Raw genomic sequence first — 57,495 nt, forward strand, 5'->3', positions numbered from 1 at the left:
GGGCTGGCGATACTTCTACTCCATAAAGGTCTTGTAGTTGGGCTTGGATATCACGAGTGGTCATTCCTCTCGCATACAGGGCGAGAATCTTGTCATCGAAGCCTGTAAAACGAGTTTGTCCTTTTTTGACCATCTGAGGCTCGAATTGGCGATCGCGATCGCGAGGCACGGCAAGTTCCGCTTCGCCAAACTCCCCCTTAATGGTTTTACGGCTGTGTCCGTTGCGTCGATTTTGTCGCTCTTTTTTGCCCCGCTCTGCCTTCTGAGTCTCTAGATGTACGTCTATTTCAGCTTCTAAACAACGCTCTACGAGTTTTTTGGTCAGTTGTTTGAGGATTCCTCCTTCTCCAATAAGGTCTTCTGGTTTTTCATAGTCTTTGAGCAGTTCATCAATTAACTCTGGTCGAAAGGTCATAGTCTCATTCCTCACATTAATTCTATTTATTAGAGTGTGTTTTGACCTTTGACACAATTTATTTTACATACCCCCAACTGGGCTACCTGTTGAGTATCTACTCGTACCCCCTTAGTCTTCCATTGTTGATTTCCACAGTTGGAGCAGATGGTCGGTTTCAATACTTCGTAGCGGTCTACACGCCCAAATCCTTTTCTCGTCTTCCCTTGATGTCCTGGTTGTCCTCCTGGTTTTCTTTTTGTCTCTTTTTTGGCTTCTTCCAACCCTACTTCTGGTTTTCTCTCGCTTTTTTTCAGCAAGTCAGTTGAAGGGGGTTTCGATGAGGTTTGGCTGTCGAGGTTGAGGCTCTGTTCCAGTTGTTCTATTCTTTTTTCTAGCTTCTCAATCAGCTTTTGTTGGGTAGTCACGATTTCTGCCAGTTTCTCATTGGACAACTGGCGCAGTTCTTCGGCTTTGAAGGGGTGATTAGCTTCGCTCATTATTGGCTACTTTAATCTCTTTTTCCTTTTTGTCAACCCTGATACCTGAATCCTTACGTAAATAAAGTAAAAATTCTTATTATTATTCCGCCATTGTTCTTTGGGAAAACCGTAGACGTAGTCAATCTGTTTTCTTTTAAGATAGACGTATGGGCAGTATGAAGTATTAGAGAGGTTAGCTAACTGTGGCAGGTTTTGAAAATATCGTTAAAAAAGCTTTTTACATGGGTGTCGGATTTGCTTCTTATGCTCAAGAAAAAGCAGGTAGTACTCTTAACGACTTAAAAATTCAGGCTCAAAAGTTAGCCGATGAAATGGCAGAGCGTGGCGAAATGACTACTGAAGAGGCGCGTAAATTCGTTAATGAGATTGTCGAACAAGCTCAAAAAAATGAGGTTGCAGGGACTGCACCGACCGAACAACAGCACAGAGAACCTCGTCGCATCGAAATCGTAGACGAAACAGACACGGAGCAAGCTGCAAGTAGTAATACAGATGAGTTACGACAACAAGTAGAAACTTTACAAGAAGAATTGCGTCGTCTCAAACAAAAACCTTAAGAGCAGCAAGAGAGCAGCAAGATAAATTTTGAGATAAATTAAACAATTACGATTTAGTTATGAAAAATTGGCAACAGGAATGGTGGCAAAAGCTAGAAAAAACAGCGATTGAAATGGAAGATTTTTTTAACAATGCCAGCGAGGCGGCAGAGTCTTTTGCCGAAGAGTTTAGTGAAACTTTAGATGATTTTGTCGAACATTTTCAAGACGTAGTTACCTACGAAATAGATTCATTTATCCAAGATTTCATCGCTATTATTGACGAAAGCCAAGATGAATTTGAGGTAAATATTTGGGAAGAGTTTGACGACTTTGTAGAAGATGGAGATTTTATGGGAGTAGGTTTTCAACGTCCTACTGCTGAAAATAATCCTGCTTGTATTAACTGCCTTCACTATCACGGTCGTATTTATCACGATAAACTGCTGGTTTGTGCTATGCATCCCTATGGCTGGGTAGATGAAAATTGTCCTGACTGGGAAAAAGATTGACGATCGGTATTGCCGCAAGCACTTAGTTTTAAATTTTATTGCATAGAAACTATTGTTTATTTTCAGTTGTTTGTGGTTTCTGCCATACACCGTTACAACCTTATTTCTGACAGGCGATCGCTAGAGGAGCTCGATACTTTACTATCTTTACTATGAGTAAACCAGTATGTGTAATCGTGGGAGTAGGTTCAGGTAACGGCGAGTCTTTTTCCCGTAAGTTTGCAGCAGAAGGCTATCGAGTAGCGATGCTGGCGAGAAATATCGATTATTTAAAACAACTAGAAGCAAAAATTACCGACTCTAAAGCCTATCAATACGATGTAACTGAGAGCGAGCGAGCAGCAGAAGTGTTTGGGCGTATCGAGTCGGAAATGGGAACGATATCAGTTCTAGTTTACAATGCGGGTGCGGGTGCTTTTACTAATATCGACGATACTACTGTCGAATCTTTTCAACGTGCCTGGGAAGTGAACGCTCGCGGTTTACTAGCAGTAGCCAAACAGATTCTCCCTCAAATGCGTAAGCTAGAAGGTGGCAATATCGTCATTATTGGCGCGACGGCATCGATTAAAGGCGGTGCTAACTTTGCTCCCTTTGCTTCTGCTAAAGCCGCACAGCGCAGTCTGGCACAGTCGATGGCAAGATATCTAGATCCAGAAAAGATCCATGTTTCTTATGTCATTGTCGATGGTGTCATCGATTTAGAACGTACCCGCAGAGCGATGCCCGATAAACCAGATGACTACTTTTTAAATTCCGATGAGATCGCCGAGTCAGTCTTTTTTCTCACTCAACAAAAATCTTCGGCTTGGACTTTTGAGTTGGATCTGCGACCCTTTGGCGAAAACTGGTAGATCGACTATGTTAAAGATACAAATTATTATCTTCGACGGGTTCGACGAACTAGATGCGATCGCACCTTTTGAAGTTTTGCAAAGCGCAGCAGCAGTTGGCTCTCAAGTAAAGACCGAACTAGTTACTTTAAATGAGGTAAAGGAAATTACTGCCGCTCATGGATTGAAAGTTAAACCTCAAGTCGTTCTAAATTCCGACGCACCACCAGATATTTTAATCGTTCCTGGCGGTGGTTGGTCGAGTCGCGCCGAGCGGGGAGCTTGGGCGGAAGCTCAACGGGGTAAAATACCTGCAGCAATTTCTCGCTTATTTAATAATGATAATACTACCATAGCCTCGGTTTGTACGGGAGCGATGTTAATTGCCACTGCCGAACTATTGAACGAACGCTCGGCTATTACCCATCACTCAGCCATACCAGAGTTGCAGGCTAAAGGTGCAAAAATCACTAAAACTCGTGTAGTAGATGACGATAAGATTATTACTGCTGCTGGTGTTACCTCTGGTTTAGAACTGGCTTTGTGGTTGTTAGAGCGATTTTTAAGTCCTCAAGTCGCCTATGAAGTAGAAAGAGAGCTAGAGTACGAGCGCTGCGGTACGGTGTGGCGAAAATCTGCTTCTAATTCGCGTAAATAAGCAGGATTTGAGAGGCTAGAAAACAAGCAATGACGTTCTTCAGCATCAATCAGGACTTACGCACTTCAGCACTCTAAACCTTGATTTACCGTTACTGACTCGCTGCTCAAACAACGAAATTTCATTCAACTGCGTAAGTCCCGATCGATATCAGAAAGTAATAGTGACACGAATCGATCGCGCCGATTGAATTATGTTTTGAGAAAGGGTAGCGATAGTATAGAGCTAATTAGGTTAGGATGCCCATGCTTTTTATAACGAGCGATCGCCTGCTGCGACTATATTAATAACTTGTCATAGAGAATTAATAACTTGATAGAGATCGATCGACTTGGCAGAGTAGAGGAAGCAGAAGGGAAAATAAAACAATCAACCATTGACTACCAAAATATGCGTCACGCTCGACCAAAACTTGAATTTATTCCTCCAACCTTTAATCCTCTGATACTTCGGCTAGTTCATTGGGTTTTGCCAATTTTACAAAGATTTCGCTTGCAACCTTGGTTACCCGCTGGAATTAGCCAAATCGAAACCGTCAATGGAGCAACTCTGGTCGAACTTTATCATCAATTTCAACTCGGGAAGATTCGCTTAATTTTGGCTTTTCGTCATTGTGAAGTAGACGATCCGCTCAGTGGTTTGTATTTATTTTCCCGTGCGATGCCCACGATTGCTCGTCAACAAGGCATTACTCTAAAACCTCCAATTCATAGCTATTTTATGTATGACAGAGGTATGACAATCTGGGCGGGTGATTGGCTAGGTTGGTTGTTTGCTCAGATAGGAGGTATTCCGGTACATCGAGGTAAAACTATAGACTGGCAAGCGATTAAGAAGACACGAGAATTATTAGTTAATGGTAAGTTTCCTTTAGTAATCGCTCCTGAAGGTGCTACTAACGGTCATAGTGAAATTGTTAGTCCTCTTAAATCTGGTGTGGCTCAATTCGCATTTTGGTGTGTAGAGGATTTGTCCAAAGCTAACCGTAGGGAACGAGTTATTGTCGTTCCGATTAATATTCAGTATCATTATCTCGATCCTCAGTGGTCAAAGCTCGATTCGTTGTTGAGTAAGCTAGAAACCGATTGTGGTTTGTCACCATTAGAAATAGACCACTCCGAGAAACCAGAAAAGTTATTTTACCCTCGTTTATTGAGACTGGGAGAATATTGTCTCACAGAAATGGAACAGTTTTATCGTTGTTTCTATCGTTGCCGCCTTCCAGATTTATCTCAATCGAATAGTTCAGAAGCCAATCTTACCAATAGACTCAAAACATTATTGGATGTATCTTTAAAAGTAGCAGAAGCATATTTTGGTCTCGAAAAAACAGGAGATATCATCGATCGCTGTCGTCGTTTAGAAGAGGCTGGTTGGAATTATATTTATCGCCTAAATCGCGATGAGTTAGAAAATTTGTCTCCTTTCAAACGTGGTTTGGCAGACTGGATCGCGGCAGAAGCTGACTTGCGGATGCGGCATATGCGTTTGGTAGAAAGTTTTGTTGCCGTCACGGGTACTTATGTTCGAGAGAAACCTAGTTTTGAAAGATTTGCCGAAACAACTCTAATTATCTTTGATGCGATCGCCAGAATCAAGGGCAATAAAAATCCTCGTCGTCCTCGTTTGGGATGGCGCAAATCCACAGTAACTGTTGGAGAAACAATTGATGTCAGTCAAAGGGCGATCGCTTATCGACAAAATTCCCAAAGTGCAAAACAGGCTATCGAGCGATTGACTCAAGATATACAAAAGGCTTTAACGGCAATGATTGTCTGATACCAATTCTCGAGAAGAATACAGTAACATACTAAATCCGATTACCAAAGTATACATCTTTAAAAGTTCCATCACCCTCATTTTGGTATAGGCTCGGAAAATTATAATGATTGCTTATGTAAATATATGGCTATTATTAAACTTCGATATCACTAAAATCTTTATCTATAGCGTTTCTCGAACTCATGAGGTACAGCTAACACCTACCTCAAAACTAAAAAACTTTGTATCTCACCAATACAATATGAGAACTGCTATAGTCTCTATTTGTCAGCCCGATGTTTACGGTTAGATCTGGGAAATTTACCTAGTTACTGACCAATAGTTTTCAAAGGAGTGAGAGCAAATCTCCCGTACTTCGAGCTTTGCTCGTGCAGCTGTTCGTCAGGCTCCGTCGTCGAGGGCACGGAGTAATCTCTGACTATTTTGGGATTTAGTTGGCAAGTATTCGATAAATTAGAAGTAATCAAATTCTCTAGCTTAGTCAATAAAAACCTTTCGCTAAACAATGCCTCTATTGCGCCTTCTAGCTCTATTATTCGGACTTAGCCTAATTCTCGGACTATCCATCTGGCTGGTAACGTCTCTTTACAGACTCTACATTCAAATTTCTTTTACAGCCCCTTTGTTGGCTAATTTGCTGCTCTTGTTGCTAATTTTGCTGATTGGTTCGATAATTGTCGGGTTCGTCTACTACCTAAACCAATACACTTCCAAAAAATCTCGTCGACAAAAACCCAAGCGTCGCCCCAGAGTAAGAGTACCAGAACAAAAAAATCAAGCCGCCGCCGAAAACCTTAAAGCTTTGAGAAAGCAAGTCGGGCAAATTCAAGATACCATCGCTCAACAAGCATTGTTAAATAGATCGCGGCAAATAGAAGCAGACTTGCAGCGAGGGGAAGTCAAAGTAGTCGTCTTTGGTACAGGTTCTGCAGGAAAAACATCACTAGTTAACTCTCTTATTGGCGAAATAGTTGGGGAAGTCAACTCGACTATGGGAACTACTAGAGACGGCAAGACATATAGCTTGAAGTTAGACGGCGTAGCTAGAGAAATTCTCATTACCGATACCCCCGGTATTTTAGAAGCGGGAATCGCAGGAACAGAACGAGGAGAACTAGCCAGACAGCTAGCTACAGATGCCGATCTACTAGTGTTTACCGTCGATAACGATCTGCGGGCTTCAGAATACGAGCCTTTAAAAACTCTAGCGGAAATCGGCAAGCGATCGCTTCTAGTATTCAATAAAATCGATCTCTACACTGACGAAGACAAAGAGACGATTTTAGCGCGGTTGAGAGCAAGAGTTAAATCGTTCATTCCTCCCAGCGACGTAATTGCGATCGCCGCTAATCCCCAACCAGTTCAATTACCAACAGGTGAAATAATCGAACCCGAACCTGAAATTACACCTCTAATTAAAAGATTGGTAGCAGTTTTGAGGGCAGAAGGAGAAGATTTAATCGCGGACAATATTCTTCTACAGTCTCATCGTTTGGGAGAAGAAGCCAGAAAAATTATCGACCGACAAAGACGCCGAGAATCCGATAAAGTAATCGTTCGCTATCAGTGGATCGGGGCAGGAGTAATTGCGGTTACGCCACTGCCTGTTGTAGATATGCTAGCAACTGCAGCGGTTAATGCTCAAATGGTGGTCGAACTTGGCAAAATTTATGGGGTAGAATTAGACCTCGAACGAGGTAAAGAATTAGCCTTGTCTTTGGGTAAAACTTTAGTTAGTTTGGGAGTAGTTAAAGGTGCAGTAGATCTATTAGCAAAAGCCTTACAGTTTCACGTAGCAACTTATGTAGTAGGCAAAGTCATTCAAGCAGTTTCGGCGGCTTACTTAACCCGTATTGCTGGTAAAAGTTTTGTCGAGTATTTTAAACGAGACCTCGATTGGGGGGATGGTGGTATTAGCGAAGTGGTACAGCGACAGTTTCAACTAAGTCGCCGCGATGAATTTATTAAATCTTTTGTTAAAGATGCTATTTCTAAAGTAGTTCAGCCAATGTCTGAAGCTTGGGAAGATGAGGCGGAGTTAATCGAAGAACAAGCAGAAGTAGAAGAAATGCAGGCTCATTTGGCTGATGAGTGGGAATAATAAAGTAGAAAGTTACAAGTTGAGATTTGGTTGCAGAAAAGTCATGGTTACAGTGACAGATCGCTGTAATTTACTTTCTCATCAAAAATCGCACAACTAACTTTTCTAGTTCTACCCACACAAACATCAGCAAACTAAAACCAAAGCAAATTAATAATTGTTCTCCGATTAGTACTTCGGTACCAAAAAAGCTGCGTAAAGGCGGTACGTAAATTAGCATTAGCTGTAAACTGGTAGTGACTATAACCGAAGCTAGTAAATAAGGATTGGAAACAGGATTGATTTCAATAGTCAGACGTTCGTGCGATCGCACGGCGAGGGCGTGTCCCATTTGAGCGATACACAGGGTGGTAAACACCATGGTACGCCAGGTATCGGGAAAGGCTCGGTAAGCTGAAATCATCAAAGCGATGGTGATAATAGAAAAGATAATGCCAATCCTGACAATATAAAGACCCAAACCCCTAGCAAAGATGCTTTCTTTCGGATTTAGGGGCGGACGCTTCATAATATCGGGTTCGGGTGGTTCGACTGCAAGGGCTAGGGCTGGTAACCCATCGGTAACTAGATTCATCCAGAGAATTTGTAAAGGCGTTAGGGGTACGTCTGGAAGTCCGATTAAAGGCGCAGTGGCAATGACGATTACTTCCCCGATATTACTACCCAGAATATATTTAATAAAGCGGCGAATATTGCTGTAAACTACTCTACCCTCTTCGGTAGCAGCAACGATGGTGGCAAAATTATCATCCAGCAACACCATATCGCTGGCTTCTTTACTCACATCCGTACCCGTAATTCCCATGGCAATGCCGATATCGGCTTGTTTGAGTGCTGGGGCATCATTGACTCCATCCCCAGTCATCGCGACGAATCTTCCCTGTTGTTGCAGTGCCCGCACGATGCGTAATTTATGTTCGGGAGAGACGCGGGCGTAGATATTTACCCGTTCTACTTCCCGTTCTAAATCGGTTTGTGACAGTTGTTGTAGGTCTCTACCGTTGAGAACGAAATCGCTTTCGCTGGCAATTCCCAAATTTCGAGCGATCGCCTTGGCGGTTAGTTGATGATCTCCCGTGATCATAATCGGGCGAATTCCTGCTTGCAGACATTCGGCTACTGCCGTTCTAACCTCGGTGCGCGGGGCATCCATCATGCCCACTAAACCAAGCCAAATTAAATCGCTTTCGCTAGTTTCAGCAGCAGTTTCAGCGGGAATTTCCGTTAGAGGTTTATAGGCTAATCCCAAAATTCTTAATGCTTTTTCCGCCATTTGGTTATTGGTTGCTAAAATGCGCTCGCGTTCTACCATAGTTAACCGAATGGGGCGATTGCCCTGTTGCCCATGAGTACATCGGTCTAAAATTAATTCTGGCGAACCTTTAGCAAATAAAACCAACTCGTAATTTTCAATTCCTCTGACGCAGCGATCGCTATAAGTTCCCAGGTTGGCAACCACGCTCATCCGTTTGCGTTCTGAGGAGAAGGGAAACTCAGCGACTCGGCAAATTTTACTGTTGAGTGTGGGTTGGTCGAAACCTCCTTTACCTGCTAGGCATAACAATGCTCCTTCTGTAGGATCGCCAATAATCTGCCATTGTTGCTGCTCGTCTCCAGCCAGAGTCGCGTCGTTACAGAGTACGCAGGCGAGTAATAAAATTTCTAATTCGGGGTAATTTGCCGGTTCGATTTCTAAATCGCTCGAAGTTCTAAATTTGCCCCAGGGCTGATATCCCTCACCCGTAACCAACCACGAACCTGAGAGGCATTCTACCTCCTGTACTACCATCTTATTTTGAGTCAGGGTTCCCGTCTTATCGGAACAAATGGTATCGACAGAACCTAGAGTTTCTACCGCAGGAAGCTTGCGAATTAAGGCGTGACGCTTGACCATCCGTTGAGTACCCAATGCCAGGGTAACGGTAATTACCGCTGGCAAACCTTCAGGGACTACTGCTACTGCCATCGAGAGCGAAACTTCGACCAAATCTTGCAAGGCACTCCAACCGCTAACAATTACGCCAATGACAATGACAATTGCCACCAAAATCATCGAACCAGTTACCAACACCTGTCCTAGCTGATTCATTCTCTGCTGCAGAGGCGTATCTTCTTCTTCTACTGACTGCAACATCTGGGCAATTTTTCCCAACTCCGTAGCCATACCCGTTTTAGTGACGATCGCTTTAGCCCTGCCTTGTAGTACTTGTGTACCAGCAAAGACTAGATTGATGCGATCGCCTAGAGGAGTATCTTCACTCAAATTTGCATGACAATGCTTAGTTACTGCCTGAGCTTCTCCCGTCAGAGCTGATTCTTGGATTTGTAAGTTGACCGCCTCTAAAATTTGTCCGTCAGCGCAGAGTTTGTCGCCACCTTCTAAGAAAATAATATCTCCAGGTACGAGATTGGCAGCATCCACCTGGATTTTTCTACCGTCACGCAATACCCGAACCGAAGGTGAGGTCATATTTTTTAGAGCAGCGAGGGCTTTTTCGGCGCGGCTTTCTTGTAAATAACCCAAGACTCCATTGAGAATCACAATCGACACGATCGCGATCGTATCCTTAAAAGGAATTTCTCCCGCCGCAGTTCCTGTCTGCTGTAAATTAATTAGATCGAGGATTCCCGAAATAATTGCCACCGCGATCAGCATCAATAACATGATGTCTCGAAACTGCTCGAGTAGTATCTCCCAGTTGCTACGTCCCGATTCTGCTTTAATTTCGTTCTTACCGTATCGCTCTAGTCTTCTGTTTACTTCTGCCGTGGTCAATCCGTATTCGATACTACTATCGAGTATTTCGAGGGTATTAACTACCGATAGAGTATGCCAGGGACGCTCGAGATCGGCGAGTATCGGAGTGGATGTATTGGGTAGGTTCACGAGAGCATCTAAGATAAGGACGGTTGATAGAAAAGTAATACTTGACGACTAGTCGTATATGGCTATAAATTGTAAGACTTAAAAACCAACAATTTGGGCAATTGGTATTCGTAGATCGAATTTGCCTGTTGGGATGTTGCTACTATTATGTACATCTCACAGTTCTACTAACAGTGGGGAACAATAAAGCTTAATCTTCGACGATCGCGCTTTTAGTTTAAATATTAAAAAACGTAAGATTGCTTAGCAATTTTATTTGAAGATCGGTAAAAGTTAAACCGATCTACCTGTTTCCCCCTCTCATCCCCAACCTTTTGTTCACCGTTAAATTAAGTTGACCTACCTATCTAATGACCAGCTCCAAAATAGCCACTTCCATTAACTCTACCACCAGAACTATTAGACCTATCGCGGCTAGTTCGATTTACGGCATTGTCTTTCACCAAGGATATTTATGGGCGATCGATTCGCGCAACGGCTATTTATTAAAGATCGATCCTGCTACGGATAATACTGTTATTGTCAACTCTCACAATTGGTCGGATTTTTTGGGAGCGACGGGCTTGGCGATCGCCGGAGAGCGACTTTGGTTTACCAATCGCGAAAGCGTCTATTATTGTTCCCTCAACGATCCCAACTTAAAACCCGAGGTCTTCGTCCGTCTAGATGACGATGTGGATGGGATTGCTGTCTGGAAATCTACCGTTTATATTACCAGCGAAAAATTAGGACAAATTCTGATCTACAGTCTCGAGCGCGCTAGCAAAATTACCCATTTTTATCTTCCCGGCATTGGTTTGGAAAATATTACCGTTAATGAAGATCGTATTTGGCTGAGCGACACTGTAGAACAGACCATCTATTGCCTCGAGCGCGCCACGGGAGAAACTATTTTTAGCGTGCTGACACCTTTTGAATCTCCTACCGGATTGGCTTTTGCTAGGAATGCCGAAACTGGCAAGGAAACTTTATATGTAGCTTATGCCGATCGCGAAGTTTATATCCGAGATAATCCCAATGCCGAACCCAACCACGAATTACAGTATCGCGATCGCACTTTCATTCATCCCCTTTACTTTTGTTACTATCCAGATAAAAAATATGCTCTTTCTAATGGCTATGCGATCGAGATCTCCTATGTCGAAGAAATTTCACCTCTCGATCCGATCGAACTAAAAGATTTAGAATGGCGTATTGCCCTCCCTGCCGAAACCGACCGCCAGAAAATCATCGAAGTAGAACCCATCGGACTGCCTTTTACTGAAGAAGTTAAAGATGGACAGAGAATTGCCGTGTTTAAATTCGACAGCTTAAATTCAGAAGAACGCTATGTTTTTGGTTGGAGAGCTGTTATTGAAGTTTGGAGTATTAAATACCAAATTAAACCCCGTGATTGCGAGAACGTACCAGAACTTTCTGCTGAATTGGCTACTAAATATTTAGTCGATAACGACAACCTGGCTATGGATAGCGAGATTATCCAGCGCGCTGCCGCCGATGCTATCGGTACGGAAACCAACTTGTTGCGGCAAGTTTACAGCATTCGTAACTATGTTTACGACAAATTGACCTATGGAATTAAGCCTCACATCGATACCCCCGATATCGTTCTCAGACGGGGAGTTGGTTCTTGTGGCGAATATTTAGGTCTACTTTTGGCGTTGTGTCGCCTTAATGGTATTGCCTGTCGCACTGTCGGGCGCTATAAATGTCCTCCCCATCCTTTGCATCAAAATAATCCCCTTCAACCCGATTACAATCATGTTTGGATGGAATTTTATCTACCTGGTTATGGTTGGCTACCAATGGAATCTAACCCCGACGATTTGTATGAAGGGGGACCCTATCCCACTCGGTTTTTTATGGGACTTTCCTGGTATCATGCAGAGATGGCAAAAGATACTCCCTTCGAACAATTGATTAGCCAAGGAATACCAGTAGATAAAGAAAAAGTTTCTATCGGCGAATTAGCTCTGAATCACGTGCGGTTTACGATTTTAGAGGAATTGCAGCCAACTTCAGACAGATAAGAGATGGAGAGGGAGACAGTGAGACGAGCTTATATGAAATCTCAAAAAGAATGCTACACATACAACTTATCAGGCAGACGGTAGAAGGCAGGAGGCAGGAGAAACTATTGACTGCAACCACTTTAGTCATTTGTAGCAAACATTTGAGTATTTCATATTACTTTTTCTATGGAAGAGAGAGCACCCAAGCCGCCTCTTTAGTCGAGACATCGGCTTAAATACTATTAGAAATATTTTCTTCAGGAAAAGTTTGGCGAAATTCTTCGAGCAATTCATCTAATTCTTCTAATGCCTGATCCACATCTACTCTCAAAGTACCGAGCTGAGGATCTTCTAATAACTCAACCAATAGCTCTCGCTTACTTTCGATTTCGGCGATCTTGGTTTTAATGGTAGCTTTATCCATATTTGATGTTTACTTTAATTTAAAATAGAGCGTCTCATAGCTCTAGAATAGACAATATTGACAAATTTAAACAAGATTTATTTTTTATGTTGCGTAAAATACCCTTGGCTGCAGTCGGATTAACCGTAGGTAGCATTTTAACTGCAGTTGGCTTTTATGCTTATGCTATTGGCAATTCTACTCTAAATTTAGCAGGATTTTTTTATGGTATTCCCCTCTTACTGGGTGGATTTGCCCTTAAAGCTGCCGAACTCAAACCCATTCCTTATACCAAAGAAACTCCGCCAGAAATTATCACATTGCGAGAACAGGCAACTGCGACGCAAAACCAGTTGAGAAAGGATGTGACTCGTTACCGTTACGGACAAGAAGCACATTTAGATGACTCCTTAGCAAGAGTCGGCTTGAGTCCAACTGACGAAGATCGACCAGAACTCATAGGCATCCAAGAAACTGCAACCGACGGAGCATATACTTTATTAATGCAGTTTTATTCCCCATTTATATCCTTAGAACAATGGCAAGAAAAACAGCCGAGAATTGAAAAGTTTTTTGGTCCAAACATCAAAGCCATAATTACTCAACCAGAGAAGGCAAGAATCGATCTAGCTTTGGTTAGATGCTCGGAAACAGAGAAAAGCGAAGAGTAAACCAGGCAAGAGAACAAAAGAGCGATCGCAGTTTATCTTCAGTCAAAATTTGAAGGTTATTAGTTATGTTCTAGACAACTAAAAATAGCTTTAAGTTATTGAATTATCTTCCAGCAATGTTGAGACGAATACGATAGACACTAGTGTTAGCTGTAATATAAAGCGTTTGGCGATCGCTATCTCCCCATGCCAAATTAGTTGCTGCTTCGGGAACTGGAATTTTGCCCAGTAGCTCACCTGAAGGTGCAAAGATCCAGACTCCCCCGGGTCCCGTGCTATAAAGATTGCCCTCTACGTCTACTTCCATGCCGTCTGGTGCTCCTCGTTCGCCAGAAGACTCTAATTTAGCAAAAACTCTGCCATTGCCTAGGGTACCGTCTGGCTCAACCTCAAAAACGCGAATGTGACGCCGTTGAGAATCGTTGATATATAGTTTAGTTTCGTCGGGAGAAAAGACAATCCCATTGGGACGAACGAAATCATCCACTAACAGGGTTAATTTACCATCTCGTGCAATACGATATACTCCATAAAACCCCAATTCTTCTTGCTCGGATTTGACTCCATAGGGAGGATCGCTAAAGTAAATACTACCATCAGATCTAACTGCTAAGTCGTTAGGACTGTTGAGTTGCTTTTCTTGATAGTGACTGGCTAAGGTAATAACCGTTCCATCTTTTTCCGTGCGGGACACACGGCGATTTTCATGTTCGGCAGTAACCAAACGCCCCTGGCGATCTAGTATATTACCGTTGGCTTTGCCAGAAGGATGACGAAATACTTGGGCTGTTTGCTTCGGCTGCCATTGATAAATAGTATTGGCTCGAACATCACTGAATAACAGAAAGCCGTCTGGATGCCATACAGGACCTTCGGTAAATTCAAAATTTTCTGCAACTAACTCTAATCGCTCATTAGAGTCGAGAAGCTTTTCTAAATTTTTTTTGGTGGCTAATTCTAGCTGTAGCTCACCTGCGTTCTTGGTAAAAGTCAAAGCATCAAGCGATCTGTTTTCAGATCCACTATTAAAGACAGTTAGAAACATGATGCTAAAACTAATTTTTACGATCGCTTTGCCCAATCCGTAGCTCATCGTGCTTTTCAATTAACACTCAACTAATAGAGCCTAGTTTATACTACTCCTGGTTATTTTTGGATTTAGTATTAAACGTGAGGTATTCATCCTAAAGTCACATCTAAATACATCATTACTACAAAGCCTACCATCAGACTAGCAGTCACTTCTTTACCACGACCCAAATTTTGCGCTCTGGGAATGATGCGATCGCAGATAACAAACAGCATTGCACCTGCGGCAAATGACATCCCCCAGGGCAAAAGTATTTCTCCTAGGGAAATAACGCCCGCACCCAATAATCCTCCTACAGGTTCTAACAACCCTGTCAACAGTGCTATCCAAAACGCTCTCCATTTTGAGTAGTTTTCGGTAATTAGTGCCAGGGCTACTGCTAGACCTTCCGGAAGATTTTGCAAGCCAATGCCGATAGCTAGAGCTAGACCATTGCCGAGATTTCCTCCGCCAAACCCGACTCCTACAGCCAAACCTTCGGGAAAATTATGAATGGCGATCGCCATAACGAATAACCAAATTCCTTTTAAATTTTCAAAATCGCTTCCTTGAGGCTGTTTGATATACCGTTGGTAGGGAAAATAACGATGGGTAACCCACAAAAATACTCCACCCAGTAAAGTACCTGCTACGACAATATTAGCTGCATCTATCGAACTTCCCCCACCGGATGCTGCTGCCTCAATACTGGGAATAAGTAAAGAAAATGATGTTGCTGCCAACATTACTCCCGCTCCAAAACCTAACAAAATGCCTTGAATTCTTTTAGAAACCTCCGAGACAAACAAAACCGGGAACCCACCTATCCCCGTGGTTAAACCAGCTAGTAAGCTGCCAATCGTTCCTAAATAAAATAAGGGGATACCTTCTAAAAATTTAAGTTTATTGGAATCGCTATTTTTTGCTTGGCTTAATAAGAGGTTCGGGCTATTCTTGGCAAAGAATTTGGTTGACTTATCTGCTGGTAAAGAAAGCACAGGTACTTGGAAGTTTTTTTCTCCAGCATTGAAAGTAACCACCTCGATTGGTACAGAAGTATTAAATTTGCGATCGGAGAGATTCTGCCCCAACCTATAACCTTCTGCAGAAGGATGAGATAAACAAAAATTGTTTGAGCAAACAACAACGAAACTTAAGAAACCAAGACTAATAAAGCGAATATGCCGCACTGTTCTGTAATCTATACTAGATTGGAAAAAAAATGGGTATACCAAGCTAGAGTTTGCTGATAATACTTAGCATCTACCCTTACACCAGTTATTGCTTGCCAGATCGAATCGACTCGGTGATGCCTGAGATTATAATGCTCTTTTTTTATTAGTTTTATTTACCAGTCAAACAAGAAAATCTCAAAATCAGCGAATAATTCACGATCGACACATTCAAACTCAAAGCTGAGTCGAAGAATTTCGAGGAGCGATCTCAATTCCTGACTCTGGTTGATTTTCTAGTCGACCTTCTTTTAAATCTTCAAAGCGCTCTATTTCCACGCCAATTGAATTACAAGGTTTCTTTAGTTCGCGCTCGAAAGCAGCAATGTCTCCGCCATAGCCACATCTTTCTGAAACAACACCAACTTCTTTCTCGGAATTGGCTTTTGCACAATCAATTAATTCGGAACCGTGAAGAGGTACTGAGGAAGTCATAATTTTCTAATCTGAATTTTCTCAATGTAACTGCAATTACAATTATTCATGCTTAATCTTAAGAAAAAGCTGACAGAGATCTAATCTATCTGAAAGTAGAAACTTACAACTATCGCTGCGATCATTCGATCGCCAGACTTAATTTTCTAATTGAGGAACTGGAGTAAAAATATTAAATCGAGCGAATAAAGAACTATTTCGCTCTTATTTTGAGTTTTTTAATCTAGATTGCTTACGATTATGCAAGCTAACTTTAGTCGCTCTAAATATATAGTTAGTTTATCTATATATTTAAAATTATAAATAAAAAGAATTGACAATCTCCGTGTATAAAAAACAACCAAAAAATAAATTGCTATTGGATCTTGGTAGTAAAATTAACAAATATAGACTTTTTAGTGGTTTATTTGGCAAAAACTATTAAAAGTTTTAGAGTTAGCTATTTCTTTCGATAGAGTTATTATCAATATTTGTTAAATAACATAAATTGCAAAGAATTAAAACGGGAGAGTTTACCTTAAAAAAGCAAATGTGCTGGCTATTTCCTAGCGAAAACTCAACTAGAATGATTTTGCATTTAAGAGAAAATTTACATCATTCATGGCGACCATATACGTCATATCCTTAATATTCAGTGCCAGATTATCGAGTTCCTCGCGGTTCGGAAGGTTGGGCTACTTATCAAAAATTGGGCAATTGTGGTTGGACTCTAATTTCTAGCGATCGCGCTTATAGATCTACCAAACGAGTAATGGAAAATTTTAGCAGTTAATCGAGCTATTGTTTAATTTGCGATTTCGCTCTGGGTATGGACTAGATCGATCGTTCGACCGATCTATAGTTCTAGCATCATGAGAGCGAGCGGCATAATTGCAATCGTGCAATACGTTTCTCAGAAATCTAAGACAAAATCATAATTGAGCCGATGAATCAACGCAAAAACATTGAAAATTTTCCTCGAACTTTAAAACAAGGTATTTGGATTTTAGGAACTAGTTCCTGGTTATTTGGTATTAGCGATCGCAGTATTGCATCTTTAGCTGACGGCTATTTATCTGCTATCGATTTAATTCAACTAAGTACCGTTTCGTTTTTCTTTGTTAGTTGGCTGTTTCTCAAGCCAGAATAATTGTATGAATATTAATTGTTTCACTCAGCCCAAGTTTTATCCCCATCAAACAGTTAGCTTTATTGGAGGTACCGGCAAAATTATCAATCGCCAACTAGAAGCAAATAAATGGATTTATACAGTTGAAATGATTATGGGTTCGGAGCCGGAATTTGGAAGGGTAGGTACGGAAACCACGATCGTTTTACAAGAGTCTGAGATTCAAAGTTTAGTAAAATAAGGAACAACCAACTAAGTTTTGTTAGAGAACTTCTAAAAAGTAATATTGACTCGACGATTTATACTGGTTTTTGCATCCCCTACCCCACCAAACCTAGAGAAAAAGTTACATTTCTTCACGGATAGCTTATAGTCAATACTTATTAAAATTTAATCTATAAAATTAAATGAAAAATGTATTTTATAAAACCAAAAATTGTAATTTAGTGCAATCGGAGTTGTTACTAAAAAAATAATAATCTGGGTAACTCTTAAATAATCTGGGTAACTCTTAGGCTTAAATCAGTTTAATAAAAACGATTAAATCTTGATTTATCATATATCTGAAGATGTATTTAATTATTAAATAACTATTAAATGTATGTAAGCGTACAGAAATAAATAACGAATTTAAACAAGATTTAAACAAGATAAAACCATTCATAATTTATTAGCAAAGTATTTAGCTAAATAAAATTTTAAATTTTGTTTTTTTAGTTGATACCGTTAATCAATTTATTAATGGCAATCGTAATACAAGCGCTTTTACTATGATGCCAGTCTACGTACATTCTACTAACCATCTATTGAAATCTTTGCCCCCAATTGAATACAAAAGGTTAGAACCTTGTTTGAATATCGTCCAACTTCCTCTGGACAAGGTTCTTTACGAAGCTTCAGAAACAATTGAATATATTTATTTTCCCAATACTGCATTAATTTCTTCGATTTACACCCTAGAAAATGGGGCGACTAGTGAAATTAGTTTGATTGGTCGCATGGGATTAATTGGACTTCCAGTTTTATTAGGTAGCGAGCGTAGTAATTATCGTGCTGTGGTTCAAACAGCAGGGAGTGCCGTCAAGATTTCTGCTCGGATTATTAAGCGTGAGTTCGAGCGAGGAGGAGAGTTACAAAAAATGTTGCTTCGCTATACTAAAACTAGACTCGATCGGGTAGCACAATTAGCTATTTGTAACAGACATCATACGATTGAAAAGCGTCTTGCTTGTTGGCTTCTGATGGTTAGTGACTTAACTCAATCCAATCAAATATATCTAACTCAGGAGTTTATTAGTAATATGCTAGGAGTTCGGCGACCCGGGATAACGATAACTGCACGAACTTTTCAACAAGCAGGAATCATTAGTTATCGTCGTAGCAGAATTACTATTGTGAATCGAGAAAAGTTAAAAAGAACTGCCTGCGAATGCTATCAGCCTTTTCATGAAAAATTCTATAAACAAAAACTCAATCGCCATTCTTCACTTCTAACAGAGGAACTTTCAGTTTCATAAATAGAAATTATCTGGAAATATTGCCCTTGCATTTTCAGTAGAAGTCGATTGTTAAAAAGAAGTAGTAGAAAGTCTGCAGGTAAATTACTTGTAGTCTTTAATCGACAACATCAGCCCCGTTTTTAAATAAACAAAACTCTTCTGTAAAAAGCGGCTCAGTATGCTAAAAATACCAATAACCAACAACTGCTCCATATAGGTAGCTATGACTCGAGCGACAGTATTAGTGACGCGCAAATTACCCCAAGCTGTAGAAGAACGTCTAACTAGGGATTATCTGCCTTTACTCAATCGAGACGACCATCCTCTGACTACGGAAGAATTGCTGTTAAGTAGTCAAGAGGCAGACGCTTTAATCATTACAGGACAATATCGGCTTAATGGTGAAATAATCGCTCAGTTACCAGAAAGAATAAGAGTAATCGCTACTTTTTCCGTAGGTTACGACCATATCGACTTAGAAACAGCAAAAAAACGTAATATTTCGGTTATTAATACTCCAGGTGTTTTAACCGATGCCACAGCGAATTTGACTTGGTTATTACTTCTCGGTGCCGCTCGTCGTGCTCATGAAGGAGAACAGCTAATAGGTCAAGGAAAATGGACAGATCCTCGTCCTACCGAACTTCTAGGCATCGAGGTTACCGGTAAACGTCTGGGTATTTTGGGTATGGGTCGAATTGGCAGAGCAGTTGCGCAAAGAGCGAAAGCTTTTAAGATGGAAGTTCACTACTGTAACCGCCATCAGCTTAGTACAGAACCAGAAGCGGGAGCAATTTTTCACGACGACCCAGAAGAGCTGCTTGGGGTGAGTGAATTTTTTTCTTTTCACTGTCCCGCTACCCCCGAAACCAAACACTTCCTCAATGCTCGACGCATCAAATTATTGCCCGATGGCGCGATCGTCATTAATGCAGCTCGTGGTAGTTTAATCGTAGATGAAGATCTAATTGCAGCTCTGCGATCGGGTAAAATCAATGCAGCAGGACTGGATGTATTTGAAGGAGAACCCCATCTCAATCCTACTTATCGAAGTTTACCCAATGTATTTTTGCTGCCCCATCTTGGTAGTGCTACGGTAGAAACTCGCACTCAGATGGGTTTTTTACTATTGGATAATTTAGATGCCGTCTTTGCAGGTAAGAATCCTCCTAATAATTTAGTTACTTAACCTCATTTTCGATCGACGGAATATAGACTGATTATTCTTTAAATTTGGTGGTAATTTCAGTGCTGTAACTTTGATATGATTAGATAGACATATCCTGACCTGAAGAGGTACTGCTGAGATAATCTTTTACCACGCTCTTAGTTATTAAGACCGAAAACCATGCTCCTAATCAGCTCGAACTACACTATTGTACGTTCGTCCAATCAACGGCAGTCGCCGTCTGTGGTTTGCTTGAAGGAAAAAGCAGCATCAAGAGCTTATGGTAAAAAAAGTGGTAGATTTCGGCAATTTGATTAATTTGGGAGTTGTGAGATTCAAGCTGGAGAAAATATTGTCTTATGTTTAAAAATATTGTATTTGCCATCGATGTTACCAGAGAAGCCAGAAAAGCTGTTGAGGTTGTGGCAGATTTAGTTAAAATCCACAACAGTAAATTAGTCATCCTATCGGTAGTAGAAACCACAGCAGAAGGTGTCATGAGTTCTTCCGAACAAGTTGCTAAATTACTTGCCTACGCTAAAGACTTTTTGGGCAAACAGGGAATTGATTCCGAAACTCTCGAAAAAGAAGGTAAGCCGCCATTTGTTATTTGTGATGTGGCTGATGAAATCAATGCCGATTTAATTGTAATGGGATGTCGGGGTTTGGGTTTAGTAGAAGAATCCGCCTCCGATAGTGTGACTAGTCGGGTAATTAATCTTGCACCTTGTCCTGTTTTAGTTATTCCTTAATTAACTGTAGTTTAGACTAAAAAAAAACATCAAAAAATAATTCAGCCAGTTGCAAATAGCTGAAATCGGAAACAAATACTCAAAAACTAAGATTAAACTGCTTTCTTTTGAGATTTTTTACTGCCAGAATAGCTCTTCTTCGCTATGGGATAGGTCTTTCTTTCCCTTCTTTTTTTGCCTTGTTTCCAACCAGGGGACTTTCCACGGAGTTTGGTCAAAGTAGTAGATGTACCAATCTCAACTAAAAGTGAAAATAGTGACTGTGCAACTCTTCCAGGGGTCAAATTTTTTAGAGGAGATTGCCACCGAAGATGATGCTCTTTAACCAAATCCTTAGCTAACCATAATTGCCAAGTCATCAAAGGCATTAAATTACTCCACCGTTCAGATGGTTCTGTTGCAAAAAATCCGAACAGAGAGAATATACCTGTGATTAACTAATTTTTTAGACAGCGATCCCAAACAGAGAATAGACAAAATTTCTTTGTCCCAAGATGTCACCTTTAGCGATATTTTTTATTTGCCCTTTGCGAATCACATTCATGATTTCATACCCTTTTAATGTCCGCCATGCTGAGTGGAAATGTTGAAAGTATAATTTATACTTAGCCTGCTTTTTCGGAAATCTATGGTCTTGCTCGATGATATTATTAAGATATTTGTTCTGTCTCAATTCACACTCACTAGAGATAATTTCTTCCGTTTGAAGTTCTTCAACTGCTGCGGGATAAGCAGGATTTTGGTCTACGTTAATAACTCTTGGCTGCTTATTATGTCTCGATTTCAGGGCTTTCTTCAAGAATCTTTTAGCAGCTTGTTTATCTCTCCTGGCACTAAACATAAACTCTATGGTAATACCATTGCTGTCAACTGCTCTATATAGATATTTCCATTTTCCTTTGACCTTGAGATAAGTTTGATCTACTCGCCAAGAGTCATTAGTTGAGATGAGATGCTTTCTGGCTCTTCTTTCTATTTGTGGTGCATAAATCATCACCCATCGGTAAATCGTGGTGTGGTCTACAGATAGTCCTCGCTCTTGCATGATTTCTGCTAAATCACGATAACTCAAACCATAGCGGAGATACCACCTCACACAAAGTAAAATTATTTCTCCTTGAAAATGTTTCCACTTAAATGGTTGCTTTGAGTTCATCTGGTCTAGTAGTTATTTACGTTTGTTAAATACTACAAGTTTGTCTTAAGTTTTTGCAACAGTACCTCCAGAGTTCGTTCAAAATTTTTGACTAAACTTTTGCACCTTTCCATCCAAGAATTGGTTCTTTCTATGACCCATCTGGCTTTGACTGGTACAAATCCTCTTTTTCCTTCCTTTTTCTTCTGTGCTTTCGACGGTTTGGGTGAGAGTTTGAATTTGGCGTTTGCGTAGCAAGCGAACCAAGAATAACGCTAAGCTGTCCAATTTAGTGGACAAAACAAGGCAAAACTTTACTGCATCTGTTTTACAGAGATTCTTTGGGAATTTAATTTTGTGTACCAGTTAAACCCTCTGAGAATTAGCTCCATCAAACCATTGAAATCTCGTTAAAATTCCCCCTACCATTTAGGCTAGAGTTTTCTTGATACAGCGATCGCTACAATTCTTTGTTACTCGACTACTTTAGATTGGTGGTAAACCCATCTTTTCCCTCAGAATAGCTCGTTGTTCGCGCTGACTAAGAGATGATAATTCTGGCTCTGGTTCCCCAAGACGATTCCGACGTTTAACACCCCTCATGATTGGATTCGGTTCTACTTCACTCTCCTCAGTGGGGTAAGAAGTCCCTGATAATCGATCGAGATTGCCAGCAACCCTCTTCAGCACTCGCAGTACCCACGAGCGCTCGACACCTACATATGCTGTTCTGGGGTCTGATTCGGCACCTAGATTAACTACCACTTTTTCCCCACGAGCTAATTGCTCCAGCCAATCGATACACCAACGTATGACTTCTCCTTCATCAGCCAACTGTTGCTGTAGCTGTTTGAGCGACAGCTTACCCTCACCATCTGATTGTGCATTCATCTCGATCTTTGAATTTGGCAGATTATTCAGCCAGTCAGGAATTTGATGGGCTTGATCAGTGTGTAACAGTTGATGGATACGGCTTGAACTTAAGCCAGTGGCTTTAGCTATTGTTCTGATTGATAAACCTTCAGCATGAGCCGTCGCGAGCGCCCAGAGCCGCTCTCGCTCCACATCTTTGACTCGTGTTGTCGCCAAGCGTAAACGGTTAAGCAACTGTTTGTCTTTCAATTCCTTCTCTTTACGGTGGTCTAATGATTCGAATTAGTGACTGATTTTCAGTTTAATTCGGAGTTTGTTATCGTAGCTCATACGCTAATAACTTCCTCCCCTCCCACACCTTTTTTCGCTCACCCTATTTTCGGAGAGTGACAGAAGCGTTTCATTGGCGATCGCCAATAATGAATCAAAGAAACTCGCCAGATTATTGGTTCATATGAACTTAAAAAGTTGAGTTTCTTATGAGAGGGATAAATGCGATTACCCTGCAAAAAATATGCTTGACAAACAAATCTAAACAAGCCTAAAAAAATCAACATTGTTGATTTTTTCCACAGACAAATGTTGATTTTTTATCTTTAATAAATTAATTACTATCTACTGAATTATATTTAAACAGATTAGTTTTGAGCGATAAAAGCCCTAGTATACATCTAGTAAGTAAAATAAACTTATTTTTTAGAACTAATTTAAACCTTGGTTTAAATAAATTTGTTATGGAAAAAATTAACTCACTCACATCAAATTTGCCAGCAACGGAAAAATCTTTACTTGAACAAGGTAAGGACTCACTTTTTGTAGAAAGTCCTGCTCATCCAAATTCGGAACTGATTAGTGCCCTCGATGCGCTTCCGCTTCCAGACTTTCTACTTTACCTTTACATAACTTGCGCTTGGTGTGAATTAGTTTTTGAGAGCTAGGAGTTTCGTTGAAATAATCAAAATAGTTTTTTTCACACAAATTGTCCAACTCTTGATTTAGCAAGGCTCACTTTAATTCACACTAGACGTTCAATATAAAATATCTGCCCGATGAACAATTTTACATTTGGTCCCTTTGGTAATTCCTTGGGAATTGGTCCTTTTTTGTTTCCTGGTTCCCCAGGCAGCGATTATATCTTTCCCGTACAAGAAAATGCCGTCTATTGGGGTCGCGATGGCAACGATACGATTTTCAGTTTTGACCCTGGTGCTAATAATCCACTACAAATCGATCTTCTGCTTGGCGATCTGGTTGATGCCACCTTATTTCCAGAAATGACAGATATCCCACCACGGGATTGGCAAAATCGTTTGATTCTCGGCGATTGGCAACAGCCTTACTATGTGAGCAACTCACCATCGCTTTTTGGTTTAAACCAATTTGCTGTTATTGCTGACTTTAATTCCATTCAGGATACTATTCAGCTCCACGGCACTGCCGAAGACTATCAATTAGTAACAACACCAGTAGGAACGGCACTCTTATGGCGGCAATTTCCTACGCCCGATCTCATTGCTTTTTTGCCTTTAGTTTCAGATTTAAATCTCGAAGATAACTACTTCCAATTCCAAGGTGATTCTCCACCAGAGGGTCCAACAATACAGAAAATCGAGCAATTGGGAACTAAGGGGATTGACGGCTTTAGTAGTTTGACAACAGATTCTACAGGAAACGTCTATTTAACCGGAGCGACTCAGGGAAATATTTGGCTAGCTAAATACGACAGCGATGGTAACCAATTATGGATTCAAGAGTTTGGCACTTCCAGTTATGACAGTGCCACCGATCTCGTCAGCGACTCGGAAGGAAATTTATATTTGGTAGGCTTGACTAATGGCGATTTAGCAGAAGCTAATGCTGGATCTTTTGATGTCTGGCTGGCCAAATATAATAGCAACGGCGAGCGACAATGGATTCAACAGTTTGGTGATGAATTGGTCGATCTCTCCTACAGCATTGAGCTCGACGGTGAGGGCAATATTTATTTATCAGGACACTCTGGTCGAGCGGATTCAGAGGACGAAGGAGCAATATTAGGACAAACACTCGATCCCTGGGTAACCAAATACGACAGCGATGGCAACCAAGTATGGTTTCGGGAGCTCGAAATTAATGGTTTAACTGAAGCTTACGGTGTTGAAGTTGATAGTAACGGTCGTGTTTATGCTACGGGATGGACTTGGACTTTAGGTGATTTCGGGAGAGAAAATGCCGAACTTTATGATGTTTGGTTGGCTCAGCTCGACAGCGACGGTAACCCAATCAAGAGGGAACAGTTTGGTAGTGAGGACTATGAATTTCCCTGGGGGATGGACATTGATAGTCAGGATAATATTTATACGACAGGTTGGTCTTTAGGAGATTTGGGAGGAGCTAATGCTGGCTCTTACGATCCTTGGCTGGCTAAATATGACAGCAATGGCGAGCAACAATGGATTAGACAGTTTGGCACTAGCGGAGATGATGGCACTGGTACCTTCTTGAAAGCCATAGAAGTAGATTCAAATGATGATATTTTCATAACCGGATACACTGAGAACGATTTGGGGGAAGCCAATGCTGGTTTTTACGATCCTTGGGTAGCTAAATACGATAGCGACGGTAACCAACTGTGGATTCAACAATTTGGTACACCTGAATTTGATTATGCTGGCAGTCTTAGTTCCGATGATGCTGGCAATCTTTACCTCACCGGATGGACGGAAAGTTCGTTGGGCGAGCTTAATGCGGGAGCAGTCGATGGCTGGATTGCCAAGCTAGATGCCGAGTCGGGAATGCTGCAAGATTTTTCTGGGGGCTAGATCTAAGTTAGCCTCTAATTACTCACCGTTGGCTTAAATTTCTGAAGAACTCTTTTTAACATTATTAATTAAACAAAGAATTGAGTCATAGTTTTTATCATTACCTCAGCTTACACTTCTTATAGAAGCCATTTGGTATCTTGATAAAAAAGGATATCAATCAAAATGCCGTATTCAAGCGACTTGACAGACAAAGAGGGGAAAATTATTGAACCCTTGTTACCAAAGAAAAAGAGAACCAAGCCTCCAACATGGACCAAAAGAGAAATCTTGAACGGGATTTTGTATCAACTTAAAAACGGTTGTAACTGGTGTGATTTGCCGCAAGATTTACCACCTTACTCTACAGTATTTTGGCATTACAAACAGTGGCGAAGACAAGGAGTAATTGAAAAAATCAAGGATGTATTACATAGCCAAGTCCGTCAACAAATAAAAAAAAACCAGATGGACAACCTTAATCATAATCGATTCACAAGCAGTAAAAAATACTTGTAATGTCAGTGTAAAGTCTAAAGGGTTTTGTTTTTACAAATCTACGAACGCAATTAAGAGGCATTTAGCGGTAGATACTTGAGGGTTTCCCTTCTTCACTCACTGTACCAAAGCTTCAGTATCAGACGCTCTGGGTTTAATTGAAATGTTGTCAGACAACATTGATTACTTTCAATCGAAGCCTGTCAATGTTCCCAAGGTAACTATCTTACTGGACCCTGGATACCACCCAGAAAAATTAATCCAAGAGTTAACCAAAATTTATCCTCAAATCATGACCAAGCTCAAATTCAAACTCTCACCCAAACCGTCGAAAGCACAGAAGAAAAAGGAAGGAAAAAGAGGATTTGTACCAGTCAAAGCCAGATGGGTCATAGAAAGAACCAATTCTTGGATGGAAAGGTGCAAAAGTTTAGTCAAAAATTTTGAACGAACTCTGGAGAATGCCACCACCAAGATTAACCTTTGTTTTGTCAGACTGATGCTCAAAAGATTAGCTGCTGCTTAGATAGATCTCAAATGGGTTCTATAGAAGCCGACCCCTTTATCTTAATCTCAATTCTCCTGGGTGCTCTTAGGTAATTATTAGAGTCCTACTTATTACCAGTAACTTCAAACCAATAAAATTTTCAACTTTCTGTCTCAGAATCGCCGAAGTCAAGGTCAAGTAATTCTTTCTTCGAACTTGTTAATTTATGCCACAGCTTTTTGATGCGTTGGTAAGCATCTTCAGTGGAAATTTTACCGTTAGTTTCTAAATTACATATATAGCCTGTTTTTTGGGCAAATTCCTGAAGATTGGCGTTAAAAGCTAAATTTCCAGGAGAGAATTTGCCACGATAGCTGCTTCGAGGATATAAGAAATCTTCTTTACTCTGTTGTGGTTTATCGTTCATATAAGAATATTTAGTTTTACAGATATTCTAGCGATTAAATCGTGTAGTCAAAAACTATATCTGTCCTCGAATCAAGGAAATTTATCGATTTCTTCAAAACGCTTGCTATCTTTAGCTTAGTCGAGAAATCAATATCGAGAAGTGCGTTAGCGTACAGAGTAATTCTTAACTCAAAAATGTCCGACGATATTTAGATATTTAAAATAGTGTGTTTTCTGGTATCTAATTTACAAGAGGCAATTATCGCTCTAACTATTAAAGGTAATGAACCATAACCGAGTTAAATTTAACTTAACTAAGCTCACCATTTATTTACTATCGACCGCCACGATTCTCATCCTGCTAGTTTCAATTTTTCATCGCGCTATTTTAGGACAATCCCCAGAAGCTAACCAAGGCTTAGAAATAGTAGCAGAGTTTTCTGCCGAACATCCTCCCGGTAATATTGCCGTTACTCCCGAAACAAGATTAATTATGAGTCAGCATCAGTTTTTCGGCGCTCCTTTAAGAGTAGTAGAAGTAATGCCCGATGGCTCGGTACAGCCTTTCCCCAATCGAGAATGGAGTAGTCAACCCAATTCAGCGGGAGTAGGTTTACATACAGTTTTAGGCTTGCGCTCCGATAAAAATGGAGTAGTTTGGATGCTCGATCGCAGTCCAGGAAAAGGACAACCGGGAAAGCTGGTAGCTTGGGATTCGGTAAACAAAAAGTTACATCGAGTTATTTATTTACCACAACCAATTATTGCCGATAATTCCTTTTTAAACGATCTGGCGGTCGATCTCGAACACAATGCAATTTACATTACCGATACCGCTGGCGGTGATAATTCAGCGTTAATTGTCGTCGATCTCAATACGGGCTTTGCTCGTCAGGTATTGGAGGGAGACAAATCGACTCGTCCTGAAGACATTCCCTTGGTAATTGACGATCGCCTAATTACCAGGAGAGGCGAACCAACCAAGATTGGTGTAAATCCCATTACAATCGATCCTGATAACCAATGGGTTTACTATGGACCTATGAGCGGAACATCCCTATATCGGATCGCTACTGCCGACTTAGTGGATAAATCTCTAACTCCCGCAGCCTTAGCCAGTAAAGTTCAACGCTACGGCGATAAACCCATTTGCGATGGAATCACGATCGACGGTGCGGGAAATGTTTATATTACTTCTATTACCAATCATGCGATCGGAGTTCTCGATGCTAGCGGCGAGTATCGCCTTCTCTATCAAGACGAAAAAATACTTAACTGGACTGATGGTATGGCTTTTAGTGACGACAATTATATCTACGTTACGGTCAGTCAACTACAGAACTCACCACCGCTGAATAACGGCAAAAATACTGCTCGACCTCCTTTTTACCTGGTTAAATTTCCTGCACTAGCAGCGGGTAAAGTAGGAAGATAGCTATTTTCTTGCTTCTTTTTGACTCACTTCTAGTCTCAAGCCCGAGGTGGGTATTCTCGAACTATGAAGTTAAACTAGTACGAACTGATTCGGGGATTAATTGTCTGATTTGCCGGCGCTCGAGCAACAATTAGCAAGTCGGCGCGACCGCGTTGTGCTCTGAAGTCGAAAAAGTGAAGCAAACTAAGGATTCGACTCTCAGTAATTACCTTTGTATGTTTGCCAATTGCTAAAAAGCAATTTTAAATAGTCAATAAAAATCTTATTTTTGTTTTTAGGAAACAGGATTTATGAAAACTAGTCTAGACCTCGTCGGTAGTTATGCCCCAGATTTTGAAATACCAGGAACAGATAAACAAGTTCATCATTTGGGCGGCTATTTACAACTTACAACAGTTTAATGCGATTGCTGTAGTTTTTATGAGCGATTTAGATCCGCAAGTTGAAACTTATATCGACCATCTCAAGCAAATTCAGTCTGAGTTTGCAGCTCGTAGTTTCACTTTAGTTGGTATCGATCCTAATTATCGCCGAGAGCCTATAGTCGAAATTTTAGACACAATGGCAGATTTTGCTCGGCGGCACGAACTGACTTTTCCTTATCTCCGCGATACCACTCAAGATGTAGCTAAGTCCTTCGGAGCAGAAGTCCTACCTAGTGTCTTTTTGCTAGACGATAAAACTCGGATTCGTTATGCAGGTAGTATTAGCTTAGCAGAGGAAGTTACCCATAACTATCTACGAGATAGCATTAATGCTTTATATTCGGGAGAGGGGATTGCTTCAGCAAGTACCGAGCCGGTTGGCTCTCCGATTGTCTGGCGGTAGACTATAAAACAACGGTTTGTCTTTGGTCGCTATCTATTCTGAAACGTCAGAAAGCTGTTATCTTATGGGGAGATAAATAACAAGCAAGATCGAGTCGAGGATTATTTTTCTAGGAATGAGTTACCAACGGGTTTTATTAAAACTAAGCGGCGAAGCCTTGATGGGTAATTTAGGCTACGGCATCGATCCGACAGTAGTTGCAGAAATTGCTCAAGAAATAGCTAATGTAGTAAAGAGCGGCATTGAGATAGCGATTGTCGTAGGAGGCGGTAATATCTTTCGTGGGATGAAAGCTTCTGCGGCAGGTATGGATCGAGCAACGGCTGACTATATTGGTATGATTGCTACAGTTATGAATGCAATGACCTTACAAGATGCTTTAGAGCAAATTGGTATCCCCAGTCGTCTGCAAACCGCGATCGCCATGCAAGAAGTAGCCGAACCATACATTCGTCGTCGTGCCATTCGACACCTAGAAAAAGGTCGAGTGGTGATTTTTGGAGCGGGTTCGGGAAATCCCTTTTTTACCACTGATACTACCGCCGCTCTCAGAGCCGCTGAAATCGATGCCGACATTATTTTCAAAGCCACTAAAGTTGATGGCATTTATGATTGCGATCCCAAAACTAATTCTAGCGCTCGTCGCTATCAAAGCCTGACATACAGTCATGTTTTGACTCACGAACTTAGAGTTATGGATAGTACGGCGATCGCCCTATGCAAGGAAAACAACATTCCTATCTTGGTCTTCGATCTTTCAGTGCGTGGTAACATTGTCCGTGCTGCTAAAGGCGAACCTGTTGGAACTACTGTAGGAGGAAGCTGTGAAGTTAGCTGAAGTAAGACAAAATATGCAAAAGACAATTGAGGCGACTCAAAGGTCTTTTAATACAATTCGCACTGGTAGAGCTAATGCGTCTCTGTTAGACCGCATCATGGTGGAGTATTATGGCGTAGATACGCCTTTAAGGTCTCTGGCAAATATTAACGTGCCCGATGCCAGCACTATTACCATTCAACCTTTTGATAAGGGAAGTGCGGCTCAGATTGAAAAGGCAATTGCCATGTCCGATATTGGATTGACTCCTAACAACGATGGAGAATTAATTCGTTTGAATATCCCTCCTCTGACCAGCGAACGTCGCCAACAATTAGTAAAAATGGCAGGTAAGCTAGCCGAGGAAGGAAAAGTAGCAATCCGCAATATTCGTCGGGATGCGATTGACAGCGTTCGTAAGGAAGAAAAAAATAGCGATATTTCGGAGGACGAGTCGCGAGACTTACAGGACGAAATTCAAAAGATTACTGATGAGTTCAATCAAAAAATTGACGATCTTTTGGCAGTTAAGGAACAAGATATTACTACCGTTTGATAGAGTAAGTTAATATTTGACTTTTACTTACTAAAAATAACTCGGTCACTATTGACCGATATTTTTTTGTGTCGATCCTAATTAAACATTGATATTTTTGCCCTATTTAGTGAGAAGCTGCAATATTACTCTGATTTAGACCGATCCATTGCTCCCTGAAATAACAAATATAATGCACGTCGAACGTATTCTGTCCAAGATTCAGTTGTAGGCTGAAAAATCAAGGCGTAAAGCATAATTCCACTCATGGAGTCAAATAGCAGACCAGAATCAAGATCGAGCCGAACTTCATTTTTGGTTTTGGCTCGTTTGATTACAACAGCAAAAGCTTCTCGTCGTGGTTGTAAATATTTTGTCCAATAAAGACGAGCAAATTGAGAATTACTCGTAGCACTACTAATAATCATGGCTACAGTTTGCCGTCCTAAAGGGCTAAGAGTAATCTGTGCGGCATTTTCGATCAGCTCATCTATATCTTTCCACAGATTTCCAGTATTGGGAATCACGACATCTTGTCTAATGCTTTCAATTGCGTCAGTTACCAATTCTTCTTTATTGCTGTAGCGTCGATAGATAGTAGTTTTTCCGACCCCCGCACGATTTGCGATCGCTTCGATACTCATAGTTTCAAAACCTACTTCCCCTAACAATTCTAAAGTAGCCTTCAAGATAGCTTGATGAGATTTAGTACTACGAGGTCTTCCAGGTGTTTTTTTCTTTGTTTTACTCATAAGTGTTATTATAAATTTACGAAACGGTATCGTATCGTAATAACAGCAATGAATTATCGTTCTCGCCCTCAGTACTGTAATAAACATAGCACTCAGACTCTTCAGCAAGGATTAGAAGAGTATTATGAGAAAAACCCCGATATTACTGACCCTAGAGAATTACCTCCAGAATTCGCCAAAATCTTGTTAGCACACGACGTTTCTCATGTTGTTCTTGGTTGCGACACTGATATGTATGACGAAATCAAAATACTACCATTAAGCTTTTGGACGAGCGATTTTAAGTTTGGAGATTTTATACGTACTCGTAAAGACCCCAAAATTAAACCTGCAATAGATATTATGTATGACGATCTAATTAAACAACATGGAGTTTTATGGCTTTATAGCTCGATTTTGTTCGTGTTACCGCGACTGCTACCAGAAGTTATAACCATTTGGTTTAAGACTCGTGGTAATAGGAAATACTATCCTTTTCTCAATTATGAATCTTTACTCGATCGCTCTCTGCTAGAAATACGTCAAGTCTTTGACCTTCTGCCATTTATCGAATAAAAAGTTTTATTTTTTCAAGTGGTATCTTATTAAAATTTAACAGCCCGATAAATGATTGAGAATTAAATTAAAAACCTCGGTGGCTTCAATTTTTTCTTTAGTTAGCAAGTTTTGTTGTTGGGTAATCAAGACGGGCGATCGCTCTACTGATGTTGTCAGATGACCGTGTGAACCTTTAACTAAACTGGCATCTAACGGGATAACATCCATCAAATAACGAAAACCGAGTTGCTTTTGGAGTAACTTTAGAGCAACTTTCGCCTGTGGCAATTTAATACGGGGATCGATAAAAAGCTCTACGGGATCGTAGCCTGGTTTACGATGAATATCTACGGTGCGAGCAAAATCTGGAGCGAGTGTGTCATCTAACCAATAGTAGTAGGTAAACCAAGCGTCGGATTCGGCAACTGCTACTAATTCACCCGAACGAGGATGATCTAGATGATACTTGGGCTTAGTTTCTCGCTCTAAAACCAGATCGATACCTGGTGTATTTTCCAGCAGCTTTTTTACTTTATTCAAGCAGGTAGAGTCATTAATATAAAGGTGGGCAATTTGATGATCGGCTACGGAAAAAGCTTTACTCGCTCCAGGTATTAAAATTTCTCTACCCAATTCTTCTCTAACGCTAATTAAATTCTGCTGTCGCAGGAGACGATTGATATGAATTGGTTTGCTAACGGGAGTAATACCGTATTCCGAGAGAACGATTACTTTTGCTCCTCTAGCTTCGTAAAACTCGATCGCATCTTTACAGAGGTTATCTATTTCTCGTAGATCGCGAGCAATTTCTTGAGGCTCGGTGCCGATTTTTTGCAGACAGTAATCCAAGTGGGGTAAGTAAATTAAAGTAAGAGTAGGACTGTATTTGAATTCGATTTTTTGAGCGCATTCAGCAATCCATTGACTGGATTTAATTGAGGTTTTAGGTCCCCAAAAGTCAAACAGAGGAAACTGTCCCAACTCAGATTGCAACCAGGAACGCAGTTCCATCGGTTCGGTGTAGATATCGGGTATTTTTCTGCCGTCTGCAGGATACATGGGGCGCGGTGTCACCGCATAGTCTACTGAAGAGTACATATTGTACCAGCCAAAAATATTGGCGCAGGTAAAATCTGGGTCGAGCGATCGCGCTTTATCCCAAATTTTCGGAGCTTCAACCAGATGATTCGACTGTCGCCACAGCTTGACTTCACATTCATCGCGAAAATACCAGCCATTAGCGACAATGCCGTGTTCGCTGGGATTGGTTCCCGTATAGTAGGTTGCTTGGGCGGTACAGGTAACGGCAGGCAATACGGGATTTATCGAGGCGGTTTTACCCTGACTCTGCCAGCGAGATAAAAAAGGGGTGTATTCTCCAATTAACTGGGGAGTCAAACCGACTACGTTGAGAACGACAGTTTTATCCATAATGCACTCCGAATACGATTAGATTAGGTACATTGCTTTATAACATAGATCGAAAAAAGTAACCTTTTGTTGTATTTCTACCACTAATAATACGTGTCTTCAAAAAGTCATTAGAAGTTGTGAGTCAAATAAGAGACGCTGAACTTGTAGCATTAGCTTGTAGCGGCGATAAAAATGCATTCAGCCAGCTAATTAAACGCCATCAAATATACGTCTTTCGCCTCGCTAAAAAAATGGTTGGCAGAGTAGACATCGCTCAAGATTTAGTGCAAGAAGCTTTTTTACAAGCTTATCTTTCACTCGATCGACTTCGAGATGGCGATCGCTTTCAAGCATGGCTCAGCGGAATTGTCTTAAATGTTTGTCGTACTCATATCCGTCATCAAAAACTGAATTTCCTCTCTTTTGAAGAAATTATGGGCGGAATCAAAGTAAATAGCGAGATTTTGGCGACGACTTCTCCAAGTCCAATAAAAGTCGTCCAAGAGCAAGAGCTATACAACTTAGTGCTGGAAGCAGTTAATTCTCTATCTGCTAAAAATCGAACTACAGTATTGCTATTTTATTTCGAGCAATTAACAATATACGAAATTTCCGCACTTTTGAATAGTTCGGTTGCAGCAGTCAAAGGTCGCTTACATAAAGCTAGAAAGCAGCTTAAAGAGAAACTTCTACCGCTTTACCTTGAAGATAATTCTATTGTTTTAATAAATCAAAAAAAACAACCTATGATACAAGTTACTGTTGCCGATCTAGTTTTTTCACCAAATATCGAGCTTAAAAGCGGTAGTATTAATTTAGATAGCTGTGTGGTGATTTTGTGGGACGAAGTGAATCGCCGACTTTTACCCATTTTTGTAGGATTGCCATCTGGAGAAGCGATCACTCAAATTCTTACCGAGACTTCGTTACCCAGACCGATGACTTTTCAATTTATGTCGAATATGTTGAAGGCTGCCAATGTAAATTTGGAGTCAGTTAGAGTAGAATCTCTGCAAGAAAATACCTATTACGCTGTAGCCTGTTTGGGTTGTGATGGTCGAGTTAAAGAGGTAGATGCGCGACCGAGCGATGCGATCGCCCTAGCATTACTGATGAAGAGTCCCATCTATGCAAATGAAGCGGTAATGAAAGAAGCTGCAATAAAAGTTCCGCCTGATCTCGAGAGTGCGCCAACTGGTCGAGGATTGACTGAATTTATCAACGAACAAACGAAAACCCAAGAAAAACAGCAGAAGAATCGAGAAAAATTGCCGCAAAAAAGCAGAGAAGAAAACACCAAAGCGATAATAGAGGAAGCAATAAATTTTCTATTCAAGCGCCATTAAGAGCGATCGCTTTTTGTTCTTTACAGATTGAGAATGTATGTTCGATCTAAAACAGACAATTGTTATGTGTTTGAATCAAACTGCAAAATCTAACTACGATCTATAGATAATTTATTACTAGATTTGTATCATGACGACTAAAAGCAATGTCATTGTTAGCGACCCAGAACTTATGGGAGGAACTCCTGTTTTTAGAGGGACTCGTGTTCCGATTAAAAATTTAATTGATTATTTAGAAGCAGGAGATTCGTTAGATACATTTATCGCTCATTTTCCCAGCGTTACCAAGCACGATGCTATATCTATCCTAGAATTAGCAAAAGAAATGCTTATGAGTTATGCGAATCCTGCTTGATGAGTGTGTTCCCAGACCTTTAAAACGCGAATTTACCGATCTCGATCTTAAAACAGTAAGTGAAATGGGATGGTCGGGAACAAAAAATGGAGCATTGCTAAAATTAATGTCTGAATCGAAATTTACTGTATTGCTGACAAGCGATCGCAATATAAAACACGAGCAAAATCTACAATAAGCTAGTGTTGCAGTAATAGTTATGGTAGCGCAAACAAATCGTGTTTCGGATTTATTGCCATTAATCCCTAAAGTACGCGAAACTTTACTCACTATCGAGCCAGGAGAATTAATTGAAGTTGGTAGTTTTTAAGTAGAGCAATCGCTTTTTCTCCGTTACAGATTGAGAATATTTGTTGTTCGGAGAGGTTAAATTAATGAGGGCGATCGCATATTTACTCAAACTAACTTCGCTAGATTAAATCCTTTTAAGCAATTCATCATACTCATCATGTGTACCAATCCAAAACCAGTAAATACGATCTGATTCCAACAAACCTAGAGTTCGATAATTAAGACTTACACGAGCAGAATAAATTGGTTGTCGCTGGCTGACTCGTTTAAATTGAAGACTAGGATGATATGGATCTTGTTGCCAAAGTTTATATGCTTTTGCAGCCTGTTTCCGAACTGATACGGGAAGCTCATTAAGCTGTATGCGAAATGTTTTCGTGACACTCGATCTCATTTTTCGGATGGAAAAATGAGATCGAGTGAGGTAGTTTCACCACTTATAATTTCCTCTCGCACCATAGCAGCCATCCGATCCCATTGTTCGTCGGTTGTCGCGGTAAAACGGGTTGACCATTTTTGCTCATCTTGTAATTCTTCAAGAAACCGAGACGCGATTGCATCTTGTTGTTCTGGTGATAGCTTTTGGATTTCGGAGATCGCCTGTCGCAGTAGTTCAGTCATATTTTAATCGCAGTCAATATTGCAATATCATACAATTTCTTTAATTTTATCCATTACTCAAAACATAGGAGCGATCACTTTATCCCTCTTATGTCACTCTCCGAGTAGTAAAATAAAGGACTAGAAAAACAAAATTGCTAGAGAGTACATAGTGCAATGGATGTAGAGTTACAAATTCTCAAACATTTAGCCAGAGATGCACGACCGACAGTATCGGTGATTGACGAATATTGTAGCAGCTACAAAGACTTATTCCCTGAAGTAAGAAGTTACGAGTGTTTTAAGTACTTACATTTAGGAATTGTCTCACCAATTAAGAGAAAATCACTCCCAGAAATAGCGAAAATAGTAGGTATTAATTCAGCGCAATCACTACATCATTTTTTAGCTAAGTCCCCTTGGTCAATAATTGAGATTCGAAAACGAAGATTATCAAAAACACTTTCGGCATTATCAGGGAAGAAAATAACAGTAGTCATTGATGAAACAGGAGATAGAAAGAAAGGAAAAAAAACCGACTACGTAGCGCGGCAATACTTAGGAAGTATTGGCAAGATAGACCAGGGGATAGTTACAGTAAATAGCTATGGGATATACGACAATATTACTTTTCCTTTAATGTTGAAAGTTTTTAAACCGAAAGGAACATTAAAACCAGGGGATAAATATCAAACCAAGATTGAATTAGCTGCCGAAATAATCGAAGAACTAATAGATTTTGAGTTTGAGATTGAATTAGTATTAGCAGACAGTTTGTATGGAGAAAGCAGTTATTTCATACAGACATTAGACAAACCTAAATTGCCTTGGGTCTTAGCAATTAGGAATAATCACGGGGTTTGGATGCCTCATAATCAAAAAGTTAGAGCTAATAAATGGTGTGAATTTGAAAGAATTTTTAGTAATCAAAATTCAGAAATCAGATATGTTAGAGAAATTGTTTTTGGTCGCAGATGTTGGAGAACCTACTGGGAATTAACTACTAACCCCGAAACCATGCCAGAGAATTCTACATCCTTTGTTATGACTAATCTTACTGACAAAAGAAGTCAAATTAAGCAACGTCTTGGTAATCTTTATGGATTGAGAACCTGGGTTGAATATGGATTTCGACAGTGCAAACAAGAGTTAGGTTGGACAGATTACCGTTTCACTAAATTCGAACAAATTGAAAGGTGGTGGGAAATTATTTTCTCAGCTTACTGGATGATTAGCTCTCAAACAAAAGTGCTTTGTAGTCTCAATTATTCAGCAACTCACTCGAATTTTTCTGATGGTAAAGATGAGTTTGAGGCAAATTTTACTCGTCATCAACAGTGGTCTAATCAAGGTGGATGGAAAACTACTTTAAATAACCTTCGTTTAATTATTCAACCAATTACTTTACTCTGGTTAATTGTTCCCTGGTTAGACATTTTTCCCAATCGTCAGTTATTGTTGGGTTTTCATCAACTAATTGCCTTGATGAATCAATTTTCACCATACTTTCTCAGTGGATAAACTACGTTTCTACTATTTTTTATTCTCGGAGAGTGACAGAAGAGGGTTAATTTTGCTGTAAGGATTAAAATCGAGAGATAATTTGAAAAAGGAAGCTATAGTCTGAATCCAAACCTTGTGAGCGATCGAACCAGATTGAATATACTCTTGCCACTGTACAGCACTAGATGAAAAATTAGTAGAGAATCCTTTGAAGGTGTAAGGCAGTTTTCTACTTAACGTATCGTCTATTTTTGCTTCGTATTTTTTATAGTCTTCTTCTGACAAAAATAACAGCAATCTCGGACCCCATTCATGATCGGTTGATATAGGATCGTCGAAGCCCAAAACATCTGAACCATATCCAATTAAAGCTGCTGAATATTTAAGCCCCGAAAAGTGTTCTTCCATCACTGGCTTAACAGCCTCTTTATAGAAGCGATCGCTTAACTCTAGTCCTGGAACAAACTCGGTCATACAGATTTTTCTTTTAGTCTAAGCTTTTAAACCGCGATCGCCTATTTGCCTAAATTGACTTCTCTGAACTATTTTCATACTTCTAGTATTTGATCTCATCATAAGCACTACCCTGACACAAATCATCAATAGTATTAATCCAAAATAAATTCGTTTCTCTGTCCCGTTGCAGGAAAAGTAGTTCATAAAGTTCGACTACTCGATCTTTATATAACCTCAACAATCTACTTAAAGCTTGAAGCATAAGCTTCTTCTCTAATGATGTATATGAAAGCTTCAAAATTTCGATTGATGTTTTATTACCTTGCCGTCTAAAGTTAGATACAGAATGAGGTCTGTTTTCGAGAAAATCTTCAAATTGCATTAGAACTTGTCTAAAACTATCTAGTAAAGATTGAGCATAAAACATCTCGTCGCGCATAACTCGGCGATACGCTTCTTCTGCATAAGCTAGACCTTTACTTATGAGCCGTTCTACTTCTTCGATATCTATAGTAAATTGCAGTCCTTCAGAAGCTCGAATAATTTGCTGTACTAAACCTTCTGGATCGTAATTTTAGTTGGTAGTAAAAACCAAGGTGAGGGCTGAATTACTTCTGGCTTGAAATAAAGCACGTCAATTTTATTAAATGGTTTGAAATGTGATACGCAAACCCAAGGTCTAGTGACTACCCATTCATTATAAATCCATTCTCCCCAGCATTTGGGAGCAGAAAATCGCTCTGAGATATATTTCTCATATAGTTCTGAGTCTGTTACAACTCGAAAATCGATATCTGAAAATTCGTCTGTTGATTCCGCTGCAACAGAACCTTGTACATACAAAGCTTTAATACCTCCTCTTTCCAGGAAGTATTTAACGGTTTTATCTAACAAACATTGACGGGCTATATTAAGTTCTACTGAATCAAATTTCATGTTCGACTTTTAATACAAATACCAAAGTCATTTGCTCATAGCTTAACAACTTACGATCTGTATCAATCTTCGGTGCAGCTATTTTTCTGATAAACCATTCAACTAATTTACAAGTTCCTCTGTTGCTTAAGAACGCGCTAAATCACCTATAGAAGTACTAAAAGTATTCAAAACCCAACCATATTCTCGTTCGATGGAGTTAAGAATATCCAGCTTCATTTCAGGGGGTAAAACTTCCCAGGTATATGTTTCGATTTCTAAATGATTGCAAACGAGGTGTTCTGGTAAAAGCCGCAATAGCTTTGCTAAATGTTCTTGAGTAGATTTAAATAGCTGGTAGTCGCGAATAAAAATGGGAACGTGAAAGTGAGTACGCCACTCTGAAGCTTCTGTAGTTGCTAGATGTGGTAAAGCTTGAGAGAGATCTGGGTAATGCTGCAAAGAGCGATCGCCATTGCGAGCAATTACCTGATGGAGATAGGTAGATTCAGCAAAGGGCAGTAGTTTTGCTAAAATAAGCTGACGATGGGCTGTTTCTGGGGTTAAATCGATCTTTATCGCCGAACTAAGCTGAATTTTGCCGATTTTAATTCCTGCATCGCCTAAAAGCTGAAGTATGTTCTCTGGTTCTTCATACTCGACGGCAAAATGACAGGTATCATAACAAAGGCGAATATGATTTCTCAGCCAAGACTCGGCTAACTCGCTAGTAATTCCCAACTTCTGCTGTAGCCAGCCACCTCCTATGGATAACAGCCAATCTTGAAAGTAGCTAATTACCTCGGCAGTATTTTCTAGCATCCCATCGGGTTCTGGTTCGAGATCGAGATGCAGTAGCTTACCCGTATCTCGATAAATTTGCGCCATCTTAGCCGCTATCTGGGCTAGATGCAGGGTGCTTTGGTAATATGTTTTTTCTCTACCTTCGGGATTGTCCTGCCACCAGGGTTTATAGGATAGAGGTACGGTAGAAATTCCGCCATCGAGTCCTTCTGGTAACAGAGTAGTCAGAATTTCAATTAGCTGTAAGGTATAGTCTACACGTTCTGCTGTAGTCCAATCGGGAGCATAGACTTTGTCTTTGACTACCTGATAGTGAAATCCACCGTAGGGAAAACCGTTGAGGGTAAAGACATATAAATCATGTTCTCGTAGCCAGGTTTGAAACCGCGAGAGATTATCTTGGTTTAATAATTCTCCAGCGGCTGCGGCTGCCAAACGCAAGCCAATCCCCATAGCGCGATCGCGCCCTAGTCTGGATTTCAATTGGGGAAGATATTGCTGAAGATTGTCTTTAACCTCCGTCCAGCTTTCCCCTGGATGGATATTAGTACAGTAAGTGAGATGAAATTCGGTATCTACTATTTTCACGGCAATGGCAATGTTTATTAGTTAGTTTAGGCAGCAGTAATTCGCTCTTCAATTGTCTGCAACCACAATATTGCCTTTTGATATAGGGAAATGTCTACGTGGTTGACTTCCATACCACGACCAATTTCCTGAAGCAGCATGATAGCTAATTCTCCGCCTAAGTGTTCGCGAAATTCGATTAGACCTCGAAAAACCGAGCGTTCGGAATCCGTTCTGTCTAGATCCCTCGCCAATTCGGGAATGTAGAGGCTAAATCCCAGCCGTTGTAAAGTTTTAATAATTTGCTGCCAGTCTGCTTGAGTCAGCAATCCTTGAAGATAAGAATAGGTGCAGTCTAAAGCGATGCCGATAGCTACTGCTTCTCCGTGTCTGAGGCGGTAGTTAGTGAGATGCTCTAGTCGATGAGCCGCCCAGTGTCCGAAATCTAGAGGACGAGAAGAACCCATTTCAAAAGGATCGCCATAACTAGCTATATGGTTGAGGTGTAGCTGGCTACAGCGATAAATTAAATACTCCATTGTCTCGGAGTTGCGATTGGCTAGATCTGTAGCGCGATCGCTGATAAACTGCCAAAAATCGCGGTCTTTGATTAAAGCTACTTTAACTGCTTCGGCAATGCCGCCTCTCCAGTCACGGTCGTCTAAAGTAGTTAGAAAATCGAAGTCATTGAGTACGGCAACCGGTGGCGCAAAAGTACCTAAAAAGTTCTTTTTACCAAAGGCATTGATGCTGTTTTTAACTCCTACACCCGAATCATTTTGAGCCAATACGGTAGTAGGAATACGAATGAGCCTAATTCCCCGATGGGCAGTTGCAGCAGCATAGCCGACCATATCAATTACCGCACCGCCACCGATTGCGAAAACATAGGAATGACGACATAATCCTACTCGTTCGATAATCTGGTGAATTTTGGCTATTAAACTCGGGTCATTTTTAGCAGCTTCTCCCCCAGGAACTACAATCGGTTCGGCAGCTAGAGTGATAATTTGGGAATAAGCAGCGGCATAGTTTTGGATTTGACGTACCAACCTGGGATGGTATGCTAATAATCCTGAATCGACCACAGCGATCGCTGATTTGGCGACCTTATCTCGATCTAGAACCCGAGCGAGTACGGGATTGCTGAGTTCGAATAGTCCTCTAGTAAAGTGAACGTCATAGTTAAAACTGACAGTAATACTTTGATGTAATGACTCAATTTTTGAGGCGGTTTTTTCTCGTGTAAACATAGTAAGTTATAAATTTTAGTTATTAAATTTAGCCATAAGATTCTATTTTTAGGGTTGCTAATTACAAGATATGAGTTTGCCCCCATTCCCCAATTCGGGGGAGAAACATCATTAGGTTCACAACCTCAATTCAGCAATACCCTATGTTAAGTAACGGCAAACACACGTGCTAGAAGGCGAGAGAGCGGTAGCAGTGCCAGTAAGAACAAGCCATAATACCAGTTGGTAAAGCCCGCTGCTATAGTTGCATCCAGAACGATTAAAGACAGTACGCCTGCTTTTACTGCCAGTTGAATTAGTTCGGCTTCAGGAGTGACCGCAGCTTTAATAAAGGCAGGTAAGACTAATGCCGCAAATAAAATTAGAAAAGGGAGAGTGACTAATACGGTATACCCTGGCAAAAGTCCCAAACCGAGAATACTGCCGATAACTATTACAATAAAAGCGAGCGCCACGAGCCCCTTAGTTTTATTACCACCGCGAACTTCTCCTTGAGAAATAGCAGTAATGGCAGCAATATAAACAATGGGAATTAATGCCAGAAACCAGCGATCGCTCAATGCGGCGGGAATGGCACTAACTCCGAGTAATAAATTACCTCCCCGACATGCACCCATATTTAAAGGACCTAAAAATGTTTGGTGTTTGCCCCACTTGTCGTAGACAAAAGCTCCAACTGCTATAGCTGCGGCTAAAATTGCACCGATCTGAGAAACCATGGCAGCGGCAAAGATTGCCATCAGTAACAACCCCATTCCCAAAGCGATCGCGCCACCTTTAGAGGCTCTACCGCTAGGAATTGGACGTTCCGGACGTTCGACAACATCTAGTTCGGCATCGCAGACATCGTTTAACACCACTCCGCCGCCATAGAGTCCTGTAGTAGCTAAAATCAACCAGCCCAAAGCTAGTAGATTCGATCGGTCAACCTCAGCAGTAGCCGCACCAGCAGCAGCAAAGCCGAGAAGAATGTCTGCCCAAGCAGTAACGATATTGGCAGGACGGAGTAATTGTAGATAAGCCCAGACAGACTGAGGTTTTCGAGTGGTAGTTGTTTCCATTTTTTATCGATCTACTAAACAATAACTACAGAATCTGAAGCAGACTCAACGAGAGGCTGCTGTCCTCTAAGTACTGAGTTGCCGCTGTATAGCTGACGCCGATCGATCGCACCCCGATTCAACCAGTCGCTTTCTTTAATTTGACCGCTTTGACTGTAGGCTGTTAGAGCATTTTGATAGCAAACTGCGCGAATATGATCTTCGGGAATACCTCTTTCTTTCATCAACCAAGCGGTTTTAGGCACCGCTAGAGGATCGCTTACACCCCAGTCGGCACTGCTATCGACGATAATGTGATCGCAACCATACTGACGCACTACTTCTACCATTCTTTCATTGCCCATTTTTGTGTTGGGATAAATAGTAAAACCAGCCCAGAAACCGCGATCTAAAACTTCTTTGCAAGTCTCTTCGTTATTGTGATCGACGATAACTTGAGAAGGTTCTAGTCCATGTTCGAGACAAACATCCATACTGCGAGAGGTACCGGCTTTTTTATCGCGGTGAGGTGTATGAATCATTACGGGTAAGTTTAATTCTTTGGCTAGTTCTAGCTGGAGGCGAAAATATTTATCTTCAGTGGGAGTCATATCGTCATAGCCAATTTCTCCAATTGCTACTACTCCCTCTTTGCAAGCAAACAGAGGTAAGTTTTCCATCACCGCTTCGGCTAGAGGCTCATTATTGGCTTCTTTGGAGTTCAAACCAATGGTGCAGTAGTGTTTGATGCCAAACTGACTGGCTCTAAATCTTTCCCAACCGACTAGAGAGCTTAAGTAATCTTTATAGGTATCGGCACTAGTACGGGGTTGTCCTAGCCAAAAAGCCGGTTCGATTACCGCAACTATCCCGGCTTTTGCCATTGCTTGATAGTCGTCAGTAGTTCTTGCAGTCATGTGAATGTGGGGATCGAGAAACATCATTTTATTTTTCGACATGGTTATTAAGAATTTATTTACTAGGTGTTTGAGATTATAAAAAGTAAGAAATTAACTATGAATTTTGTCAAAAGCTGCTTTTAATTCGGCAACTTCTTCAGGTTGAAAAGGTGCTGCCAACTCCCAAACTTCTGGGTTTACGGTTCTTTTTGCCGCCAATCTTTCGCGAGCATAATCGAGTAACATTTGAGACAGCTGCTGATTGTTGCGTTGTTTTAAGCCATAAATTGGATGTAACAGCGTACCGACGAATAAAGCTTTGAGGATCATTTGATTCCAAGCTAAATCGTCTAAATATTCCGCTGGATAGGGATTGTGTAGGGTAACTGCATTAAAAACTGAGGTCATATTCGTACGAATGCCTTCAGCCGCTCGCAGCTTAAATTTTTCGGGGTAAGGTAATAAAAACAAACTTTGATACAAAGCGATCGCTTCTCCCACATCCGCCGCTGCAAAAATCTTGTTTAAGGTTCGTACGTATTTTTCAGAGTCTCGATGGGGAAAAGATAAAATTAAAATGGTGCGTCCGACTTGGTCTAAAGTCCAGTGAGATGGATTCCAACCCGACTTTATTTCATTTGCTGCCGCTAATTCTTCGGTTGATAGTTTTAAATTATTTTTTTCTACATAGCGAGATACGGCACTAAAAGCAGTAAATAACTTTCTTTCTGCAGCATCTCGAATAATTTCTGCTTTTTGCTCTTCTAGCCAAGCAAAACTTGCAAATGTAATTTGATTTGCTAGCCAATCAGATAATAAAGCTACACTGGTTTTGGTTTGGGTATTAGCCAACATGGTTAAGTAATAACTTGAGGGTTACAACTTAAATATAATTACTCATGGTTTAATATACCGTAAAATTTATGTATAGTTTGTATTGTAGTTTGTTAAATAACAATGAAGCTAATTTTTGAATAAACTAATATTATTGGCTTCAGGTTATACCAGATTTATTGCAATAAGTTTCATTTGTCTATATCGCTCGAAAGTTTCTTAGTTGGGTGGCAGGAAGTTTTAATAAAAAAAATCTCGATAAATTTTGAGTTATGCCAATAACTAGTTGTGTAGAGCTTATTAATATATTGGTTATTAGTAGATTTGAGGTTTAAAAAAATACTTTGCTCGCTTTAGTTTGCTCGCTTTCAGGCAACTATATTCGCCTGGTAAACTTAAAATTTTTATAAACAAATTGTGTATCTAATTTATTGTAGTGTGGCTCTATTAGTTTACCCATTGAGTTTATTTTTAAAGATTTACCAATTGAAAATTGTTATTATTTTTCAAAAATAAAAAGTTAACTTTTTACTCTCTGTTTCGCTATTTTTCTACTTATCTAAATAGCTGAGTGAAATTAAATAATAAAATAACGCTCCTTAATTTCTCCTTCTGCTACTTCTGGCTCCTCTGCTTCCTACCCCTACACCCCTTCCTACTCAATACTTCTCGTTTAAGACTTTCCATTTTCTAGGGATAGCTGTAGCGAGCTTGGGAAGTAGGGATTTGGGGAAGTAGGAGGGAAGTAAGAAATTGTCCCTGCTTCCCTATCACTCAACCAAATAATGAACTTGTTAACCAAGGAATATTGCCTACCTACTTATCCCACTTTCCCTGTGCTCAATAGGAGGAATGCCTTCAATGGTGATAATATTTTCTATAACCGAGCCGACGATAGGAGCAGCAACAGTAGAACCATAGGTGTGTTCGCCCTGGGGTTCGTCTACTACTGCTAAAATAGCATATCGAGGAGATTCGGCGGGAAAAATTGCCACAAAGCTGGTTATTTTGGCAGTTTCATCATAGCCCCCTTCAGTATTGGCTTTTTGCGAAGTTCCTGTTTTGCCGGCAATTCGATAACCAGGAATTTTAGCAGTAATACCGCTACCTTCTTCTACTACTCGTTCCATCATACTTAATACAGCCCGTGCGGTTTTAGGGGTAAAAATTTGTTGGCTAGGAGTAGAAAGAGAATAATGAAGAAAACCATTGTAATCTGCCAACCCACGTACTACATGAGGTATGACTAACTTGCCTTTATTAGCGATCGCTGCATGGAGTTGAATTAATTTTAAGGGAGTTAGGGAAAACCCCTGTCCGAAAGCGGCGGTAGCAGGCTCGATTGGTCGAACGACGAATTCGACTTCATCTTTTAGTCTACCTGGTGTATACCCTGGAATATCAAATTCTAAATTTTCTTCGATTCCGAGGTTTTGCAATAGGCGATAGTATTTGGCAGGATCGAGACGATTCATTATTTTAATCATTCCGACATTGCTGGAATACTGTAAAATTTCCGACAAGCTGAGATTACCTCTAGCTCCTTTGGTATCAAAGTCGTGATTGCTAACAGTTGCATCTTTAATTTTTATTTTGCCCGTATCGTCAACAGTATCCTGCGGCGTAATAACATGAGCATCTAGTGCTAAGGCGAGATTGATTGGTTTGAAAGTAGAACCTGGTTCGTAGAGATCGGTAATTGCCCAATTCTTAAATAATTCGAAGTTCTGATTTTCAAAGTATTTATTGGGATCGTAGGTAGGTTCGGACACCAAAGCCGCGATCCCCCCGTCTCTTACATCCATGACGATTACCGCACCTCGTTTCGCTTGATATTTCTCCATCTGCTGTTTCAGAGCTTGACGTGCCATCTGCTGAAGGCGTAAGTCGATGGTTAGCTGAAGTCTGAGATCGTCAAAATTAAATAACCTCTGCGATCGGTCTAATTCTCCTGGATGAAAAATAAGTTCGTTATTGCTATAGCTACGTTTCATTTTCCACTGGACGGGAGGGCGTTCTAACAATTGATGCTGGGTAAATTCTACTCCCGCTTGAGGACGACGAGTACTATCGCGATTGATATAGCCCGTTACTTCAGCAGCCATTTCTTGGTGAGGATAAAATCGAGAATACTGCTGTCTCAAATCCAAGCCGTCAATTTTTAGAGCGGTAATCTTAGCTTTTACCGATTCTGGTAAATTCTCTGCGAGGCGAATGCCCCATTGCTGTTTGCTAAAAATTTCTTCTAAATCTTTTGGGGTTCGATTCTCCAAAATAGGTGCTAGTTCCCGGGCAATTTCGGCTGGTGGTACTTGAGTAGAGTTTCTTTTGAACAAATAGGGATGAACGTAGAGGGTGTAGGTAATGCGGTCTGTAGCCAAGACATTATTAGCGCGATCGACAATTTGACGACGAGGAATGTAAACATCTAATTCAGCTGTCTGTTGATCCTCAGCAATTTGAGTTAGTGATTTGCCTTCTGGTGCTCGATCGTAGGTGATTACGGGATCGATAATTTGTAGATAGAATAGCCTAGCTGCTAATCCCAACGTTCCTAAAACTAGAATGCCCCAAACCAAGATCGCTCGAAAAATAAAGTTATTTGTTTGAGCAGTAAAGCGATCGCGATTTTTTGAAGGGTTTTTCAATCTAGTTTTGTGACTCATTACCAACTCATACCGTTTTTATTCAAATTTATCTAACTATGAACAGCAGGAAAAGCCAACAAAGTCGACAAGAATAGTTATTATTACCTTTTACCTGTTATCTTGTTTGAACTCTCACAGAGGCTTAATATCCGGGGGTAGCATATTTAAAAGCGATTTTTTTTTGGCGATCGCGTTCTAAATTCGCTGGAGTTTCCAGCTTGATTTCTGCAGGCGAGACAAAAACAGCATCGTCTGGCTTGAGTCTAGATAATTCGTCTTTTCGTTCTGCTTGCCTTGCCATTTGGTATTTGAGAGTTTCGTTAATTTCGGTTAACTGGCGTTCTTGACGCTGTAAAGTCTCTAGGTTTCTGTATTCGCGACTCCATAGTTGTGGAATGCGTACGGTTGCTAGATATAGTGCCATACTACTTGCCATTGATATTAGAGCAAGTCCAAAAGAGGCTTTTTGAAATAACATTAGCAGTTGAAGTTCGACGGGAATTTTTCCTTTGGTAAACTTAGCAGGACGAAGTTTTGAAATAGTGATGTGGCGATTGTTTTTAGCTGTTATCCGATGCTGAGAAGAGCCAGGTACGACAGGAGCTGCCGAGGAAGCAGGAGCGCTTTTAGCGAAAGGGTCGGTTAATGGTTCTGTATCTCTAAAAGATGCTGAAGTCGAGGAACTAAAACCTGAAATATATTCAGGTGCGTTTAATTCCCTTACGCCTTGCCCTTGGGGACGAATTATTTTGTGACGACGAGGATAAATTTCGACTGGAAGTTTTGGCTGAGGAAGAGCGGACATAATTTAAAATTCTCTATTTTATTAGCAGCTTTTGGCGAATTTTAGCTCAAAACTTTGCAAAATGATAAGAGGCGACAAATTTTATTTATATTTGTCTACAAGAATTGTATTTTAATTGGGATGATTGAGTCCTGAATAATATATTTGTATTAACTAGCATCAGTCTACATAGTGCTAATTTTCGCTCTCTCTCCACTCGCTTGCTTGCGTCGGTTGAGAACACTAAAATTATACTGGCAGCTACCAGTAATGCTACAGATAGAGAAAAAGCCCAAGCGATCGCACCTTAGCAGTTCGAAAAATGCGATCGCCTTACAGACTATTCAGGATCTTGCCAACGTCCGTCTGCTTTAATCAAGTTAATCAATTCTTCTACGCCATGTTCTTCGGGAACTTTTTTAATTTCTTCCCGACCGCGATATAGAGAAATATAGCCTGGTTGTTTGCCAACATAACCGTAATCAGCATCAGCCATTTCTCCAGGACCATTGACAATACAGCCCATTACAGCAATATCCAAACCAGTGAGATGATTGGTCGCCTTCCGCACCTGGTGCAATACTTCTTCTAAATTAAATAAAGTACGACCGCAAGAAGGACAAGCGACATACTCTACCATGGTTTTTCGCAGTCCTAAAGCTTGCAAAATACTGTAACAAACCGGAATTTCTTTTTCAGGTGCTTCTGTCAGAGAGACGCGGATGGTATCGCCAATTCCTTCTGCTAGTAACGTGCCAATGCCCGCAGTAGATTTAATTCTGCCGTATTCTCCATCTCCAGCCTCGGTAACACCTAGATGTAGGGGATAGTCCATATCCAACTCGTTCATCCGTTTGACCATCAGCCGATAGGCAGCCAGCATTACCGGAACGCGAGAAGCTTTAAGGGAAATTACAAGATTATAAAAATCTAAAGATTGACAAATTTGAATAAACTCTAGAGCGGACTCCACCATCCCTTCTGGAGTGTCACCGTAGGTAAACAACATCCTTTCGGCGAGAGATCCGTGATTGACTCCGATCCGCATCGCCTTGTTTTGTTCGCGCAAGGAAACTACCAGAGGTTTCAGGGTAGCTTTAATTTTATTGCCGATTTCTTCAAATTCTGCCTTAGTATATTCAGTGCGATCGCCTTTGGGTTTTTCAAAGACATACAATCCTGGGTTAATCCGCACTTTATCGACGTGCTTGGCAACTTCTAAAGCAATTTTCATCCCGTTGTGATGTACGTCGGCGACTAAGGGAACGTTCCGGTATGTTTGCGCTAGCTTTTGTTTGATTGTGGCTAAAGCTTTAGCGTGCGCCATACTCGGAACGGTTACTCGCACGATCTCACAGCCTATTTCATGCAGACGGCGAATTGCAGCAACTGAAGCGTCAATATCTAATGTATCTTCATTGATCATTGACTGAACCACGACGGGATTATTGCCACCAATGGTCACATCTCCCACTCTTACGGGACGGGTTTTGCGTCGATGAATCGTGGTATCGAACGCTGTTGGAGTATTAGCGAGATTGGGATTATCCAGAGTTTGCATGAGTATTAACGGTTTTGATAGTAAATCGATTCGTAGTTTTTATTGTAAATTTAAATCTTTCACCATTTCTCATTCTCTAAAACCGTTATTAGAAAACTCAAGGTTTGAAAGCAGACTAAATTAAAATTGAGTTTCACATTTTAGACAAAACAGAGATTTTCGCTAATTTATCTGAGGCTAAACCTTCTAATTCCTCAATTGTTAGCCATTTTTCTTTAATCAGACCCGCAAAGATAAAAATCAGACTAGACTCTTGAAAATCATACTTGCCCTCAAGATCGTGTCTTCTAGCACTTAAAAAGTCATTTAAACGCCATAAATCTTCAAGTTCGCTAATCGTCCTGGCTTGTTCTCGAACTCCCTGAAGAATGAAGCTGGTTTCTCTCTCATAAGCTTTGTTGAAGGCTAATTCGGCTATATGACGTTCTGTTTGAGACCAACTAATATTAGTCGCTTGCATTATCTAATCTGAAATCCTTGTAAACTTTTGTAAGATAGATTAGTATTTTAGCGCAAAAAAAATAGAACTCTCTCATTTTCAAGAGTTCTAGAGGCAATATTTTCGATTTCTTTACATTTTAGCCAACTTACTAGCGAGCCAAGTTCATTAATTCTTTAGGAGAGGCGAGTAAGTCAATCGCTACAAAGAAAATTTTATTCTCAGCATTGAGTAAGAACCGCCAAGCAATATTCATGCCAACGCCAGCACCAAACCAAGGAGTTTGTACTTTACCGGTAACTTTGATTTGGGTGTAGCCTTCTTCTGCAGGTTCGGAGATGCCACGCTCGGGAAGGAGTTTGAGATTTTGGCATTCTTCTCTAAAAAATCTCAGAATTGCTTCTTTGCCAATAATCGGTCTCCGGAAAGGAGGTTGTAAAGCACCGTCGGGTGCGAATAATTCGATTAAAGCATCGAAGTCATTGGCATTTAACAGGTTCATATATTCGAGTATGGTGGGATTGGTAACACCAGAAATCGCAACCTGAGTGCGCTTAGACATATCTTTAGGAGGTGCGACTGGTTCGCTAACTCGGTTATACTCACCCAGCTTATCGGGATCGAATCCCATGTTAACTACACAATTACGCAAAACCGTGATTTGTTGCCCGGGTTCTAATTGCTGAATTGTAGATAATACGGCATTAGCATTGGCAGAAAGCTTATACCCTTGAGGAATGGGAGCAACCACTCCTTTTTCCATTAATTCTCCTAGCTGGTACCAAAAGCCTAGCTTGATATTTGGCGACCAAGTAGTATAGGTGCGACAGATGGGAGTGTCGGCACTGTTAGCTAAATCGCACATCACTTGAGATTGCTCTTGAAAGCTCATTTTTTTGATTTCGTTCAGAGTCGGTTCGGCAAACTGCATGTTAGCCGCTCCTGGGGCAGCTACGGTGATAGTTTTACCCATTTCTAGATAGGCAAACCAGATTAGTGCCAGGCGGTCTTCAGCACTCAGTTGATTGAATCTGGCAATAGTTGCCGGTACTGCATCCGCAGCCATCGTGTTGGAGAAAATGTTACGAGCTGAGTCGATAGTAAATGGCATAAAGCTACTTCCGATCGTTATCAAATGTTAATAAAGCAATTAAGATTTGTAACTAATATACAAATCTTAACACTTTTTATGTTAACACTATCGTCAAATAAAACCGATCGGATTTACTTATGGTTTAGTAGCGGTTGTACTTATCACCACTTCAACACCGCAGCATCAACCCCCTGTTCCCGTCTTATCTTAGAGTCTTGTTCCATCCAGGCAATAATTTGTTTGTGAGTTAATTCTTCTACCGCTACTCCAGTATCCTGAGCGATAATTATCAGTAGCCTTAAAGAAGAAATTGTCAGGCGAGTGAGAAATTTTTCTGAATTAGATAGCAAAGCCGCATCTACATCGGCAGATTCTTCTGGAGATAAAAATTGATGTTCCATGATTAATAGTAAATTGTTGATAGTCGATCGTCGATCGCACGATATGCATCTTGCCGTTACCTTGAATTTAAATCTGGGAAATGGCAAGGTTAATGGCAATTTATTTATTTTGTTTAGCTCGACGTTGGCGATCTGGGCAGGGAGGGGAAGCTAGAGAACCTTCCAACCATCCCACAGCCTGATTTAGGTGAACTAAAGCAGTTTCTGGTTGTTCTTTGAGTAGGAAAACTAAAGCCGAGGCTAATTGTTGTTTTGCCTGTGCCTGACGATCGCCTTTAAGACGATGCCAGTCTTGATGGGCGATCGTCAGTTTGGCAGCTAAAGCTTGAGCTAATTCTTCTGCGGTTAATTGAGTTAGTAGCTCGGTTTTAGAGCGGGGAGTTGTGGTAGACATGAGTTAATATCGAATAGTTTGGGCTTTATTGTTAATTTTAAGATGTCATCTCCAGAATCTCCTTCCGCTCCGGATAGCCAATTAGAAACCGTACTACTAGAGGTAGAGCGATCGCTATCTGAGTTAAACGAACGCCATGCTCAAGTAAAACGAGATACAGCCAGGCGATCGCAACTCATCGAGCAGCAGCAAAGTTTAAAACAGCAACAGCAACCTCTCAAAACGGAACTGCGGCAAATTCAACAAGAATTAGAAGAGTTGGAGTTTAAACTAGAAAGTTGTTTGTTACCCGATCTGTTTTGGCAAGTGGTAAGATTTGTCTTTCTAGGAGTTCTTATCGGCTGGCTACTTCGTTCTGTTTACTAGTACTCCGTCAAGATAGAAATGAGGGTTCGACTTTCTAAGTCCGAACTCCGAACTCCGAATTCCGAACTTTTTTTTCTATCCATTATTTCAAAGTTGTCAGAATACTAGTGTCGTTTATGCTTTGTTACCAACATGGATGCCAAAAAATACGCTCCTGCCACTCAACGCAACCGCGAACCGATTTTACAAGTTTTGTTGCGAGTCTTGCCTGCTGACGGCGACATTTTAGAAATTGCTAGCGGTACGGGAGAACACGCCGTCTTTTTCGCCCCTTACTTTGCTCTTCGTCGCTGGATACCGAGCGAAAACGAACTCGTATTAAAAAAAAGTATTATTGCTTGGCAAGAAGAAACTGGAGTAAATAACTTATCTGTTCCGTTGGATATCGATGCCAGTCAGCCACACTGGGCAATTGAAGCTCTAGCAATGCCAGTTAAAGCGATCGTCAATATCAATATGATTCACATTTCCCCTTGGCAGACTTGTGTGGGCTTAATGGCTGGTGCGGGTAGGATTCTTCCTCCTGGAGGTATTCTTTATTTATACGGACCTTTTAAACGCCATGGAGAACATACTGCTCCCAGTAACGCTAGTTTTGATGAGGCTTTACGCAGTCAAAATTCTCAATGGGGCGTACGAGATCTAGAAGAGGTAGCGAAGGTTGCTAACTCGAAAGGCTTAGATTTACAAGAAGCGATCGCCATGCCTGCTAATAATTTTTCGGTTATCTTTACTAAGAAGTGATAATTTTTTCTGTTTCTCATTCAAGGCTTTTTTGTAGCAAATATTTTCGCCTCCACTTTGATGACCATTGTTGCAACTGACAACAAACCTTGTCTAATTTTCGATTACTGCACCTAAATCCCGACTCAAAAACTTCTCCACACAACGCACGAAAATTTCTACTCCCATAGCCAAGGCAGTTTCGTCGAAATCAAAACGCGGATGATGGTGAGGAAATGCCAGCCCTTTTTCGGGATTGGCAGCACCTAAAAAGAAATAGCAACCAGGTACTTGTTCTAAGAAGAAAGACATATCTTCACCGCCCATAGTTTGACATTCTGGTACGACTCCCACAGGGGTTTCTACTACTTCAGTGGCAACGGAACGCACCAATTCAGCGATCGCTCCATCATTAATCGTCGGAGGATAGAGTCGCCAGTAGTCTAATTCGTAGTTCGCACCGTGACTCTGACATATTCCTTTAACTATCGCCTCGATCCGTTCTCCGAAATAGTTTTCTAAACTAGGCTTAAAATAGCGCACCGTACCGCTCATTCTCGCAGTATCGGCAATGACGTTTAAAGCAGTTCCTGCATGAAGTTCTCCCACGGTAACTACTGCTGAATCTAAGGGATTGACGTTACGAGAAACAATAGTTTGTAAGGCATTGACAATTTGACTGGCAACTACAACCGAATCTATAGTTTGGTCGGGCATCGCGCCATGTCCGCCTTTGCCGAAAATCGTGCAACGAAAACACTCAACAGCTGCCATTAGTGCGCCATCACGAACTCCTACAGTTCCTAACGGTAGATTATTCCAAAGGTGTAAGCCAATAATTGCATCCACATCGGGGTTTTGTAAAACTCCTGCTTCAATCATCGGTTTGGCACCACCCGGGCTTTCTTCAGCTGGTTGAAAGATAATTTTGACCGTTCCTGAAAAATCTTGGCGATGTTGCGACAAATAGTAAGCCGTACCGAGAGCGATCGCCACATGACCATCATGTCCGCAGGCGTGCATCTTACCATCGAATTGCGAACGATAGGGAACTTCGTTTTCTTCTTGAATGGGTAAAGCATCTATATCGGCACGAATTGCCAGCACTCGACCGGGGCGATCGCCTATGATAGAAGCGACAATACCGGTTTCAGCAATATTTGTCTGATGGTCGATTTGCCATTCCCGTAGCTTATTGGCAATAAACTCAGCAGTCAGCCGTTCTTGAAAGCCTAATTCTGGTCGCTGATGGAGCTTGCGCCGCCATGCCGTCAATTGCGACTGTAGATTGCGAATTTCCAAACGAACTTGTGATAAATTGACGGGATGTGAACTAGGAACGGTAAAAACCATTGGTAGTAGATTAATGTAATTTAGTTAATAACCTGACTATATATATTCTTACTGTAGACTGCATAAAAAAACACATTGTCTAAAACAATCTGACAATGCGCAATAAATATCTAATTCCCTGCCAAACAATAGGCAGAAACCAATCTGAAAAGATGTAGGACTATGTTATGCTTCTAAGTCGATCAGAAGTTCAACGTTGAAGGCTCAATAGCGATCGCCGATATTTTAGCAGGAATGGGAGGAATTTCTCCTGGTGAACTCCCATAAAAGAGGTAATTACTCTTCCTAGTTCTTGGGCATTTATAGAATATCTGGCTGGATTAAAAGAACAGGAAGAAACAGAAGTAGCTGAATGATTAGAGGACTATTCTCCGAGTCAATCCTAACTATCTAATCACAACACAACGCCAACAACCACAGGAGGTGAACCAAGTATGCAACCAACAGATCCGAATAAATTTACCGAAAAAGCCTGGGATGCGATCGCCCGTACTCCGGATCTGGCAAAACAGGCAGGGCAACAGCAGATTGAAAGCGAACACTTAATGCAGTCTTTACTGGAACAAGAAGGACTGGCGAGTGCTATTTTTACCAAAGCAGGAGTCAACCTACAACAGTTGAGAGATAAAACCGCAGCCTTTAATGCTAGTCAACCAAAAGTAGCTAATGCTGGCTCTGTGTAACTCGGTCGTAGTTTGGATAGTTTATTAGACCGTGCCGAAAAATACCGCCAGCAGTTTAAAGATGAATATATATCCATAGAACATTTAGTTTTGGGTTTCGTTAAAGACGATCGCTTTGCTAAGGCTTTACTACAGGAATTTGGCTTAAGCGAAAATCAGCTTAAAACTACTATTGAAGAGATTCGCGGTTCTCAAAAAGTAACCGACCAAAACCCCGAAGGTAAATATCAATCCTTGGAAAAATACGGACGGGATTTAACCCAGCTAGCTAAAGAAGGCAAACTAGACCCCGTAATCGGAAGAGATGATGAAATTCGTCGCACCATTCAGATTCTCTCCCGTCGTACTAAAAACAATCCCGTTTTAATTGGCGAACCAGGGGTAGGTAAAACTGCGATTGTCGAAGGATTAGCACAGCGAGTTGTCGGCGGTGACGTACCAGAAGCCTTAAGAGACCGCGTAATTGTTGCTCTAGATATGGGTTCATTGATTGCGGGGGCGAAATATCGTGGAGAATTTGAAGAAAGGCTCAAAGCTGTCCTCAAAGAAGTCCAAGAAGCCCAAGGACAAATTATCATGTTCATCGACGAGATGCACACCGTTGTCGGTGCGGGGGCGACTGGCGGGGCGATGGATGCCAGTAATTTGCTCAAACCAATGTTGGCAAGGGGCGAACTACGCTGTATCGGTGCGACAACCCTCGATGAATACCGCAAGTATATCGAAAAAGATGCAGCCCTAGAACGTCGTTTCCAACAGGTATACGTAGACCAGCCCAGTATTGAAGATACCATTGCCATTCTGCGGGGACTTAAAGAACGCTATGAAGTCCACCACGGAGTCAAAATCTCCGACACGGCTTTAGTGGCAGCAGCCGTACTTTCCACTCGCTACATTAGCGATCGCTTTTTGCCCGATAAGGCGATCGACTTAGTAGACGAGGCAGCAGCTAAGTTAAAAATGGAGATAACTTCCAAACCTGAAGAATTAGACGAGATCGACCGCAAGATTCTTCAGTTGAAAATAGAAAAACTGTCTCTCAAACAGGAAACCGATAGTGTTTCTGCCGAGCGTTTGTCAAGAATTAACCAAGAACTAGCCAACTTCAAAGAAGAACAAGCCTCTCTCAATGCTCAATGGCAGTCGGAAAAAGAAATCATCGATCGCATTCGTAGCATTAAAGAGGAAATCGATCGCGTTAATGTGGAAATATTACAGGCAGAACGCGATTACGACCTCAACCGCGCTGCGGAACTAAAATATGGCAAACTAACCGACCTCCAGCGACAGCTACCAGAAGCAGAGGCTCAACTGGCGGAAAACCAAACCAATGGTAAATCTTTACTATGGGAAGAAGTTACCGAAGCCGACATTGCCGAAATTATTGCTAAGTGGACTGGAATACCCGTTAGTAAGTTAGTCCAGTCAGAGATGGAAAAACTCTTACATCTAGAAGAAGAACTCCATCAGCGCGTTATCGGACAGGATGAAGCGGTTACAGCAGTAGCCGATGCCATCCAGCGTTCTCGTGCGGGACTGGCAGATCCCAATCGTCCCCTCGCTAGCTTTATTTTCCTCGGTCCTACTGGTGTAGGTAAAACCGAACTGGCAAAAGCACTAGCAGCTTATCTATTTGATACTGAAGAAGCAATGGTGCGGATCGATATGTCCGAATACATGGAAAAACACACCGTCGCCCGTCTGATTGGTGCGCCTCCAGGATACATCGGTTACGACGAAGGGGGACAACTCACCGAAGCAGTGCGCCGTCGTCCCTATGCGGTAATTCTCTTTGACGAGATTGAAAAAGCCCATCCCGATGTGTTCAATACCATGCTGCAAATTCTCGATGACGGTAGATTAACTGATTCCCAAGGACGCACCGTGGACTTTAAAAACACGGTAATTATTAACCCTCTTCTGTCACTCTCCGAAAATAAAAAATAGTAGAAACGTAGTTTATCCACTGAGAAAGTATGGTGAAAATTGATTCATCAAGGCAATTAGTTGATGAAAACCCAACAATAACTGACGATTGGGAAAAATGTCTAACCAGGGAACAATTAACCAGAGTAAAGTAATTGGTTGAATAATTAAACGAAGGTTATTTAAAGTAGTTTTCCATCCACCTTGATTAGACCACTGTTGATGACGAGTAAAATTTGCCTCAAACTCATCTTTACCATCAGAAAAATTCGAGTGAGTTGCTGAATAATTGAGACTACAAAGCACTTTTGTTTGAGAGCTAATCATCCAGTAAGCTGAGAAAATAATTTCCCACCACCTTTCAATTTGTTCGAATTTAGTGAAACGGTAATCTGTCCAACCTAACTCTTGTTTGCACTGTCGAAATCCATATTCAACCCAGGTTCTCAATCCATAAAGATTACCAAGACGTTGCTTAATTTGACTTCTTTTGTCAGTAAGATTAGTCATAACAAAGGATGTAGAATTCTCTGGCATGGTTTCGGGGTTAGTAGTTAATTCCCAGTAGGTTCTCCAACATCTGCGACCAAAAACAATTTCTCTAACATATCTGATTTCTGAATTTTGATTACTAAAAATTCTTTCAAATTCACACCATTTATTAGCTCTAACTTTTTGATTATGAGGCATCCAAACCCCGTGATTATTCCTAATTGCTAAGACCCAAGGCAATTTAGGTTTGTCTAATGTCTGTATGAAATAACTGCTTTCTCCATACAAACTGTCTGCTAATACTAATTCAATCTCAAACTCAAAATCTATTAGTTCTTCGATTATTTCGGCAGCTAATTCAATCTTGGTTTGATATTTATCCCCTGGTTTTAATGTTCCTTTCGGTTTAAAAACTTTCAACATTAAAGGAAAAGTAATATTGTCGTATATCCCATAGCTATTTACTGTAACTATCCCCTGGTCTATCTTGCCAATACTTCCTAAGTATTGCCGCGCTACGTAGTCGGTTTTTTTTCCTTTCTTTCTATCTCCTGTTTCATCAATGACTACTGTTATTTTCTTCCCTGATAATGCCGAAAGTGTTTTTGATAATCTTCGTTTTCGAATCTCAATTATTGACCAAGGGGACTTAGCTAAAAAATGATGTAGTGATTGCGCTGAATTAATACCTACTATTTTCGCTATTTCTGGGAGTG

The 57,495-nt window shown here is 40.8% G+C and carries 56 protein-coding genes and 6 pseudogenes (1 of these 62 only partly in view); 30 read left to right on the forward strand and 32 right to left on the reverse strand.

Annotated features, from left to right (window positions below):
• Positions 1-415 (reverse strand): transposase (locus ACLFKQ_RS00880; protein WP_448998051.1); only part of this gene is annotated, 415 nt, incomplete at its 3' end.
• Positions 416-489: 74 nt separating this feature from the next.
• A pseudogene (locus ACLFKQ_RS00885) lies at positions 490-894 on the reverse strand (DUF6444 domain-containing protein); the annotation flags it as partial.
• A gap of 185 nt (positions 895-1,079) precedes the next feature.
• On the opposite strand from ACLFKQ_RS00885, the gene ACLFKQ_RS00890 reads away from it, so the two are divergent.
• The 6 genes from ACLFKQ_RS00890 (at position 1,080) to ACLFKQ_RS00915 (ending at position 7,319) form a co-directional block, all read left to right on the forward strand.
• Positions 1,080-1,454, forward strand: coding sequence for a phasin family protein (locus ACLFKQ_RS00890; RefSeq protein ID WP_448998052.1), 375 nt, complete (start codon positions 1,080-1,082; stop codon positions 1,452-1,454).
• Between the two features lie 59 nt (positions 1,455-1,513).
• Complete coding sequence (locus ACLFKQ_RS00895; RefSeq protein WP_448998053.1) at positions 1,514-1,945, forward strand: hypothetical protein; 432 nt, start codon at positions 1,514-1,516, stop codon at positions 1,943-1,945.
• Between the two features lie 152 nt (positions 1,946-2,097).
• Positions 2,098-2,799 carry an SDR family NAD(P)-dependent oxidoreductase gene (locus ACLFKQ_RS00900; protein WP_448998054.1) on the forward strand — a complete coding sequence of 234 codons (702 nt, stop codon included), beginning with the start codon at positions 2,098-2,100 and terminating at the stop codon, positions 2,797-2,799.
• 7 nt (positions 2,800-2,806) lie between these two features.
• On the forward strand, positions 2,807-3,436 hold the full coding sequence (locus ACLFKQ_RS00905; RefSeq protein ID WP_448998055.1) for a DJ-1/PfpI family protein: 630 nt from the start codon (positions 2,807-2,809) through the stop codon (positions 3,434-3,436).
• 390 nt (positions 3,437-3,826) lie between these two features.
• Positions 3,827-5,215 carry a 1-acyl-sn-glycerol-3-phosphate acyltransferase gene (locus ACLFKQ_RS00910; protein ID WP_448999426.1) on the forward strand — a complete coding sequence of 463 codons (1,389 nt, stop codon included), beginning with the start codon at positions 3,827-3,829 and terminating at the stop codon, positions 5,213-5,215.
• A 508-nt stretch (positions 5,216-5,723) separates the two neighbouring features.
• Positions 5,724-7,319, forward strand: coding sequence for a YcjF family protein (locus ACLFKQ_RS00915; protein WP_448998056.1), 1,596 nt, complete (start codon positions 5,724-5,726; stop codon positions 7,317-7,319).
• A 70-nt stretch (positions 7,320-7,389) separates the two neighbouring features.
• Here the strand turns inward: ACLFKQ_RS00915 and ACLFKQ_RS00920 are convergent, their stop codons facing one another.
• A complete protein-coding gene (locus tag ACLFKQ_RS00920) occupies positions 7,390-10,206 on the reverse strand; it encodes a cation-translocating P-type ATPase (RefSeq protein WP_448998057.1) in 2,817 nt (938 codons plus the stop codon).
• A 350-nt stretch (positions 10,207-10,556) separates the two neighbouring features.
• On the opposite strand from ACLFKQ_RS00920, the gene ACLFKQ_RS00925 reads away from it, so the two are divergent.
• Positions 10,557-12,236, forward strand: coding sequence for a transglutaminase domain-containing protein (locus tag ACLFKQ_RS00925; RefSeq protein WP_448998058.1), 1,680 nt, complete (start codon positions 10,557-10,559; stop codon positions 12,234-12,236).
• Between the two features lie 214 nt (positions 12,237-12,450).
• Here ACLFKQ_RS00925 and ACLFKQ_RS00930 read toward each other — a convergent pair whose 3' ends face one another.
• The gene (locus ACLFKQ_RS00930) at positions 12,451-12,642 is read right to left on the reverse strand and encodes a hypothetical protein (protein WP_448998059.1); all 192 of its coding nucleotides are present in this window, start codon (positions 12,640-12,642) and stop codon (positions 12,451-12,453) included.
• Between the two features lie 86 nt (positions 12,643-12,728).
• Between ACLFKQ_RS00930 and ACLFKQ_RS00935 the strand changes: the two genes are divergently transcribed.
• Positions 12,729-13,292 carry a DUF2854 domain-containing protein gene (locus ACLFKQ_RS00935; protein ID WP_448998060.1) on the forward strand — a complete coding sequence of 188 codons (564 nt, stop codon included), beginning with the start codon at positions 12,729-12,731 and terminating at the stop codon, positions 13,290-13,292.
• Between the two features lie 103 nt (positions 13,293-13,395).
• Here the strand turns inward: ACLFKQ_RS00935 and ACLFKQ_RS00940 are convergent, their stop codons facing one another.
• The 3 genes from ACLFKQ_RS00940 to ACLFKQ_RS00950 all read right to left on the reverse strand — a co-directional run bounded on the left by ACLFKQ_RS00940 (position 13,396) and on the right by ACLFKQ_RS00950 (position 16,028).
• Entirely contained in the window at positions 13,396-14,385 is a 990-nt protein-coding gene (locus ACLFKQ_RS00940) for an SMP-30/gluconolactonase/LRE family protein (RefSeq protein WP_448998061.1), read from the reverse strand.
• An 86-nt stretch (positions 14,386-14,471) separates the two neighbouring features.
• On the reverse strand, positions 14,472-15,245 hold the full coding sequence (locus tag ACLFKQ_RS00945; protein ID WP_448999427.1) for a ZIP family metal transporter: 774 nt from the start codon (positions 15,243-15,245) through the stop codon (positions 14,472-14,474).
• 525 nt (positions 15,246-15,770) lie between these two features.
• On the reverse strand, positions 15,771-16,028 hold the full coding sequence (locus ACLFKQ_RS00950) for a hypothetical protein (RefSeq protein ID WP_448998062.1): 258 nt from the start codon (positions 16,026-16,028) through the stop codon (positions 15,771-15,773).
• Positions 16,029-16,662: 634 nt separating this feature from the next.
• Here ACLFKQ_RS00950 and ACLFKQ_RS00955 point away from each other — a divergent pair.
• From ACLFKQ_RS00955 to ACLFKQ_RS00980, 6 genes are all read left to right on the forward strand, one after another.
• The gene (locus tag ACLFKQ_RS00955; RefSeq protein ID WP_448998063.1) at positions 16,663-16,800 is read left to right on the forward strand and encodes a hypothetical protein; all 138 of its coding nucleotides are present in this window, start codon (positions 16,663-16,665) and stop codon (positions 16,798-16,800) included.
• Positions 16,801-16,953: 153 nt separating this feature from the next.
• Entirely contained in the window at positions 16,954-17,157 is a 204-nt protein-coding gene (locus ACLFKQ_RS00960) for a hypothetical protein (protein ID WP_448998064.1), read from the forward strand.
• Between the two features lie 4 nt (positions 17,158-17,161).
• Positions 17,162-17,377 (forward strand): hypothetical protein, encoded by a 216-nt coding sequence (locus ACLFKQ_RS00965; RefSeq protein WP_448998065.1) that lies wholly within the window; start codon positions 17,162-17,164, stop codon positions 17,375-17,377.
• A 529-nt stretch (positions 17,378-17,906) separates the two neighbouring features.
• Positions 17,907-18,653 (forward strand): Crp/Fnr family transcriptional regulator, encoded by a 747-nt coding sequence (locus ACLFKQ_RS00970; protein WP_448998066.1) that lies wholly within the window; start codon positions 17,907-17,909, stop codon positions 18,651-18,653.
• A 205-nt stretch (positions 18,654-18,858) separates the two neighbouring features.
• Positions 18,859-19,824 carry a 2-hydroxyacid dehydrogenase gene (locus tag ACLFKQ_RS00975; protein WP_448998067.1) on the forward strand — a complete coding sequence of 322 codons (966 nt, stop codon included), beginning with the start codon at positions 18,859-18,861 and terminating at the stop codon, positions 19,822-19,824.
• 338 nt (positions 19,825-20,162) lie between these two features.
• On the forward strand, positions 20,163-20,555 hold the full coding sequence (locus ACLFKQ_RS00980; RefSeq protein WP_448998068.1) for a universal stress protein: 393 nt from the start codon (positions 20,163-20,165) through the stop codon (positions 20,553-20,555).
• 92 nt (positions 20,556-20,647) lie between these two features.
• On the opposite strand, the pseudogene ACLFKQ_RS00985 reads toward ACLFKQ_RS00980, so the two are convergent.
• From ACLFKQ_RS00985 to ACLFKQ_RS01000, 4 genes and pseudogenes are all read right to left on the reverse strand, one after another.
• Positions 20,648-20,941 (reverse strand): annotated as a pseudogene (locus ACLFKQ_RS00985) (NF041680 family putative transposase); the annotation flags it as partial.
• A 59-nt stretch (positions 20,942-21,000) separates the two neighbouring features.
• Positions 21,001-21,711: an IS6 family transposase gene (locus ACLFKQ_RS00990; RefSeq protein ID WP_448997902.1), complete on the reverse strand. Its 711-nt coding sequence runs from the start codon at positions 21,709-21,711 to the stop codon at positions 21,001-21,003.
• Between the two features lie 32 nt (positions 21,712-21,743).
• A pseudogene (locus ACLFKQ_RS00995) lies at positions 21,744-21,932 on the reverse strand (hypothetical protein); the annotation flags it as partial.
• Between the two features lie 244 nt (positions 21,933-22,176).
• Positions 22,177-22,812, reverse strand: a complete 636-nt coding sequence (locus tag ACLFKQ_RS01000; protein WP_448998069.1) for a hypothetical protein — start codon at positions 22,810-22,812, stop codon at positions 22,177-22,179.
• Positions 22,813-23,207: 395 nt separating this feature from the next.
• Between ACLFKQ_RS01000 and ACLFKQ_RS01005 the strand changes: the two genes are divergently transcribed.
• The 4 genes and pseudogenes from ACLFKQ_RS01005 to ACLFKQ_RS01020 all read left to right on the forward strand — a co-directional run bounded on the left by ACLFKQ_RS01005 (position 23,208) and on the right by ACLFKQ_RS01020 (position 26,367).
• Positions 23,208-23,501, forward strand: a complete 294-nt coding sequence (locus ACLFKQ_RS01005) for a hypothetical protein (protein WP_448998070.1) — start codon at positions 23,208-23,210, stop codon at positions 23,499-23,501.
• A 111-nt stretch (positions 23,502-23,612) separates the two neighbouring features.
• On the forward strand, positions 23,613-25,364 hold the full coding sequence (locus ACLFKQ_RS01010) for an SBBP repeat-containing protein (protein WP_448998071.1): 1,752 nt from the start codon (positions 23,613-23,615) through the stop codon (positions 25,362-25,364).
• 165 nt (positions 25,365-25,529) lie between these two features.
• The gene (locus ACLFKQ_RS01015) at positions 25,530-25,862 is read left to right on the forward strand and encodes a transposase (RefSeq protein WP_448998072.1); all 333 of its coding nucleotides are present in this window, start codon (positions 25,530-25,532) and stop codon (positions 25,860-25,862) included.
• Positions 25,828-26,367: pseudogene (locus tag ACLFKQ_RS01020) on the forward strand (transposase). Before ACLFKQ_RS01015 ends, ACLFKQ_RS01020 begins: the two are co-directional and overlap by 35 nt.
• Before the next feature lie 121 nt (positions 26,368-26,488).
• On the opposite strand, the gene ACLFKQ_RS01025 reads toward ACLFKQ_RS01020, so the two are convergent.
• Complete coding sequence (locus ACLFKQ_RS01025) at positions 26,489-26,755, reverse strand: DUF7219 family protein (RefSeq protein WP_448998073.1); 267 nt, start codon at positions 26,753-26,755, stop codon at positions 26,489-26,491.
• Between the two features lie 264 nt (positions 26,756-27,019).
• Between ACLFKQ_RS01025 and ACLFKQ_RS01030 the strand changes: the two genes are divergently transcribed.
• The 4 genes from ACLFKQ_RS01030 to frr all read left to right on the forward strand — a co-directional run bounded on the left by ACLFKQ_RS01030 (position 27,020) and on the right by frr (position 30,372).
• The gene (locus ACLFKQ_RS01030; RefSeq protein WP_448998074.1) at positions 27,020-28,171 is read left to right on the forward strand and encodes an L-dopachrome tautomerase-related protein; all 1,152 of its coding nucleotides are present in this window, start codon (positions 27,020-27,022) and stop codon (positions 28,169-28,171) included.
• 420 nt (positions 28,172-28,591) lie between these two features.
• Positions 28,592-28,999, forward strand: a complete 408-nt coding sequence (locus tag ACLFKQ_RS01035; protein ID WP_448998075.1) for a redoxin domain-containing protein — start codon at positions 28,592-28,594, stop codon at positions 28,997-28,999.
• Between the two features lie 115 nt (positions 29,000-29,114).
• Positions 29,115-29,837 (forward strand): UMP kinase, encoded by a 723-nt coding sequence (gene pyrH / locus ACLFKQ_RS01040; RefSeq protein WP_448998076.1) that lies wholly within the window; start codon positions 29,115-29,117, stop codon positions 29,835-29,837.
• Entirely contained in the window at positions 29,824-30,372 is a 549-nt protein-coding gene (gene frr, locus ACLFKQ_RS01045) for a ribosome recycling factor (protein ID WP_448998077.1), read from the forward strand. The genes pyrH and frr overlap by 14 nt, the downstream gene beginning before the upstream one ends.
• 125 nt (positions 30,373-30,497) lie before the next feature.
• Here frr and ACLFKQ_RS01050 read toward each other — a convergent pair whose 3' ends face one another.
• A complete protein-coding gene (locus tag ACLFKQ_RS01050) occupies positions 30,498-31,103 on the reverse strand; it encodes a TetR/AcrR family transcriptional regulator (RefSeq protein WP_448998078.1) in 606 nt (201 codons plus the stop codon).
• 48 nt (positions 31,104-31,151) lie between these two features.
• On the opposite strand from ACLFKQ_RS01050, the gene ACLFKQ_RS01055 reads away from it, so the two are divergent.
• Positions 31,152-31,658, forward strand: a complete 507-nt coding sequence (locus tag ACLFKQ_RS01055) for a hypothetical protein (protein ID WP_448998079.1) — start codon at positions 31,152-31,154, stop codon at positions 31,656-31,658.
• 36 nt (positions 31,659-31,694) lie between these two features.
• Here ACLFKQ_RS01055 and ACLFKQ_RS01060 read toward each other — a convergent pair whose 3' ends face one another.
• A complete protein-coding gene (locus ACLFKQ_RS01060; protein WP_448998080.1) occupies positions 31,695-33,071 on the reverse strand; it encodes an alkaline phosphatase family protein in 1,377 nt (458 codons plus the stop codon).
• A gap of 119 nt (positions 33,072-33,190) precedes the next feature.
• Between ACLFKQ_RS01060 and ACLFKQ_RS01065 the strand changes: the two genes are divergently transcribed.
• The 3 genes and pseudogenes from ACLFKQ_RS01065 to ACLFKQ_RS01075 all read left to right on the forward strand — a co-directional run bounded on the left by ACLFKQ_RS01065 (position 33,191) and on the right by ACLFKQ_RS01075 (position 35,064).
• A complete protein-coding gene (locus ACLFKQ_RS01065) occupies positions 33,191-34,399 on the forward strand; it encodes a bifunctional nuclease domain-containing protein (protein ID WP_448998081.1) in 1,209 nt (402 codons plus the stop codon).
• A 130-nt stretch (positions 34,400-34,529) separates the two neighbouring features.
• Positions 34,530-34,754, forward strand: coding sequence for a DUF433 domain-containing protein (locus ACLFKQ_RS01070; RefSeq protein ID WP_448998082.1), 225 nt, complete (start codon positions 34,530-34,532; stop codon positions 34,752-34,754).
• Positions 34,738-35,064: pseudogene (locus ACLFKQ_RS01075) on the forward strand (DUF5615 family PIN-like protein). Before ACLFKQ_RS01070 ends, ACLFKQ_RS01075 begins: the two are co-directional and overlap by 17 nt.
• 105 nt (positions 35,065-35,169) lie before the next feature.
• Here the strand turns inward: ACLFKQ_RS01075 and ACLFKQ_RS01080 are convergent.
• Together ACLFKQ_RS01080 and ACLFKQ_RS01085 are read right to left on the reverse strand one after the other, a co-directional pair.
• Positions 35,170-35,439 (reverse strand): ParE family toxin-like protein, encoded by a 270-nt coding sequence (locus ACLFKQ_RS01080; protein ID WP_448998083.1) that lies wholly within the window; start codon positions 35,437-35,439, stop codon positions 35,170-35,172.
• Positions 35,436-35,666 carry a hypothetical protein gene (locus tag ACLFKQ_RS01085; RefSeq protein WP_448998084.1) on the reverse strand — a complete coding sequence of 77 codons (231 nt, stop codon included), beginning with the start codon at positions 35,664-35,666 and terminating at the stop codon, positions 35,436-35,438. The genes ACLFKQ_RS01080 and ACLFKQ_RS01085 overlap by 4 nt, the downstream gene beginning before the upstream one ends.
• Positions 35,667-35,822: 156 nt before the next feature.
• Here ACLFKQ_RS01085 and ACLFKQ_RS01090 point away from each other — a divergent pair, with 156 nt between their 5' ends.
• Positions 35,823-37,166: an IS701 family transposase gene (locus ACLFKQ_RS01090; RefSeq protein WP_448998085.1), complete on the forward strand. Its 1,344-nt coding sequence runs from the start codon at positions 35,823-35,825 to the stop codon at positions 37,164-37,166.
• A 12-nt stretch (positions 37,167-37,178) separates the two neighbouring features.
• Here ACLFKQ_RS01090 and ACLFKQ_RS01095 read toward each other — a convergent pair whose 3' ends face one another.
• The 14 genes from ACLFKQ_RS01095 to ACLFKQ_RS01160 all read right to left on the reverse strand — a co-directional run bounded on the left by ACLFKQ_RS01095 (position 37,179) and on the right by ACLFKQ_RS01160 (position 51,236).
• Positions 37,179-37,622, reverse strand: a complete 444-nt coding sequence (locus tag ACLFKQ_RS01095; protein WP_448998086.1) for a hypothetical protein — start codon at positions 37,620-37,622, stop codon at positions 37,179-37,181.
• A gap of 534 nt (positions 37,623-38,156) precedes the next feature.
• Entirely contained in the window at positions 38,157-38,540 is a 384-nt protein-coding gene (locus ACLFKQ_RS01100; protein WP_448998087.1) for a nucleotidyltransferase domain-containing protein, read from the reverse strand.
• Positions 38,541-38,666: 126 nt separating this feature from the next.
• Positions 38,667-39,911 carry a metabolite traffic protein EboE gene (gene eboE / locus ACLFKQ_RS01105; RefSeq protein ID WP_448998088.1) on the reverse strand — a complete coding sequence of 415 codons (1,245 nt, stop codon included), beginning with the start codon at positions 39,909-39,911 and terminating at the stop codon, positions 38,667-38,669.
• A gap of 26 nt (positions 39,912-39,937) precedes the next feature.
• On the reverse strand, positions 39,938-41,143 hold the full coding sequence (locus tag ACLFKQ_RS01110; protein WP_448998089.1) for a 3-dehydroquinate synthase: 1,206 nt from the start codon (positions 41,141-41,143) through the stop codon (positions 39,938-39,940).
• Positions 41,144-41,289: 146 nt separating this feature from the next.
• The gene (eboC, locus tag ACLFKQ_RS01115; protein WP_448998090.1) at positions 41,290-42,204 is read right to left on the reverse strand and encodes a UbiA-like protein EboC; all 915 of its coding nucleotides are present in this window, start codon (positions 42,202-42,204) and stop codon (positions 41,290-41,292) included.
• A gap of 14 nt (positions 42,205-42,218) precedes the next feature.
• Positions 42,219-43,127, reverse strand: coding sequence for a TatD family hydrolase (locus tag ACLFKQ_RS01120; protein ID WP_448999428.1), 909 nt, complete (start codon positions 43,125-43,127; stop codon positions 42,219-42,221).
• 66 nt (positions 43,128-43,193) lie between these two features.
• Positions 43,194-43,937, reverse strand: coding sequence for an EboA family metabolite traffic protein (locus tag ACLFKQ_RS01125; RefSeq protein ID WP_448998091.1), 744 nt, complete (start codon positions 43,935-43,937; stop codon positions 43,194-43,196).
• Positions 43,938-44,728: 791 nt separating this feature from the next.
• A complete protein-coding gene (locus ACLFKQ_RS01130; RefSeq protein WP_448998092.1) occupies positions 44,729-46,582 on the reverse strand; it encodes a peptidoglycan D,D-transpeptidase FtsI family protein in 1,854 nt (617 codons plus the stop codon).
• A 124-nt stretch (positions 46,583-46,706) separates the two neighbouring features.
• Positions 46,707-47,369 (reverse strand): hypothetical protein, encoded by a 663-nt coding sequence (locus ACLFKQ_RS01135; protein WP_448998093.1) that lies wholly within the window; start codon positions 47,367-47,369, stop codon positions 46,707-46,709.
• 319 nt (positions 47,370-47,688) lie between these two features.
• On the reverse strand, positions 47,689-48,909 hold the full coding sequence (ispG, locus tag ACLFKQ_RS01140; RefSeq protein WP_448998094.1) for a (E)-4-hydroxy-3-methylbut-2-enyl-diphosphate synthase: 1,221 nt from the start codon (positions 48,907-48,909) through the stop codon (positions 47,689-47,691).
• A 133-nt stretch (positions 48,910-49,042) separates the two neighbouring features.
• Positions 49,043-49,369 carry a hypothetical protein gene (locus ACLFKQ_RS01145; RefSeq protein WP_448998095.1) on the reverse strand — a complete coding sequence of 109 codons (327 nt, stop codon included), beginning with the start codon at positions 49,367-49,369 and terminating at the stop codon, positions 49,043-49,045.
• Positions 49,370-49,499: 130 nt separating this feature from the next.
• Positions 49,500-50,459, reverse strand: coding sequence for an orange carotenoid-binding protein (locus tag ACLFKQ_RS01150; protein WP_448998096.1), 960 nt, complete (start codon positions 50,457-50,459; stop codon positions 49,500-49,502).
• A gap of 143 nt (positions 50,460-50,602) precedes the next feature.
• A complete protein-coding gene (locus ACLFKQ_RS01155; protein ID WP_448998097.1) occupies positions 50,603-50,842 on the reverse strand; it encodes a hypothetical protein in 240 nt (79 codons plus the stop codon).
• A gap of 100 nt (positions 50,843-50,942) precedes the next feature.
• The gene (locus tag ACLFKQ_RS01160) at positions 50,943-51,236 is read right to left on the reverse strand and encodes a DUF6439 family protein (protein WP_448998098.1); all 294 of its coding nucleotides are present in this window, start codon (positions 51,234-51,236) and stop codon (positions 50,943-50,945) included.
• A gap of 42 nt (positions 51,237-51,278) precedes the next feature.
• Between ACLFKQ_RS01160 and ACLFKQ_RS01165 the strand changes: the two genes are divergently transcribed.
• Positions 51,279-51,602 (forward strand): hypothetical protein, encoded by a 324-nt coding sequence (locus ACLFKQ_RS01165; RefSeq protein ID WP_448998099.1) that lies wholly within the window; start codon positions 51,279-51,281, stop codon positions 51,600-51,602.
• Positions 51,603-51,734: 132 nt separating this feature from the next.
• Complete coding sequence (locus ACLFKQ_RS01170) at positions 51,735-52,346, forward strand: DUF938 domain-containing protein (protein ID WP_448998100.1); 612 nt, start codon at positions 51,735-51,737, stop codon at positions 52,344-52,346.
• A gap of 93 nt (positions 52,347-52,439) precedes the next feature.
• Here ACLFKQ_RS01170 and ACLFKQ_RS01175 read toward each other — a convergent pair whose 3' ends face one another.
• Positions 52,440-53,678, reverse strand: coding sequence for a M20 metallopeptidase family protein (locus ACLFKQ_RS01175; RefSeq protein ID WP_448998101.1), 1,239 nt, complete (start codon positions 53,676-53,678; stop codon positions 52,440-52,442).
• 434 nt (positions 53,679-54,112) lie between these two features.
• On the opposite strand from ACLFKQ_RS01175, the pseudogene ACLFKQ_RS01180 reads away from it, so the two are divergent.
• Positions 54,113-56,272 (forward strand): annotated as a pseudogene (locus ACLFKQ_RS01180) (AAA family ATPase); the annotation flags it as partial.
• A gap of 48 nt (positions 56,273-56,320) precedes the next feature.
• Here the strand turns inward: ACLFKQ_RS01180 and ACLFKQ_RS01185 are convergent.
• On the reverse strand, positions 56,321-57,495 hold the 3' portion of the coding sequence (locus ACLFKQ_RS01185) for an IS701 family transposase (protein ID WP_448998085.1). 169 nt of this gene lie beyond the right edge of the window; the window shows 1,175 of its 1,344 coding nt (coding positions 170-1,344); the start codon falls outside the window, past its right edge — the gene reads right to left on this strand; the stop codon is at positions 56,321-56,323.

Source organism: Myxosarcina sp. GI1(2024) (assembly GCF_053543375.1).

Bases quoted from the DNA above. Each gene is read 5' to 3' on its own strand.
- ACLFKQ_RS00895 (WP_448998053.1), top strand. From the start codon at position 1,514: ATGAAAAATTGGCAACAGGAATGGTGGCAAAAGCTAGAAAAAACAGCG.
- ACLFKQ_RS00900 (WP_448998054.1), top strand. From the start codon at position 2,098: ATGAGTAAACCAGTATGTGTAATCGTGGGAGTAGGTTCAGGTAACGGC.
- ACLFKQ_RS00905 (WP_448998055.1), top strand. From the start codon at position 2,807: ATGTTAAAGATACAAATTATTATCTTCGACGGGTTCGACGAACTAGAT.
- ACLFKQ_RS00910 (WP_448999426.1), top strand. From the start codon at position 3,827: ATGCGTCACGCTCGACCAAAACTTGAATTTATTCCTCCAACCTTTAAT.
- ACLFKQ_RS00915 (WP_448998056.1), top strand. From the start codon at position 5,724: ATGCCTCTATTGCGCCTTCTAGCTCTATTATTCGGACTTAGCCTAATT.
- ACLFKQ_RS00925 (WP_448998058.1), top strand. From the start codon at position 10,557: ATGACCAGCTCCAAAATAGCCACTTCCATTAACTCTACCACCAGAACT.
- ACLFKQ_RS00930 (WP_448998059.1), bottom strand. From the start codon at position 12,642: ATGGATAAAGCTACCATTAAAACCAAGATCGCCGAAATCGAAAGTAAG.
- ACLFKQ_RS00935 (WP_448998060.1), top strand. From the start codon at position 12,729: ATGTTGCGTAAAATACCCTTGGCTGCAGTCGGATTAACCGTAGGTAGC.
- ACLFKQ_RS00940 (WP_448998061.1), bottom strand. From the start codon at position 14,385: ATGAGCTACGGATTGGGCAAAGCGATCGTAAAAATTAGTTTTAGCATC.
- ACLFKQ_RS00950 (WP_448998062.1), bottom strand. From the start codon at position 16,028: ATGACTTCCTCAGTACCTCTTCACGGTTCCGAATTAATTGATTGTGCA.
- ACLFKQ_RS00960 (WP_448998064.1), top strand. From the start codon at position 16,954: ATGAATCAACGCAAAAACATTGAAAATTTTCCTCGAACTTTAAAACAA.
- ACLFKQ_RS00965 (WP_448998065.1), top strand. From the start codon at position 17,162: ATGAATATTAATTGTTTCACTCAGCCCAAGTTTTATCCCCATCAAACA.
- ACLFKQ_RS00970 (WP_448998066.1), top strand. From the start codon at position 17,907: ATGATGCCAGTCTACGTACATTCTACTAACCATCTATTGAAATCTTTG.
- ACLFKQ_RS00975 (WP_448998067.1), top strand. From the start codon at position 18,859: ATGACTCGAGCGACAGTATTAGTGACGCGCAAATTACCCCAAGCTGTA.
- ACLFKQ_RS00980 (WP_448998068.1), top strand. From the start codon at position 20,163: ATGTTTAAAAATATTGTATTTGCCATCGATGTTACCAGAGAAGCCAGA.
- ACLFKQ_RS00990 (WP_448997902.1), bottom strand. From the start codon at position 21,711: ATGAACTCAAAGCAACCATTTAAGTGGAAACATTTTCAAGGAGAAATA.
- ACLFKQ_RS01010 (WP_448998071.1), top strand. From the start codon at position 23,613: ATGAACAATTTTACATTTGGTCCCTTTGGTAATTCCTTGGGAATTGGT.
- ACLFKQ_RS01015 (WP_448998072.1), top strand. From the start codon at position 25,530: ATGCCGTATTCAAGCGACTTGACAGACAAAGAGGGGAAAATTATTGAA.
- ACLFKQ_RS01025 (WP_448998073.1), bottom strand. From the start codon at position 26,755: ATGAACGATAAACCACAACAGAGTAAAGAAGATTTCTTATATCCTCGA.
- ACLFKQ_RS01030 (WP_448998074.1), top strand. From the start codon at position 27,020: ATGAACCATAACCGAGTTAAATTTAACTTAACTAAGCTCACCATTTAT.
- ACLFKQ_RS01035 (WP_448998075.1), top strand. From the start codon at position 28,592: ATGAGCGATTTAGATCCGCAAGTTGAAACTTATATCGACCATCTCAAG.
- pyrH (WP_448998076.1), top strand. From the start codon at position 29,115: ATGAGTTACCAACGGGTTTTATTAAAACTAAGCGGCGAAGCCTTGATG.
- ACLFKQ_RS01050 (WP_448998078.1), bottom strand. From the start codon at position 31,103: ATGAGTAAAACAAAGAAAAAAACACCTGGAAGACCTCGTAGTACTAAA.
- ACLFKQ_RS01055 (WP_448998079.1), top strand. From the start codon at position 31,152: ATGAATTATCGTTCTCGCCCTCAGTACTGTAATAAACATAGCACTCAG.
- ACLFKQ_RS01060 (WP_448998080.1), bottom strand. From the start codon at position 33,071: ATGGATAAAACTGTCGTTCTCAACGTAGTCGGTTTGACTCCCCAGTTA.
- ACLFKQ_RS01070 (WP_448998082.1), top strand. From the start codon at position 34,530: ATGACGACTAAAAGCAATGTCATTGTTAGCGACCCAGAACTTATGGGA.
- ACLFKQ_RS01080 (WP_448998083.1), bottom strand. From the start codon at position 35,439: ATGAGATCGAGTGTCACGAAAACATTTCGCATACAGCTTAATGAGCTT.
- ACLFKQ_RS01085 (WP_448998084.1), bottom strand. From the start codon at position 35,666: ATGACTGAACTACTGCGACAGGCGATCTCCGAAATCCAAAAGCTATCA.
- ACLFKQ_RS01090 (WP_448998085.1), top strand. From the start codon at position 35,823: ATGGATGTAGAGTTACAAATTCTCAAACATTTAGCCAGAGATGCACGA.
- ACLFKQ_RS01095 (WP_448998086.1), bottom strand. From the start codon at position 37,622: ATGACCGAGTTTGTTCCAGGACTAGAGTTAAGCGATCGCTTCTATAAA.
- ACLFKQ_RS01100 (WP_448998087.1), bottom strand. From the start codon at position 38,540: ATGAAATTTGATTCAGTAGAACTTAATATAGCCCGTCAATGTTTGTTA.
- ACLFKQ_RS01110 (WP_448998089.1), bottom strand. From the start codon at position 41,143: ATGTTTACACGAGAAAAAACCGCCTCAAAAATTGAGTCATTACATCAA.
- eboC (WP_448998090.1), bottom strand. From the start codon at position 42,204: ATGGAAACAACTACCACTCGAAAACCTCAGTCTGTCTGGGCTTATCTA.
- ACLFKQ_RS01120 (WP_448999428.1), bottom strand. From the start codon at position 43,127: ATGATGTTTCTCGATCCCCACATTCACATGACTGCAAGAACTACTGAC.
- ACLFKQ_RS01125 (WP_448998091.1), bottom strand. From the start codon at position 43,937: ATGTTGGCTAATACCCAAACCAAAACCAGTGTAGCTTTATTATCTGAT.
- ACLFKQ_RS01130 (WP_448998092.1), bottom strand. From the start codon at position 46,582: ATGAGTCACAAAACTAGATTGAAAAACCCTTCAAAAAATCGCGATCGC.
- ACLFKQ_RS01135 (WP_448998093.1), bottom strand. From the start codon at position 47,369: ATGTCCGCTCTTCCTCAGCCAAAACTTCCAGTCGAAATTTATCCTCGT.
- ispG (WP_448998094.1), bottom strand. From the start codon at position 48,909: ATGCAAACTCTGGATAATCCCAATCTCGCTAATACTCCAACAGCGTTC.
- ACLFKQ_RS01145 (WP_448998095.1), bottom strand. From the start codon at position 49,369: ATGCAAGCGACTAATATTAGTTGGTCTCAAACAGAACGTCATATAGCC.
- ACLFKQ_RS01150 (WP_448998096.1), bottom strand. From the start codon at position 50,459: ATGCCATTTACTATCGACTCAGCTCGTAACATTTTCTCCAACACGATG.
- ACLFKQ_RS01155 (WP_448998097.1), bottom strand. From the start codon at position 50,842: ATGGAACATCAATTTTTATCTCCAGAAGAATCTGCCGATGTAGATGCG.
- ACLFKQ_RS01160 (WP_448998098.1), bottom strand. From the start codon at position 51,236: ATGTCTACCACAACTCCCCGCTCTAAAACCGAGCTACTAACTCAATTA.
- ACLFKQ_RS01165 (WP_448998099.1), top strand. From the start codon at position 51,279: ATGTCATCTCCAGAATCTCCTTCCGCTCCGGATAGCCAATTAGAAACC.
- ACLFKQ_RS01170 (WP_448998100.1), top strand. From the start codon at position 51,735: ATGGATGCCAAAAAATACGCTCCTGCCACTCAACGCAACCGCGAACCG.
- ACLFKQ_RS01175 (WP_448998101.1), bottom strand. From the start codon at position 53,678: ATGGTTTTTACCGTTCCTAGTTCACATCCCGTCAATTTATCACAAGTT.